The 47729-nt window shown below is 53.7% G+C and carries 48 protein-coding genes, 2 tRNA genes and 1 pseudogene; 3 read left to right on the forward strand and 48 right to left on the reverse strand.

Features of this window, described 5'->3' with window-relative positions:
* The 4 genes from NM10_RS06185 to NM10_RS06200 form a co-directional block, all read right to left on the reverse strand.
* Positions 1-534, reverse strand: coding sequence for a transposase (locus NM10_RS06185; protein WP_239639638.1), 534 nt, complete (start codon positions 532-534; stop codon positions 1-3).
* 185 nt (positions 535-719) lie between these two features.
* On the reverse strand, positions 720-1247 hold the full coding sequence (locus NM10_RS06190; protein WP_020310738.1) for a hypothetical protein: 528 nt from the start codon (positions 1245-1247) through the stop codon (positions 720-722).
* A 6-nt stretch (positions 1248-1253) separates the two neighbouring features.
* Positions 1254-2639, reverse strand: a complete 1386-nt coding sequence (locus NM10_RS06195) for a tetratricopeptide repeat protein (RefSeq protein WP_020310739.1) — start codon at positions 2637-2639, stop codon at positions 1254-1256.
* The gene (locus NM10_RS06200; RefSeq protein ID WP_192813550.1) at positions 2636-3280 is read right to left on the reverse strand and encodes a radical SAM protein; all 645 of its coding nucleotides are present in this window, start codon (positions 3278-3280) and stop codon (positions 2636-2638) included. Before NM10_RS06200 ends, NM10_RS06195 begins: the two co-directional genes overlap by 4 nt.
* A 256-nt stretch (positions 3281-3536) precedes the next feature.
* On the opposite strand from NM10_RS06200, the gene NM10_RS06205 reads away from it, so the two are divergent.
* Positions 3537-3612: transfer RNA gene (locus tag NM10_RS06205), tRNA-Ala, on the forward strand.
* A gap of 237 nt (positions 3613-3849) precedes the next feature.
* Here the strand turns inward: NM10_RS06205 and NM10_RS06210 are convergent.
* On the reverse strand, positions 3850-4305 hold the full coding sequence (locus NM10_RS06210; RefSeq protein WP_020310741.1) for a flavodoxin family protein: 456 nt from the start codon (positions 4303-4305) through the stop codon (positions 3850-3852).
* 192 nt (positions 4306-4497) lie between these two features.
* Entirely contained in the window at positions 4498-5949 is a 1452-nt protein-coding gene (locus NM10_RS06215; protein WP_239639639.1) for a pyruvate kinase, read from the reverse strand.
* Positions 5950-6116: 167 nt separating this feature from the next.
* Here NM10_RS06215 and NM10_RS06220 point away from each other — a divergent pair, with 167 nt between their 5' ends.
* Complete coding sequence (locus tag NM10_RS06220) at positions 6117-6659, forward strand: phosphatase PAP2 family protein (RefSeq protein WP_020310744.1); 543 nt, start codon at positions 6117-6119, stop codon at positions 6657-6659.
* Positions 6660-6822: 163 nt separating this feature from the next.
* Here the strand turns inward: NM10_RS06220 and NM10_RS06225 are convergent, their stop codons facing one another.
* The 37 genes and pseudogenes from NM10_RS06225 to NM10_RS06405 form a co-directional block, all read right to left on the reverse strand.
* A complete protein-coding gene (locus NM10_RS06225) occupies positions 6823-7620 on the reverse strand; it encodes an HAD-IIA family hydrolase (protein ID WP_020310745.1) in 798 nt (265 codons plus the stop codon).
* 28 nt (positions 7621-7648) lie between these two features.
* On the reverse strand, positions 7649-8809 hold the full coding sequence (locus tag NM10_RS06230) for an acyl-CoA dehydrogenase family protein (RefSeq protein ID WP_020310746.1): 1161 nt from the start codon (positions 8807-8809) through the stop codon (positions 7649-7651).
* Between the two features lie 451 nt (positions 8810-9260).
* Positions 9261-9337 (reverse strand) — tRNA-Pro (locus tag NM10_RS06235).
* A gap of 44 nt (positions 9338-9381) precedes the next feature.
* Entirely contained in the window at positions 9382-10731 is a 1350-nt protein-coding gene (locus tag NM10_RS06240; RefSeq protein ID WP_020310747.1) for a pyruvate carboxylase subunit B, read from the reverse strand.
* 65 nt (positions 10732-10796) lie between these two features.
* On the reverse strand, positions 10797-11852 hold the full coding sequence (locus NM10_RS06245; RefSeq protein WP_020310748.1) for an elongator complex protein 3: 1056 nt from the start codon (positions 11850-11852) through the stop codon (positions 10797-10799).
* Between the two features lie 123 nt (positions 11853-11975).
* Positions 11976-12692, reverse strand: a complete 717-nt coding sequence (gene rnc / locus NM10_RS06250; protein ID WP_020310749.1) for a ribonuclease III — start codon at positions 12690-12692, stop codon at positions 11976-11978.
* Between the two features lie 17 nt (positions 12693-12709).
* The gene (gene fabF / locus NM10_RS06255) at positions 12710-13963 is read right to left on the reverse strand and encodes a beta-ketoacyl-ACP synthase II (protein ID WP_020310750.1); all 1254 of its coding nucleotides are present in this window, start codon (positions 13961-13963) and stop codon (positions 12710-12712) included.
* A gap of 33 nt (positions 13964-13996) precedes the next feature.
* A complete protein-coding gene (locus NM10_RS06260; RefSeq protein ID WP_020310751.1) occupies positions 13997-14953 on the reverse strand; it encodes an NAD(P)H-dependent flavin oxidoreductase in 957 nt (318 codons plus the stop codon).
* Between the two features lie 76 nt (positions 14954-15029).
* Positions 15030-15275, reverse strand: a complete 246-nt coding sequence (locus NM10_RS06265) for an acyl carrier protein (RefSeq protein WP_014015039.1) — start codon at positions 15273-15275, stop codon at positions 15030-15032.
* Between the two features lie 38 nt (positions 15276-15313).
* Entirely contained in the window at positions 15314-16057 is a 744-nt protein-coding gene (gene fabG / locus NM10_RS06270) for a 3-oxoacyl-[acyl-carrier-protein] reductase (protein ID WP_020310752.1), read from the reverse strand.
* 1 nt (position 16058) lies between these two features.
* Complete coding sequence (gene fabD / locus NM10_RS06275; RefSeq protein ID WP_192813551.1) at positions 16059-17000, reverse strand: ACP S-malonyltransferase; 942 nt, start codon at positions 16998-17000, stop codon at positions 16059-16061.
* A gap of 26 nt (positions 17001-17026) precedes the next feature.
* Positions 17027-18022 carry a beta-ketoacyl-ACP synthase III gene (locus tag NM10_RS06280; protein WP_036200863.1) on the reverse strand — a complete coding sequence of 332 codons (996 nt, stop codon included), beginning with the start codon at positions 18020-18022 and terminating at the stop codon, positions 17027-17029.
* Positions 18006-19031: a phosphate acyltransferase PlsX gene (gene plsX, locus NM10_RS06285; protein WP_020310755.1), complete on the reverse strand. Its 1026-nt coding sequence runs from the start codon at positions 19029-19031 to the stop codon at positions 18006-18008. The genes NM10_RS06280 and plsX overlap by 17 nt, the downstream gene beginning before the upstream one ends.
* A 15-nt stretch (positions 19032-19046) precedes the next feature.
* Positions 19047-19589 (reverse strand): transcription factor FapR, encoded by a 543-nt coding sequence (fapR, locus tag NM10_RS06290; protein ID WP_036200866.1) that lies wholly within the window; start codon positions 19587-19589, stop codon positions 19047-19049.
* Between the two features lie 150 nt (positions 19590-19739).
* A complete protein-coding gene (locus NM10_RS06295) occupies positions 19740-19970 on the reverse strand; it encodes a YdbC family protein (protein WP_014015045.1) in 231 nt (76 codons plus the stop codon).
* Positions 19971-20115: 145 nt separating this feature from the next.
* A complete protein-coding gene (locus NM10_RS06300) occupies positions 20116-20952 on the reverse strand; it encodes a YitT family protein (protein WP_020310757.1) in 837 nt (278 codons plus the stop codon).
* A 22-nt stretch (positions 20953-20974) separates the two neighbouring features.
* Positions 20975-21367, reverse strand: a complete 393-nt coding sequence (locus tag NM10_RS06305) for a hypothetical protein (protein ID WP_020310758.1) — start codon at positions 21365-21367, stop codon at positions 20975-20977.
* Positions 21368-21542: 175 nt separating this feature from the next.
* Positions 21543-22802, reverse strand: a complete 1260-nt coding sequence (locus NM10_RS06310) for a DUF3084 domain-containing protein (RefSeq protein ID WP_020310759.1) — start codon at positions 22800-22802, stop codon at positions 21543-21545.
* Positions 22803-23100: 298 nt separating this feature from the next.
* The gene (locus NM10_RS06315) at positions 23101-24189 is read right to left on the reverse strand and encodes an LptF/LptG family permease (RefSeq protein WP_020310760.1); all 1089 of its coding nucleotides are present in this window, start codon (positions 24187-24189) and stop codon (positions 23101-23103) included.
* A gap of 13 nt (positions 24190-24202) precedes the next feature.
* Positions 24203-24922: an LPS export ABC transporter ATP-binding protein gene (gene lptB, locus NM10_RS06320; RefSeq protein ID WP_020310761.1), complete on the reverse strand. Its 720-nt coding sequence runs from the start codon at positions 24920-24922 to the stop codon at positions 24203-24205.
* A gap of 15 nt (positions 24923-24937) precedes the next feature.
* Complete coding sequence (locus tag NM10_RS06325; protein ID WP_020310762.1) at positions 24938-25669, reverse strand: LptA/OstA family protein; 732 nt, start codon at positions 25667-25669, stop codon at positions 24938-24940.
* A gap of 15 nt (positions 25670-25684) precedes the next feature.
* Positions 25685-26239 (reverse strand): LPS export ABC transporter periplasmic protein LptC, encoded by a 555-nt coding sequence (gene lptC / locus NM10_RS06330; RefSeq protein ID WP_020310763.1) that lies wholly within the window; start codon positions 26237-26239, stop codon positions 25685-25687.
* The gene (locus NM10_RS06335; protein WP_020310764.1) at positions 26211-27149 is read right to left on the reverse strand and encodes a lysophospholipid acyltransferase family protein; all 939 of its coding nucleotides are present in this window, start codon (positions 27147-27149) and stop codon (positions 26211-26213) included. The genes lptC and NM10_RS06335 overlap by 29 nt, the downstream gene beginning before the upstream one ends.
* Positions 27150-27167: 18 nt before the next feature.
* Positions 27168-27704 carry a KdsC family phosphatase gene (locus NM10_RS06340; protein WP_020310765.1) on the reverse strand — a complete coding sequence of 179 codons (537 nt, stop codon included), beginning with the start codon at positions 27702-27704 and terminating at the stop codon, positions 27168-27170.
* Entirely contained in the window at positions 27704-28675 is a 972-nt protein-coding gene (locus NM10_RS06345) for a KpsF/GutQ family sugar-phosphate isomerase (RefSeq protein WP_036200877.1), read from the reverse strand. Before NM10_RS06345 ends, NM10_RS06340 begins: the two co-directional genes overlap by 1 nt.
* Positions 28676-28690: 15 nt before the next feature.
* The gene (gene kdsA / locus NM10_RS06350; protein WP_020310767.1) at positions 28691-29536 is read right to left on the reverse strand and encodes a 3-deoxy-8-phosphooctulonate synthase; all 846 of its coding nucleotides are present in this window, start codon (positions 29534-29536) and stop codon (positions 28691-28693) included.
* 3 nt (positions 29537-29539) lie between these two features.
* Positions 29540-30287, reverse strand: a pseudogene (gene kdsB, locus NM10_RS06355) (3-deoxy-manno-octulosonate cytidylyltransferase).
* The gene (lpxK, locus tag NM10_RS06360; protein WP_020310768.1) at positions 30284-31429 is read right to left on the reverse strand and encodes a tetraacyldisaccharide 4'-kinase; all 1146 of its coding nucleotides are present in this window, start codon (positions 31427-31429) and stop codon (positions 30284-30286) included. The pseudogene kdsB and the gene lpxK overlap by 4 nt, the downstream one beginning before the upstream one ends.
* A 4-nt stretch (positions 31430-31433) precedes the next feature.
* The gene (locus tag NM10_RS06365) at positions 31434-32771 is read right to left on the reverse strand and encodes a 3-deoxy-D-manno-octulosonic acid transferase (protein WP_020310769.1); all 1338 of its coding nucleotides are present in this window, start codon (positions 32769-32771) and stop codon (positions 31434-31436) included.
* 5 nt (positions 32772-32776) lie between these two features.
* Positions 32777-34543, reverse strand: a complete 1767-nt coding sequence (gene msbA, locus NM10_RS06370) for a lipid A export permease/ATP-binding protein MsbA (protein WP_036200870.1) — start codon at positions 34541-34543, stop codon at positions 32777-32779.
* Positions 34527-35681, reverse strand: a complete 1155-nt coding sequence (gene lpxB, locus NM10_RS06375) for a lipid-A-disaccharide synthase (RefSeq protein ID WP_020310771.1) — start codon at positions 35679-35681, stop codon at positions 34527-34529. Before lpxB ends, msbA begins: the two co-directional genes overlap by 17 nt.
* A gap of 8 nt (positions 35682-35689) precedes the next feature.
* Positions 35690-36505, reverse strand: coding sequence for an LpxI family protein (locus tag NM10_RS06380; protein WP_020310772.1), 816 nt, complete (start codon positions 36503-36505; stop codon positions 35690-35692).
* A 124-nt stretch (positions 36506-36629) separates the two neighbouring features.
* On the reverse strand, positions 36630-37442 hold the full coding sequence (lpxA, locus tag NM10_RS06385) for an acyl-ACP--UDP-N-acetylglucosamine O-acyltransferase (RefSeq protein ID WP_020310773.1): 813 nt from the start codon (positions 37440-37442) through the stop codon (positions 36630-36632).
* A gap of 205 nt (positions 37443-37647) precedes the next feature.
* Positions 37648-38094, reverse strand: a complete 447-nt coding sequence (gene fabZ / locus NM10_RS06390) for a 3-hydroxyacyl-ACP dehydratase FabZ (RefSeq protein WP_020310774.1) — start codon at positions 38092-38094, stop codon at positions 37648-37650.
* Between the two features lie 17 nt (positions 38095-38111).
* Positions 38112-38945, reverse strand: a complete 834-nt coding sequence (lpxC, locus tag NM10_RS06395) for a UDP-3-O-acyl-N-acetylglucosamine deacetylase (protein WP_020310775.1) — start codon at positions 38943-38945, stop codon at positions 38112-38114.
* A gap of 204 nt (positions 38946-39149) precedes the next feature.
* The gene (gene argH / locus NM10_RS06400) at positions 39150-40583 is read right to left on the reverse strand and encodes an argininosuccinate lyase (RefSeq protein ID WP_020310776.1); all 1434 of its coding nucleotides are present in this window, start codon (positions 40581-40583) and stop codon (positions 39150-39152) included.
* A gap of 12 nt (positions 40584-40595) precedes the next feature.
* Complete coding sequence (locus NM10_RS06405; protein ID WP_020310777.1) at positions 40596-41840, reverse strand: argininosuccinate synthase; 1245 nt, start codon at positions 41838-41840, stop codon at positions 40596-40598.
* Positions 41841-42038: 198 nt separating this feature from the next.
* On the opposite strand from NM10_RS06405, the gene NM10_RS06410 reads away from it, so the two are divergent.
* Positions 42039-42833, forward strand: coding sequence for a transglycosylase domain-containing protein (locus NM10_RS06410; protein WP_020310778.1), 795 nt, complete (start codon positions 42039-42041; stop codon positions 42831-42833).
* A 238-nt stretch (positions 42834-43071) separates the two neighbouring features.
* On the opposite strand, the gene NM10_RS06415 is transcribed toward NM10_RS06410, so the two are convergent.
* From NM10_RS06415 to NM10_RS06430, 5 genes are all read right to left on the reverse strand, one after another.
* Positions 43072-43518: a flavodoxin family protein gene (locus NM10_RS06415; RefSeq protein ID WP_020310779.1), complete on the reverse strand. Its 447-nt coding sequence runs from the start codon at positions 43516-43518 to the stop codon at positions 43072-43074.
* Between the two features lie 253 nt (positions 43519-43771).
* Positions 43772-45172: an FAD-binding oxidoreductase gene (locus NM10_RS06420; RefSeq protein ID WP_020310780.1), complete on the reverse strand. Its 1401-nt coding sequence runs from the start codon at positions 45170-45172 to the stop codon at positions 43772-43774.
* Between the two features lie 345 nt (positions 45173-45517).
* Positions 45518-46807, reverse strand: a complete 1290-nt coding sequence (gene larA, locus NM10_RS06425; protein ID WP_020310781.1) for a nickel-dependent lactate racemase — start codon at positions 46805-46807, stop codon at positions 45518-45520.
* Positions 46808-46839: 32 nt separating this feature from the next.
* On the reverse strand, positions 46840-47001 hold the full coding sequence (locus NM10_RS14015; RefSeq protein WP_014015072.1) for a hypothetical protein: 162 nt from the start codon (positions 46999-47001) through the stop codon (positions 46840-46842).
* 20 nt (positions 47002-47021) lie between these two features.
* The gene (locus tag NM10_RS06430) at positions 47022-47723 is read right to left on the reverse strand and encodes a GntR family transcriptional regulator (RefSeq protein WP_051132238.1); all 702 of its coding nucleotides are present in this window, start codon (positions 47721-47723) and stop codon (positions 47022-47024) included.
* Positions 47724-47729: the final 6 nt, after the last annotated feature.

Here is a 47729-nt window from a genome sequence, read left to right on the forward strand (position 1 = left end):
TCAGTCTTTCGTCCACATCCGGTACCCTACGGGAACCGCCAGATAACGGATAAGCGGAGCTTTTCCTTCATGCTGGTTCAGGACAGGGACACTCAGTGTCAAACTGACGAAGCAATGACCATTTACGTAAGGCTTGCCTGTATGGCAGGCATGGTCATGCAACAGAGAAACAGCATCGAACTTCTTGCCGAATTTCGGTACCGTCGTATCATCGACACTGAGAAAGACCGGTTCATTCTGTAAGGCCGCCGGAATCAGGCTGCAAGCCAATTCCGCTGTTTGCAGGCGGAGAGAACGGCTCGTCACCGTTTCGTTCTGAAGCGCCCGGTAATAACTATTTAAGCAGCGATGCGTCACCTGGGACAAGAAATTCCGATGAAGAAAGCGAAGAGACGGGAAGGCCTGCAAGGCTACCTGAGCGATGACCAACCAGGTCAGTAGGAATCGCGTTGGCCGTGTCGCCGTAGAAAAATATGTAGAAAAGAAACGAAACAGGCTACCAATAATCGAATTTTCGAGGTATAATGAAATCATCGCGTAACTCCTTTGGAATGATGTTTTTGAGCAGATTCATTATACTTCAAAGTGTGGTTACGCGATATTTATTTGTTCAAAAAGTTGTAAACTGCTGATTATTAGTTCAGTATAGCAGAAAACAAGGAAACTTCCAAAAGAATTGATGTAATATGGAATTTTGAATATACGAATACATAGTAGTATTATTTAAAACGTAAAATCTGATATTTCAATCCATTAAACCATACGATATCGTTCGCATGGGCCTGACTGCAAACATTTGCAAATGTCGTAGGCGTTCTTGTTCCCGGCTTTTCTAAATAAAAAGTTTTTTGAATATTCTCACCGTTATTGTGAATTTCTAAAACAACCACGGCCTTACAAGCTCCCCAATGTTTCTTAATGCCTGACGGGTGCTTCTGCTGTCCTTTCTTATTCTTCTTATGACTGCTATGGCTTCCTACGGACATATTCGCCATTTCCTTTTGAATCATCATTTGTTTCTGTATTTTATAGTCCTTTTCAGAAATAGGTTTCCCATATTCGTAATATCCGCATTGGCCAGGCCTGCATCTGACAGAAAAATCCGGAGCTACTATATTACAGCAACATTTTTTATCCATATCATAAAATTTACATGTTTCTTTTCTACGTCCTGGAGTATACATATTAGGCTCATATTCAACATGCCAATTTCCTTCCAGCCTTCCCTTAGGATGCCGATTACTCATAAAATATCACTCCTCTTCTTTATACAATTTCATCAGATGAAATTTTTGATCCGCATATTTTTTGGGGTAAAGAAGTAAAAATTTTTTTATTGCCTGTTGTGACACATGTATTTTGTATAATCGAACGGACCTTGAGGATGCATACTCTCTCAGTGTTTCTAAATCGGCTTCCGTCAGGCCTGGAAGCAGTGGTGCATTTTCCAGTGACAGATAGTAGTATAAATCACTATCTACATAGATATAGTACTGCTTTAAGATGTTTGTGATATGTTCAGGCAATATTGTAAAATCGATATCGCCACAAAAGTTTGTAAGTAAGTCGACATACTGCTCACTTGGGGTAAGTGATTTTAGTTTCACTGGCTTAACGGTCACATCTGGCTCATGGGAAATAAGCTTGAAAAATGGATACGTACAGTCTGGTTGTTTCTGGGCCAATTTCGTTAGTTTGCGGAGCGCTTTTTCACAAGCCGGACAGGTACCGGAACAGGGCGTTTTCTGAGGGCAGTCTGGTTCGCTCCAGGAAATGTGGTTGGCAGCGGCAAATCGAGCCCGTAGTGCTCGTAATGTACGGCAGATATCCTTACCATCGGAACGTACTGGCTGTTTCTGGATACTCTTTTTTGTGTAAATTGTTTCTTCGAAACTCGCTGGGTCAAATACATCTATAATACCCATTGTTGCATATGTTTCAGTACTTGCTTCGTGGTATTTCTTTTTATAGATAGCGGCCATGTGGAGATTCACCGGTACAGCAATCCCTTCGCTATAGCATCGGCTTAGGGCAGCAAATGCCAGACATTGTCCGGCATCAGCGGCCTTCATATACCAACGGAAAGCGGCTTTTTCATCTTGTTCGACGGACAGCCCCCGTTCGAGACAAACTCCCCAAACGAAGGAATAGTAAACATCATCACTTAATGCCTTCTGCTTTATAAACTGAATGACAGGAAGAGTGGCATCCATGCCGGCAGTGTAGCGTTTCAGAAATTCCCGTGCAAACGGCTGTACCTCTTGCCGATACGACCGTTTAAAAGCTTTCTTAAACCAGTATATGCTGCCAGGGCAGTTCCGGATTCCCTTCTCAATCCAGCCCGCCTGGGCCAGATATAATCCGAGGATAAGTGGATCTGCATCATCATAATCGTAATAAGATGAATTCCATGACTCAAGTTTCCAATAGTAGTGATAGTGTTTTATTTGATTCACCAGATAATGACAATGCTGATTTCCTGCTTGAGCGGCTCTCTTAAAATAGAAACAGGCTCTTTTTAAATCCGGAATACACCCTAAGCCTAAAAAATAGGCATACCCTTTTTGAATCCAGTTTTGTATAGCACTATTTTGAATATTGGAAAAGTTTTTTAACTCATATGGATGGGCATCTTTCATTCTGTCGTCCCCTCCCTCTTTTCTGGTGGCTTCCGATAGGAAAAAACTTCAATATGCTTTACATAGGGTTGGAGCCTGCGGACGCTTTTCTGGATATCGCGATTTGTATTATATCCCGGGATACGGGGAACCCGGACCCATATAGAATCCTGCCCATAGGGAGCATGTTGTACAAGATACATCAGATTGTTCCACATAAGGTCCATCTGCCCATGAGTATACCGGTAATAAACATCAGGATTCAAATCTTTGATGTCGATGATCCACAATGAAATATAAGGCAGCAATTCCTGTACGTTCTTTATGGATGCCTGCAATGATGTCTCGATACGGAGAGGGATATCTGGCAGTGTTTTTTGACTATACAAAGCACATTCTTTGACAAAATACTCTTGGCCCAGCGGCTCACCACCGCCGAAGACGATGCCCCCACCTGTCATACGCATATACAGCTCATCCCGTCTGACAAAATCAATCAGTTCACGAGCACTATAATCAGGCCACTGACTACGATCAGTATGACAAATAGGATTCGGACAATACTGACAATTTAAGGGACAGCCGGAAAAACCAATGAGGGTGGATATACCAGGGCCATCTGTTGCCATCCTGAACCGTGAAATGGAGAAAATACCTGACATCTGTCTACCTCCTGTCATTCATTGTCAATCTGCTAGGCGGACCTTCTTCCTTGGGAACGAAGGAGACGCTATATTTTTATGTTAATCCGGGTTACTCTAACTATGAGTATTATAGCATGAACGATTTTGTATAGCAAAAATGGAGTATCTAGGACGGTGCCAACATATTATGGGAATTTCTTGAATAAGAAAAAGGTCTTTGAAACTTGACAATAATCCATAGTCCATGCTATAATGTTTTCCGTACCAGACACATGGGGGTATAGCTCAGCTGGGAGAGCGCTTGCATGGCATGCAAGAGGTCAGGAGTTCGATCCTCCTTATCTCCACCATAAAGAATCTGATAACCACGCGGTTTATGAGCCGCGTGGTTATTTTTTATTACATGAAAAATCGAAGAAGGTTAGCACTAGGGTTAGCAATAAAAAAAACGACAGTAACCAGCAACAGGAACTGTCGTTTTTTTATTCATTCTTTAAGGAAAAGGGACCGCGCATGGCAGCAAAAGTGCTATGCGACGGTCCCTTTGCATCTGACTATGTTACCGGAGTGGGATTCTGGTAAACGAATCAGGCAACCTTATCTGTTTGGGTACGGTAATAGGTGTTTTCGGCAAAGTCTTTGACCGATTCTACGTCGATCAATTCGTTTTCTCCCAACGGTGTCTTAGCCATGGCTTCGGCCACGTAATTGACGTGGGTCCCGGCGACCCATACGCCGCTGGGCAGGAGTTCGACGGCGCTGCGCAGGTTCTTCGAGATGTCGTCGGAGAAGAGGTCGCGGTGCATGATGGCAAAGAGGGCGACTTTTCCGGCTTTGAGCCGCGGCAGGACGGCTTGGGAGACGTTATCTAATTTCAGGTTCAGGAACCAGACGCCGGCAAAGACGATATCGTAATCGTCAAAGTTTTCCGGGGCTTGTTCCATGGGCAGGAAGTCCGTATCTTTCGGCAGGACCGAACGGATGGCTTCGGCTAATTTTTTGACTCTACCTGTCTGTGAGGAATACAATACCAGTGCTTTCATAGTTTCCACGCTCCTTTCACATGGATGAGCATCCCTTTTCTCTCTGGCTTTACTATATCATAGAAAATAGCGGAAAACTGTTGTATTTACAACACCTCACAGTTCTTCAAAGACGTGTTCGGCAATATGAAGGGCCCGCAGCTGGGATGTTTTTTTTGTATTGGTGCTGTTCCATGCGCTGGAGGATGTTGGTCAGGACGGTGACAGCTTCGACGATGTACGGGCCTTTATTGAGCATGACACATTCAGCCGTTCGCCCATGGCGGCGTCGGTGATTTCCGCCCGTGACGGCAGGCCCGTCTTGACCAGGTTTTCCAGGACTTGTGTGGCCCAGATGACGGGGATATGCGCCGCTTCGCAGACCCACATGATTTCTTCCTGGAGCTCAGCCAGGCGCCGATATCCGACTTCGACGGCCAGGTCACCGCGGGCGATCATGATGCCCAAGGGCTGACGGGATGCAGCCTGGATGATGATGTCCGGCAAGTTGTCTACGGCTTCTTTATTTTCGATTTTGGCGACCAGGGCCAGGTGGTGGAACGATTTGCCGCAGCGTTTCTTCAATTCTTTCTGCAAGAGGGCTACGTCGGCTGCGGACTTCACGAAGGAATAGCCGATGGCATCGGCATGTTGGACGACGAAGTCCAGGTCTTCTTTGTCCTTTTCCGTCAAAGGCGACAGGTTCATCGGCGTCTGCGGGAAGTTCAGGCTCTTCTGGTTCTTAATTTTCCCGCCTTTCGGCTTGGTGTAGGTAATCTTCAGGTAGGCCCCCTTTTCGGTCAGGCTTTCGACGACGGCCCGGATTTTCCCATCGTCGATGAGGACGGGCTGGCCGCTCTGAAGGTTTTCAAAGACTTCCGGGATGCTGCACGACAAGACGATATTTCCCGTATAATCTGAAGGATACGATGAAATGGCGCCGGATACGAGGAAGACTTGTTCTCCCGGCATGACCTTGGCTTCGCCATAGCGCAGCAGGACTGAGGCAATGCGGACTTTCGGACCGGCCAGGTCCATGTAGACTTTGCAGTGATGCCCCGTTTCGGCTTCGGCCTGGCGGATGTAGGAAATCATGGCATCCCAGACTTCGCGGGAATCGTGGGCGCAGTTGATGCGGGCGCAGTCCATGCCGGCGGCGACGAGGTTGCGGATCAGGGTCCCGCCATCTTCGGCGGCTTCTGTCGGCAGGGTCACCATGATACGCGTCCCCGTCTTGGCCGTACCAAAAATCCGCCCTGTGTTATAGGCCAGGAGCGTATCACCGTAGAAGAAGCGCTTTGTCTGGGGATAAGGGATGAGTTTATCTGCCGGTTCATGGCAAATCCGGCCGAGGGAGGCCATGACGGCATCCAGATTGGTAATCGCCCGAGCTTCGCCGCGTCCCAGGGAGGACAGGCCCAAGGGCAGGAGGGAGCGCTGGATTTTCCGCAGGTCATGGCAGCGCAGAGCTAAGTAAAAGGCCATATTCCAGGCGCTATAAACGAAGCGTGTCCGCTGTATCTGCGGCAGCCAGTGCTGGAATAAGGCGTCGCCCCGGGAAAGGACGTCGCGCCGGAGCTGGCAGAGGACGTCGTAGAGTTCGTTCGTCGATGTATATATTTCCTGTTCCAATGTAATCACCTCAATATCATGAATTTTCTTCATATCTATTATTATATTCCCGACATGTGGCTTTCTCAATGCTTTCTGTTTTGTTTTACAGCGATTTTATAGATATATTTTTTACATATGGATAATCTATGATATATATATTTTTCTAATCATAAAATTCATGATATACTGGCTTTTGTTTCTACGAAAGGAGTCTTACTATGGAATGGATTACGACGACGGATATTCACATCCTCTTTGGGCTGCACCGCCTGGCCGGGCCGCACATGGATGCTTTCATCACTTACTTCACGACGGTGATCAATACGCTTTGGCTCTGGGCCATCCTAGCGGCCGCCGGTCTTTGGAAACGGCGGAGCCGCTGGGTCACGCTTACCATCATCGTCGCCGTCATCCTGGCCATCCTCGTCGGCGATGTGGCCATCAAGCACTTCGTCATGCGTATCCGGCCGTATCTGGTCATCCCCGGTGCGCCGACGCTGGATACGCTGAAGTACCCGATCAGCTACTCTTTTCCGTCAGGCCATTCGTTCTTCTTCTTTGCCGGGGCCACGGTCTTATTCCGGTCCTGTCGGCGCCCGGGCATAGCGGCCTACGGCCTGGCCTGTGTCGTCGCCTTTTCCCGTATGTACCTGTTCATGCATTTCCCCAGCGACGTCCTGACCGGTGCCGTCCTGGGTATTATCATCGGAAATATTGCCTGGCAGATATGCGGGTATGCCAAAAAGCGGCTGTCTTATTAAGACAGCCGCTTTTTGAGTATTAAGTTTGTAGTTTTTAGTTTGCCGCAAATGGTAAAAAATTTAAAACCATCTTCTACAAACTACAAACCCGGTACTACAAACTATAAGACAAAAGGGACCACGCATGATGGCAGAGAAACCTTCGTGCGTGGTCTTTTTTCAATTAAGCTTTTGCTTTTTTCGGCACTAAATCACCGATCCGGTCCAGGATATAATGGGGCTGGTAAGAGAACTGCTGGATATTTTCCCGATTAGAGACACCGCTCATGACCAAGACTGTTTCCATACCTGATTCTACCCCACCGATGATGTCCGTATCCATCCGGTCGCCAATCATGACGGCTTCTTCGGAATGGACGCCCAGCTTTTTCAAGCCAGTGCGCATCATTAATGGATTCGGCTTGCCGATGAAGTAAGCTTTCTTCCCCGTAGCCAGTTCAATCGGTGCAATCAAGGCCCGGCAGGCCGGGATAACGCCCCGGTCACTAGGACTGGTCATATCGCCATTGGTGCCAATAAGCTTGGCCCCTTTGTTGATCAGCTCGGTTGCCTTGATGATCATTTCATAATTATAGCCTGTCGTTTCGCCGACGACTACGTATTCCGGATTGACATCATTGAAAGGAATACCAACTTCATACAGAGCATTGATCAGGCCATGGGCTCCGATGATGTAAGCCGAACAGCCTGGAGCCTGGGTTTTCAGGAAATGAGCCGTCGCCAGGGCGCTCGTATAAAAATGACTTTCCTCGACATCCAGTCCCATAGACTGAAGCTTTTTGCGAAGTTCCAGCGGGGTCCGTTCACTAGAATTGGTAAGGAACAGAAACTGCTTCTTTTCTTTCTGGAGCCAGTTCACAAAATCCTTTACCCCCGGAATCAAGGTGCTGCCTTGGTAGATAACACCGTCCATATCACTGATAAAACCTTTTTTAGAACGTATAATGTTCAAATCCCTCATGAATTGGTTCCCCCTTCATTGATGAGTGTTATTTATTCGCCACGAAGCCGGCAATGACCATGCGCTGAACTTCGTTGGTGCCTTCGTAAATCTGCATGATCTTGGCATCGCGGACGAGTTTTTCTACCGGATATTCCCGGCTGTAACCGAAGCCGCCAAGGATCTGAACAGCTTCCAATGCGACCTGGACGGCCATGTCACCGGCAAAGCATTTGGCAATGGCAGCTTCGCGGGTATAGTTCCGTTTCGGTACGGCATAGTAGGTGTTGAGGAAGTTGATGATTGCCGCACGGGCGACTTCGGTCTTCATGTCCATGTCAGCCAGTTTAAAGGCGATGACTTCGTGCTTGATAATCGGTTTGCCGAAGGTGACGCGTTGTTTGGCGTATTTGACCGATTCGTCAATAGCCCGCTGGGCAATGCCGACGGCCAGGGATGCGACCATAGGCCGGGCCAGGTCCAGGGTCTGCATGGCATAGATGAAGCCCTTCCCTTCCTGACCGATGAGGTGGTCAGCCGGGATATGGACGTCCTGGAAAATGACTTCCGTCGTGTTGGACAGGCGGATGCCCATCTTATCTTCTTCCTTGCCGACAGAAACGCCTGGGCGGTCCCGTTCGACGATGAAAGCCGAAATGCCTTTGACGCCCTTTGTCTTGTCGGTAATGGCAAAGACCGTGTAGACCGAAGCGACGCCGCCGTTGGTGATGAAGCATTTCGTGCCGTTCAATACGTATTCATCGCCCTGTTTGACAGCGACTGTCGTCCCGGCTGCCGCATCGGAGCCGGCATTGGCTTCGGTCAGGCAGAAAGCGCAGAAACCGCTGCCCTTTTCACCGGTCAGGTATTCGGCATAGAGCTTCTTCTGGGCATCCGTGCCGTGCTGGAGTACCGGTTTCAGGCCCAGGCCGGAAGCGGCAATAGCCGTAGCGACACCGGCGTCGACTTTTGCCAGTTCTTCATAGACAGCGGCAACGGTATAATAATCCTGGCCCAGGCCGCCGTATTCTTCCGGGATTTCCAGGCCGCAGAAGCCCATGTCGACGGCTTCCTGATAGATGTCCAGTAACTTCTGGCCCGGTTCCTTAGCCTGATCCAATTCATGAACAAAAGGAGCGACTTTCTTTTCAGCAAAATCTTTAGCCAAATTGACCAGGTCCTGCTGGTCTTTCTTTAAAATGTAACCCATGATGAAAACCTCCTCTGACAGAAAATAAGCGGATGACAAACGGATATATACTATACTATTTATCATCATTCTATCAGAAATGGCCGAAAAAGCAACCGTGAGAAGTGGTTAGTGGTTAGTGGTTAGTGGCTAGTGGTTAGCATTTCGTAGTGGCCGTCCCAAAGGGCGGCCCGCTTCAGGATATGTGTGATTTTTCCCAACTAGTCTGTCAGAAGAATCATCCAAATTCCGGAACGGGCTCCCCACGTGCGAGCCCCTACAATGACAAAAAAGGGGCTGTCGCACGAAGATTATGTCATCATGCGCAGTCCCTTTTACTCTACAGTTTGTAGCACAGAGTTTGTCGTTTGCAGAAAAAGCCCTTAAATTTAAAGCCATCCGCTAACAACTAACTGCTAGCTACTGACAACAAAAAGGATTTGTCGCATAACGACAAACCCTTTTTTTGTCTTGGTCGGAACGGCGAGATTTGAACTCGCGACCTCTTCCACCCCAAGGAAGCGCGCTACCAAGCTGCGCCACGTCCCGTCGACTTTTCTATTTTAACTGATTCGACAGGACTTGTCAATAGTCTATTTGTTATCTCTTTTACGGAAAAACGGCAGGGCTACTTCTGGGAACAGGGTATAGCTCAAAACGTCTTCCGGGCTGGCATCGGGGAATCCTTCGTCAGCCAGGGCTTTCTTCGATTTTTCCAGTTCCGGTTCCAAGTCGTCGGCCGGGCGGTGGGTGATGACCGGTTCGTCGCCGATGCACATCTTGCGGAACTTTTCATCGATCTTACCGGGGACGCGGCCGTATTTCCCGCGGACGATGTCGCGGACTTCGTTGGTGACGATCTTATAGCGGCCATAGAGGACGTTGAGGGCTGCTGCCGAGCCGGTGATCTGGCTGGTCGGCGTAACCAGCGGCGGATAGCCGAGGTCGCGGCGGACGTTGGGCATTTCGGCCAGGACTTCGTCGAAGCGGTCTTCGGCGCCCTGGGCTTTTAGCTGGTTATAGAGGTTGGTCAGCATGCCGCCGGGAATCTGATATTTGCGGACAGCCGGATTGATCTGGCTGGGCATGGTCAATTTGAATTCGTCTTCCAGTTCTTTGCGGACATGCTTGAAGTGGTCGACGATGGACCACAGGCGGTCGACGTCGATGTCCGTATCATAGATGCTGTGCTGCAGAGCCATGACCATCGATTCCGTCGCCGGCTGGCTGGTGATTTCGCCGAATGGCGACAAGGCCGTGTCGATGATGTCGACACCGCCTTCGATGGCCTTCATATAGGTCATTTCACCGAGGCCGCACGTACAGTGCGTGTGCAGTTCAATAGGCACGGACAAGTGCTTCTTGAGCATGCGGATCAGGTTGTATGCGTCATACGGTGACAGCAGGCCGGACATATCCTTGATGCAGATGGAGTCGACGCCCATGTCCTGCAGTTCCTTGGCGACCTTGGTGAACGATTCCATCGTATGGATAGGGCTGATGGTATAGACCAGGGCGCCCTGGACGTGGACGGACTTCGTGTCTTTCGCCGCCTTGATGGACGATTCCAGGTTGCGCGGGTCGTTGAGGGCGTCGAAGACGCGGATGATGTCGATACCGTTATCGACGGCGCGGTTGACGAATTCGTAGACGACGTCGTCGGCATAATGGCGGTATCCTAAGATATTCTGGCCGCGGAACAACATCTGCAAGGGCGTCTTCTTGACGTGCTTCTTGATGGTCCGCAGGCGTTCCCACGGGTCTTCGTCGAGGAAGCGCATACACGTATCAAAGGTAGCGCCGCCCCAACATTCCAGGGCATTATAGCCGACTTCATCCATCGCTTCCAGGACCGGCAGCATCTGGCGCAGGCGCATACGCGTGGCCGCAATGGACTGGTGGCCGTCGCGAAGGACCGTTTCTGTGATTTTTACTCTTGCCATTCTATTTCCTCCAATGTTGTATTTATCTTCAAAGGTTGGATGCGAAAATCATGCGTATCATCTTATTATATCATAGTAGGCCCGGTTTTGCTATTCACATCGAGGTCATACACAGTCCGGCCCTGGCAGACACGGATATGACCAAGGGGTACCTCATCCTGATGCCAGATCAGGTGCTGAGGCAGGCTCCAGCGGGCCGTCTTGACGGTAACGTTGCGATAGCCCCGGACGCGGGACGTATCGCGCCGGTTATAGCCGATGGTGATTGCCGGTTCATCGGGCAGGCTGCGGAGGAAGGACAGGAGCTGCCGACCATAGCGGCGAGTATCGACTAATTCGCCCATAGCCGGCGTGTAGGCCCCGGCCAGGACCTGCGTGTCGTCGTCGAGGTCTTCCGTGGCTTGCAGGCCCGTCCGGATGCAATTTATGCCCTGTTCCAGGAAGTGCTGCTTCATGTAGGCCGCCCGGACGACGCCTTCATGGATGGTCAAGGGCTGGTAGCGGCCGGCCCGCCAGCTGGCAGCCAGGTCCGTCCCGGCGAGGACGGCGACGGGATAGATACGGGCCAGGTCCGGCTGGAGCTGGCAGATAGCCGCCGTGGTCCGGACCAGGCTCGGCCAGTCTTCACCGGGCAGGCCGGGCATGAGCTGATGGCCGACGGTGAAGCCGTACTGCCGCAGGAGAGCCGTCGCCGCCACGACATCCCCTGACGTATGGCCCCGCCGGGCCTGCTCGAGGACGGTATCGTCCATGGACTGGACGCCCAGTTCGACGCAGGTCATGCCGTACTGCTGCAGGCGCTGCAATATCTCCGGCGTAATGCAGTCCGGCCGGGTCGAACAGCGGATGGCGTCAATCGTACCGGCCTCCAAGGCTTCGTAAGCCGGCTGCAGAAGGCCTTCCTGTACCTCCCCGGGCATGGCCGTGAAACTGCCGCCGTAGAAAGCCACTTCCCAGTGGCGCGGCGTCCGGGCCGACGCCGTATAGGACGCAATGAGACGACGCACCTCATCGGGCGACGGCAGGCCCTGATGTCCCGTAATCTGCCACTGATTACAGAAGACACAGCGGTGGGGACAGCCGATATGGGGAATGAAAATAGGGATGATAGACGTTTGCATGATGCCTCCCGTGGAATGAAAAAAGGCTTGTCGTATGACGACAAGCCTTTCAAGGTGTTAGCGGCTAGGGGTTAGGGGTTAGCCAAACCAGACACTAACTACTAACGGCTAACGGCTAACTGCTCAAAAACCTTCGCCTTTCAAATCCATGAGCGCTGTATGGGCTGCATGTTGTTCGGCGTCTTTTTTTGTTTTTCCCGATCCTTCGCCCAGGACTTTGCCGTTGACTTTGACTTCCATGTAGAAGGTCTTGTCGTGGTCCGGTCCTTCGCTGCGGCACAGTTCGTATTCGATGTGCTGCGGGCCCTTTTGCTGGACGTATTCCTGGAAGAGGGTCTTATAGTCTTTTTCATAATGGCCGCTCTTGACCAGGTCCAGGTAGCCCTTGAGCTGGTGAAGAATGAATTTACGGGCTTCTTCATAGGAACTGTCAATATAAATCGCACCGACGACGGCTTCAAAGGCGTCGGCCATGATGCTCGGCCGCGTGCGTCCTCCCGTAGCCAGTTCCCCCTTGCCCAGGAGGATATAGTCCCCCATGTGGAACTTGGCACAGACCGAAGCCAGCGGCGTTTCGCTGACGACACTGGCCCGGGCCTTGGACAGTTCCCCTTCGGGCATGTTGGGATAATGAAGGAACAGATATTCACCTACGACCAGGTCCAGGATGGCATCGCCCAAAAATTCCAGGCGTTCGTTGTAATAGCCGTGGCTAGCCTTGTTTTCATTGGCATAGGATGAATGGGTCAGGGCCTGATCCAAAATGAGGAGATTGTGGAATTCCTTGAGGCCCAGGACCTGTATAAATTGTTCTAACTGTTGTTTTCGTTCGGTATCCATCAGGTCAGTCTTCTTTATTATTCAGCGTACTTCTTGAAGAGCAGGGTTGCATTATGGCCGCCGAAACCGAAGGAGTTGGAAATGGCGACGTTGACGTCAGCTTCTACGGCTTTATTGGGTACATAATTGAGGCCCAGTTCTTTCAATTCGTCTTCCGGTTCGACGAGGTTGATCGTCGGATGGACCTTGCCCGTTTCGATGGTCATGGCGCAGGCAATGGCTTCGACAGCGCCGGCAGCGCCGAGGAGATGGCCGGTCATGGATTTCGTCGAGCTGATGAGCATGTCTTTGGCATGGTCGCCGAAGACGCGGGCAATGGCCTTCGATTCGTTGAGGTCGTTGAGGTGCGTCGACGTACCGTGAGCATTGACGTAATCGACGTCTTCCGGCTGGAGGCCGGCATCTTTGACGGCCAGAGCCATGCATTTGGACTGCTGGATGCCTTCCGGAGCCGGAGCCGTGATGTGATAAGCGTCGGCATTGCTGCCATAACCGCCGATTTCACAGTAAATGTGAGCGCCGCGTTTCTTAGCATGTTCCAGTTCTTCCAGGAAGACGACGCCGGCGCCTTCACCCATGACGAAACCATCGCGGTCTTTATCGAAGGGGCGCGATGCATGAGCCGGGTCATCGTTGCGCGTGCTCAAAGCTTTCATAGCAGCAAAGCCAGCTACGGCACCGGGAGATACAGCGGCTTCGGTACCACCGGCAACAGCGGCGTCGAGTTCGCCGCGCTGGATCATGCGGTAAGCAGCGCCGATGGAGTTCGTGCCTGTGGCACAAGCCGTGACGACGCTGGCACAATGGCCCTGGAGGCCGAAGAAGATGGATACCTGGCCCGATGCCATGTTGGCAATCATCTTCGGTACGACGAAGGGGTTGACGCGGGACGGACCTTTCGCGAACAAGCCTTTGTACAAGTTGTGGAGCGTTTCCATACCGCCAATGCCCGTACCGATGATGGTGCCGATGCGGTCGCGGTCTTCTTCATCCAGATTGATTTTGGAATCGTCAAGAGCCAGTTTGGCAGCAGCTACGGAGAACTGCGTGGACGGGTCCATATGGCGGGCTTCTTTACGGTCGATGCCGTAGTCAGCGGGGTTAAAATCTTTGACTTCGCCGGCAATGCGGGCAGCATATTCGGTTGCGTCAAAGTGGGTAATGGGGCCGATGCCGTTTTCGCCGTTGAGCAGGGCATTCCAGAAAGCATCTTTACCGATGCCAACAGGAGAAATGACACCTAACCCTGTAATTACTACGCGTTTTTCCAAAGTTTTCACCTCATTATAAAAAGTAACGTACTATCAGTCGGGAATGGCTTCCATTTCCCGTTTGATGTTGGCAAATATATCCTTGACCGGCAGAATGTCGTGGATTTCCATCATGCGCCTGCCGGAAAATACCAGACCTGTTTCGACATCACCCTGCTGAGCCCGCGTCAATGCCCGGATGATGCAGTATTTATGACTGCACTTCTTGAGACACTGGTCACATGTTTCCGGCTTCGGTGCCGTCCCCAGGAGGATCCGTTCGGAGAAAGGCGTGCGGATAGCCTGGCCGGGAAGGCCGACAGGACTGTGTATGAGGATGAAGTCTTCCGGTTTATTGGCCCGGAGATAGACTTTCTTCAATTCTTCAGAACCATTCGATTCAACGCTGGCAGCAAAGCGGCTGCCCATCTGGACGCCATTGGCGCCGAGGCGGAGCATTTCCGCAATGTCTTCACCATGCAGTACCCCGCCGGCACCGATAACAGGGATGTCAACGGCAGCGCGGACTTCCGGCACGATGAGGCGGCTCGAACGGTTGGTCCCCAAATGCCCGCCTGCTTCAGCTCCTTCGACGACGACGGCCGAAGCACCCAGGGATTGGGATATTTTAGCTAGTTTGGCAGAAGACACAATAGGGACAATAGGCGTGCCCGATGCTTTGCCCCAGGCGAACATGTCCCGGGAAAAGCCTGCGCCTGCCACAACCAGATCGATTCCTTCTTCAATAGCAGTAGTCACGATGCCCTTGAATTCACGGGCTGCAACCATTACGTTTATACCTATGATTCCATGAGGAGACAATTTTCTGGCTAACTTAATTTCATATCGCAATTCGTCAAAAGGCATGCCAGATGCCGCAATAAGGCCGATACCGCCTTCATTGGCCACGGCTGCAGCCAGCCGGGCTGTGGACAAACGGATGGCCATGCCGCCCTGAATGATTGGCACCTTTGCTACGAGCTTACCTATTCTTAATTCTGGCAGCTTCACTCTGTTTTCCTCCATTCAAGATACCGGGAGGGGAAGACATGCAACATGCCTCCCCCTTCGGGCTCTTATTGCGTACTTACGCTTTCTTTTCCTTTTCAATGTAATCAACTGTATCCTTGACAGTTTTGATTTTTTCAGCCACATCATCAGGGATTTCGATATTGAATTCTTCTTCGAAAGCCATGATAAGTTCAACAATGTCCAAGGAATCAGCGCCTAAATCATCGATGTAAGCAGCGTCCATTTTGACTTCTTTTTCGTCAACGCCTAACTGTTCAACAACAATGCTCTTAACTTTTTCAAAAGTATCCTGTTCGCTCATGTCCATTCACCCCCTTTCAGTGGAGTATGCTTTTTGTATTACATTACCATGCCGCCGTCTACGTTGAGGGTCTGGCCGGTAATATAGCTGGCATCGTCCGATGCCAGGAACAAGACGGCCTTGGCCACTTCTTCCGGCTGGGCGACGCGGCCCATGGGAATGGTCTTGACCATGGCATCGACGGCGTCTTCACCGAGGACAGCCGTCATATCCGTGGCGATGCATCCCGGTGCTACGGCATTGCAGCGGATATTGCGCGAAGCCAGTTCTTTGGCTACGGACTTGGTGAAGCCAATGAGGCCGGCTTTGGCAGCGGCGTAATTGGCCTGGCCGGCATTGCCCGTTTCGCCAACGACAGACGTAATGTTGATGATCGAACCACTGCGCTGTTTCATCATCAGCCGCGATACGGCCTTGGTGCAGTGGAACGCCCCATTGAGGTTGGTATTGAGGACGGCCTGCCAGTCTTCTTCTTTCATGATCATGAGCAGTCCGTCGCGGGTGATGCCCGCATTATTGACTAAGATATCGACGCGGCCCAGTTCTTTCTTGACGGCCTTCACCATGTCGGCTACAGCTTTTTCATCAGAGACATCGCACTGGATGACCATAGCCTGAGCGCCTTTTTCTTCGATGGCCTGCTTCGTTTCTTCAGCAGCTTTCGTATTGCCAGCATAAATGATGGCGACGCTGGCACCGGCTTCAGCCAGGGCGATGGCTACGGCGCGGCCGATGCCGCGGGAGCCGCCGGTGACGATAGCAGTTTTCCCTGTTAAGTGCATTTTATCGAACCTCCTGGAAAAATTCAAGCGTTTTCTGTAAGGAAGGAATATCTTCTACATTTTCGCTGTGGATTTTGCGGTCGATTTTACGGTTAAAACCGCAAAGGGTCTTGCCCGGGCCGACTTCGACGAAGGTTTTGGCACCGAAAGCCTGCATGGTCTTGGTACAGTCGATCCAGAGGACCGGGCTGGCAGCCTGTTTGACCAGGTTGGCCTTGATATCGGCAGCCGATGTTTCGATCTGGCCGTTGACATTGGCTACGACGGGGATCTTGGCATCGGAAATGGTGATGTCATCGAGCACTTCGGCCAACCGTTTGGCAGCCGGTTCCATGAGCGTGCTGTGGAAAGGAGCACTGACGTGAAGGAGGATAGCCCGTTTGGCACCGGCTTCCTTCATGGCAGCGGCAGCTTCTTCGACGGCTTTGGTACTGCCGGCGATGACGATCTGGCCGGGGCAGTTGAAGTTGACGGCCTGGACCGTGCCGCCCTGAGCCGAAATCTGAGCACAGATGTCTTTGATCTTATCTTCAGCCAGGCCGAGGATAGCGGCCATGCCGCCTTCACCGAGGGGTACAGCTTCCTGCATGAACTGGCCGCGGAGGCGGACCGTGCGGACGGCGTCAGCAAAGGTCAGGGCGCCGGCAGCGACGAGGGCCGAATATTCGCCGAGACTGTGGCCGGCAGCGATGTCCGGTGTCAGTCCTTCCTGGGCGAGGACGCGGCAGCAGGCCGTGCTGGCCGTCAGGATAGCCGGCTGTGTATTATAGGTCTTCATGAGTTCTTCATCGGGACCTTCAAAGCAGAGCTTGGTCAGGGAGAAACCCAAAGCGTCGTCGGCTTCTTCAAAAAGCTGTTTGACAACGGGATATGCGTCGTATAAATCCTTGACCATCCCAACTTTCTGAGCACCCTGGCCGGGAAAAACAAATGCCTTTTTCATCATCAGTCACACCTCTCGTAAAAAAATCAATACCATTTCATAACTAAGCTGGCCCAGGTCAGGCCGGCGCCGAAGCCATCCAGGCAGACGATATCACCGCGGTGGATCATCCCTGCTTTGATGGCTTCATCTAAAGCCAGGGGAATGGAAGCCCCCGACGTGTTGGCGTATTTCTCGATGTTGACGAATACTTTTTCCATCGGAACGTGGAGCCGTTTGGCGGCGGACTGGATGATGCGGATATTAGCCTGATGCGGTACGAGGACATCGATGTCTTCCTTCGTCAGGCCCGACCGCTTGAGGGCTAATTCTGCGGCATGGGGCATGGCTTTGACGGCGAATTTATAGACTTCCTTGCCGTCCATCTTGGCATAGGCCATGCCGTTTTCGCGCAGGGCATCGGTCGGCGGCATTTCGACACCGCTGGCCGGAATCGTCAGGAAATCACCGCCCGTTCCGTCAGCTCCCATAGCCCCGCCGAGGATGCCGTAGCCTTCCGGTACGGGGCCGATGACAGCGGCACCGGCGCCATCGCCGAAGAGTACACACGACGAGCGGTCCTTCCAGTTGACGACGCGGGTCAGGATTTCCGCACCAATGACCAGAACATATTTATACATCTTATTTTCGATGAATTGGGAAGCAATGATCGAACCGTAGGCAAAGCCCGAGCAGGCCGCTTCCAAATCAAAGGCAGCGGCATTGACCGCATGGAGGTTGGCCTGTACTTTGCAGGCCGTCGACGGCAAGGCCCGGTCCGGCGTCAAGGTGCAGACGATGATCAAATTCAGGTCTTCCGCTTTGATGCCGGCGTTCTTCAAGGCTTCTTCGGCGGCTTTGGTAGCCAGGTCCGACGTCGTGACGCCTTCTGGCGCAACGTGGCGGGCGCCGATGCCTGTACGGCTGCGGATCCATTCATCGGATGTATCCATCATTTTTTCTAAATCTTTATTCGTCCATACCTGATCAGGTACACAGTGACCTGTACCAAGAATCCCAGCGGGATTAGCTTTCACTATCATACTGTTCTACCTCTTCTTCCTCTATACTTTTACGAATATGGCCGACGACGTCCTGTTCGGCGATTTCACCGGCAACGCGGACGGCGTTCTTGATGGCCTTGGCTTTCGAACTGCCATGACAGATAATAAAGCTGCCATCGACACCGAGCAGCGGCGCACCGCCGTATTCGGTGAAATCCAGTCGTTTCTTCAGCGATTTCAAGGCCGGGTAGACCGCTAAGGCCCCCAGTTTAGTGATGAAGCCGCTCTGTTTGATCGTATCTCTGACGAGGCGGATGATGAACATGGCCATGCCTTCGCCAAATTTCAAGATGACATTGCCGACGAAGCCGTCACAGACGACGACATCGACCGTGCCTTTCGGTATATCTCTCCCTTCTACGTTACCATAGAAAGAGATAGTTTTCAAATTTTCCAGCATCGGATACGTCTTCTGGCAGAGCTCATTGCCCTTCGACGCTTCCTCGCCGATGTTCAGCAGGCCGACCGTCGGTTTTTCGACGCCCAGGATGTATTTTGCATAGTGGTATCCCATGATGGCCCCTTCGACGAGGTGTTTCGGCTTGCTGTTGGCATTAGCCCCGGAATCGAGGAGCACCGTGATCCCCTTCTTCGACGGGATAGGCGTCGCAATGCAGGGCCGTTCGATGCCTTTGATGCGTCCCAGCCCAAAGAGAGCCGCCGTCACAGCGGCGCCAGTGCTGCCAGCGGCGACGACAGCATCACAGAGGCCGTCTTTGACCAGCCGCGTCGCTACGACGATGGATGCGTCTTTCTTGCGGCGGATGGCCTGAGCCGGATGTTCGCCCATTTCGATGACTTCGCTGGCGTGTACGATGGACAGGCGGTCGCTTTCTTTGGCGCCATATTTGCTCAGTACGCCGCGTATTTTCTTTTCGTCACCTACCAGGACGACATCAAAATCATATGCTTTGACGGCCTCTACGGCACCGAGGACGATTTCTTCGGGTGCGTAATCACCGCCCATAGCATCTACAGCTATTTTCATTCTATTACCGCTCCATTATTCCAAAGATTCTATGATAAATTTTGCCCGGAATACTTCTTTCCGCATCTTCCGGATCGTGACCCATACGTAGTATTTCTGGTCGCGCTGGCGCATGACTTCGGCCTTGGCGATCAGTTTATCGCCTACAGTGACGGGCTGTTTATATTTAATATTGGCTACGGCTGTAATGCAGACAGGAAGATTCAATACCGTCCGCGCCAGGGAACTGGCCTGGGCATATAGGCACTGGGAACGCACGATGTGTGCTTCGTCGACCATATCGTCTGTTGCCGTCATGATTGAAATGGCATTCTTGCCGATGATGCAGTCCACGAGCTCCCCGACGACAGGGGCGTTACGCAGTTTCGGCTGCGCCGCTTCTGCCTTCTGGCGGATGCGGATACGCATTTCGGGGATTCCCAAGGCCATGCGGTCCAAGCGGATAGTAGCCACGCTGACGGAAAATTCTTCAGCCAATTCTTCGTCGTTTATAAAAGGATTTTCTTCAATCCGCTTCTTTAATAAAGCATGTCGCTTATCTCTCGCTATACGAACCATTTCATTCACCCTTGAAATTATTACCAAGTACTAACAGCACATACAACTAGAGATTATATAATGTTTTGGCAAATTTGGCAAGGAAAACAAAAAAGTATGCTTTCATTCCATTCATCTCATTGAATTGCCGAAAGCATACTTAATCACTCCTTAGTATTTATCGAAATCCATTTCGTTCAATACATCACGCAGTTTTTCCAGTTCTTCCTTGGTCATGGTAATACCTTTGGTCATGGCCTGATAATCCGGATCCCACGAGCGGAGGTCGAATTTCGGTGCCCGATTATTCCAGCTGATGTACGTCAGTTCTTTGCGCCAGCCGTCTTTATTTTCCGACAAAGTGCCGCAAATGTCTTCGATATTGAAATTTAACTGTGCCATTGTATACCTCCCAATAGGTGTTCTATCACCTGTGTTGTCATTTTTTCAGGTTAACGCTATAACCCAATTATTTTATATAATAGCAAATATGAGCTGTATGTCAATACAGCAGATTCGCCAATTATGTCAAGCTTTTTTTGACTTTTTATCCATGCATTTTATGCCGCTTGAAGAGGCCGCCATGTGCTTCACTGATATCGAAGACCGATACGAAAGCGTTGGGGTCGACGCCGGTGATGGCATCGCGTATCTTGGTGATCTCCAGGCGCGACACGACGCAGTAGAGGATCATCGTCTTTTCCCGCTTGTAAGCGCCTTCGCCGTTGATGAGGGTCACGGCGCGGCCCATATCCCTGGTCAGGCAGTCGGCCACTTCGTCGTGCTTGCCCGTAACGATGAGCATCCCCTTCATTTCATCGAGGCCGTTGGTGACGACGTCGATCATCTTATAGGCGATGAAGTATGCCACCAGGGAATACATGGCGCTGTCCCAGGAAAAGACAAAGCCCGAACTGCCCAGGATGAAGAGGTTGAAGAACATGATCGTCTCGCCGACGGAAAAAGGCGTGCGCCTGTCGGCGATGATGGCCAGGACTTCCGTCCCGTCCAGGGAACCGCCCCAGCGGATGATGAGGCCCACGCCGAGGCCGATGATGATGCCGCCGTAAATGGTCGACAAGAAAGGATCCGACGTGACCCGTTCGTAATGGATGAACGTGCTCCACCCGGACAGGCAGAGGATGGAAAAGAGCGAAGATATGGTGAAAAAGGCACCTATCTTCTTATAGCCAAAGATAAAGAAAGGAATGTTCAGGATGATGATGAACACACTGAAACTGATGCCTGTCACCTGCGCTGCCATGAGGGCAATGCCGACGACGCCGCCGTCGATAACGTGGTTCGGGACCAGGAAGACGTCCAGGCCGATGGTGTAGATGAGAGCGCCAAGGGCCAGGCCCAGGGCACGCAAGATGTATTTCATATTTTTTCTCCTCGTTGTTTCGCTAAATAACGGTGGCCGATGATCCAGGCGACGAAGTCATCGACCGGTTCTGGCGGATATTGGAAGGACAGTGGCACGAAACGGCGCCAGCCTTGCGCGGGGTATATTTAAAATAGAGCTTGCGCCCTTCGACAGTGGTGAATTTTTCATCTGTCAGGGAAAAAGTGATATCCCCGTGGTTCCTGGCGATCCACTGCTCGACCAGGGGCTGCAGCTTTTTATGATTGGTCCCATCGCCCATGACGATATGGGAAAAAGGATAGTTTTCATAAATGTGACTCAAATAGTCGCCCAGTTCCGGCGTCGGCACGATGGCCTTCGTGACCAGACTGCCGTCATCGGCGACGACAGCAGTCCCCGTCTTTTCCGAACCAGGGTCAATGGCAAAGATCAATGTATCTCCTCCTAGGAATGAGGCTGCCACATTCAGACAGCCTCATTTTGAGTTTTAAGTTTGCAGTTTGTAGTTTGCAGTAATTATAAAACTATTTGCTACAAACTCTATACTACAAACTATAAAGAGAAAGGGACTTTTCATGATGACAGAAGCCTTCATGTAACAGCTCCCATCATTCGTCGGCTTCTACGCGGATGTCGATCTGCAAGGGGCCGGCCGTGTAGGTATCGGCTTCGGTGACGGCCTTGAGGACGATATCGGCGCCGCTGTGGTTCTTTATCTTGTTGATGGTCTCGAACATTTCGACTGCCGTCAGGGCCCCGACATTGCCGGTCAGCGGGTCCGGCAGGAGGCCTTTGGCCTGGGTCTGCTGATTGACGTTATGGAGGAAACGCATGACCTGCAGTTCGGCATTGCCCGACAATTCCTGGGCTGTCAGCCGTTCTTCGTAGACGACGTCGCCGCGGTGATAGATGAGGTTGTTGTCATACATTTCGACGTGGACCAGGGCCGGTTCGCCGAGCATGATGTTGCCGGCGGCGATGATGCGGAGCAGTTTCTGCGACTTCCCGGCTTTCTGCAGGGCGTCGACAGTAGCGTTGAATTCGTCTGGCGCAATATAGAGGAGGACCGTATTTTCATCGCGGACGCCGAGATGACGGCAGATCATGGTATTGGTCTGGCTCATGGCCCGGCTCAGTTCTTCCCGCGTCTGGGCCTGGCTCAGGCCGCCGTTGAGGACGTTACTGGACAGGACTTCGCCGACGCGGAAGACGACCGTCCCTTCGCGGATATTGGTCATCGTTTCATTGAGCAGCTTGATGTGCTTGTCGAGGACGTCGATGGTGCCCATCATCTTCTGCTTCGTTTCTTCCAGCATAGCTACGTCTTGACGGGCCTTTTCACTATCGGCCAGGGCCGAGTCGCGCTGCTTCTTGGCTTCGTCCATGGCAACCTGGATGACCGTCAGTTGGCGGGCCTTGTCGTCGCGGGCGGCCTGGGCCTGCTGCAGGTCCAGCTGAGTCGTCCGGATTTCTTCATTCTTGCCGTCCAGCTGTTCCTGCTGTTTCTTCAGGAGTTCTTTATTGGAGGCGATGAGCTCGTTCTTATCGTCCAGTTCCTTGCCCAGGTCCTTGGCCTGCTGCAGCAGTTCATCCCGCTGGGCTTCGAGCTGGGCCTTCTGCATCTGCAGCTGGTGCATACCGAACAAGGCGATGCGGACATTTTCCGACAAGATAGACATGACGCCTAAAGTGATGACGGCAATGCTGATCCCCGTCAGGATGGTAACCAGGATGGACGTATACTTCGGCCGCAAACCGAATAATTTAATTTTCCGTTTCCCTACACGGGAGCCGATCTTATCGCCGAGATAGGCAATGATCCCGCCCATAACAGACAAGACGATCAGCATGACCCATCCATATTCCATAAGACACCACCTTTGCTCATTCCTTTATATCATTATATTATAGCCCATAACTACCGTGTACTGCAAGGGCCGTCCTGCCCTAGTCGTTAGCAGCTGGCTGTTAGCCCCCAGCCTCTTAAAAGGGGCTGTCGCACGAGGGTTTCTACCATTATGCGAGGCCCCTTTCGCTTTATAGTTTGTAGCACAGAGTTTGTAGTTTGCAGTAGATGGCTTTAAATTTAGAACCATTCGCTAAAAACTACAAACTGCAAACTTAATACTCAAAAGGCGCTGCCTTCATGCGACAGCGCCTTTTCCCTCATTTCGATTTTTTGTAGACTAAGATGACGCCGGCGACGCCACAGATGATGTCCGGCAGGAAGGCGGCGAGGTAGGCCGGTATCTTGCCGCCATTGCCCAGGGCGTTGCCCAGGGTCATGATGGAATAGTAAATAAAGATAACGACGACACTGATGCCAAAGCCGATGGACGAACTGCCGCGCTGTTTCTGCATCCCCAGGGGCGCGCCGACGATGGCGCAGACCAGGCTGGCCAGAGGCAGGGCGAAGCGGTTGTACATTTCGACTTTCATCTTATTGGTGTTGACGGAATTCTGGTCCAAGAGTTTAATCTGTTCCCGCAGTTCGCGGATGGTCAGTTCATCCGGTTTCTTCTGGGATGCATTGATCTTATTCGGCTTCTGCGTAATCGGCAGGGCCTGGTTCTGGAACTTCAGGGACCGCGTCGTCTGTTCATTGGCCGATACGTCATAGATCATGCCTTCGTGCATGACCCATTTCTGGCCGTTCCAGTCGGCCCGGTCAGCCTGTTCGACGCGCATGAGCGTATCATTTTCAAATTCCTGGACGGTAATATCCTTGAGCTGCTTCGTGTTGGCGTCGTACTGACGGGCATACATGAGGCTGGATATATCGGAGCCCTTGGTGTTCTTGATGATGATATGGTCCTGCGTCGTCGGCGCGACATTGTGCTTTATTTCTTCATTGATGATCGTGTTATAGGCGTTGTTGGCCTTGGGCACGACGTATTCGTTGAAGGCCGTCGCCCCGATGGAAATGAAGAAAGCGGCAATGAAAATCGGCATGGCCAGGCGGATGAAGTTCTGTCCGCCAGCCCGCATGACGATCATTTCACTGGAACTGGAAAGGCGGCCAAAGGCCATGAGCGACCCTAAGAGGACGGACATGGGAAAGGTGACGACGATGATCGACGGCATGGCCAGGACGAAGACGCGGAAGGCAGCCCAGGCCGAAGCCCCGTACTGGTTGATGAGGTTGGCAATACGGTAGAGCGTACCCGTCCCGACGAAGACTGCTGTAAAGGCACAGACGCCGAATAAAAAGGGGCCAATAAATTCTTTTAGTATATATTTATCTAATATTCGCATTCCATACTCCCTGTTACATCCTGAATTCTTCGCCTAAGTAGAATTTCTTGGCTACCGGGTCATTGGCAATCATTTCCGGACTGCCTTCGAGGAGGATCTTCCCTTCACTCAAGATATAGGCTTTGTCGACGATGCTCAGCGTTTCCCGGACGTTGTGGTCGGTAATGAGGACGCCCATGCCGCGCCGTTTCAAATGGCTGATGATGCCCTGGATGTCGTTGACGGCCAGGGGGTCGATGCCGGCAAAAGGTTCATCGAGGAGGATAAAGGCCGGGTCCATGACCAGACAGCGGGCGATTTCCACGCGGCGCCGTTCGCCGCCGGACAGCTGGATACCCAGGCGGTCGCGGAGCTGGGTGATGGAAAATTCTTCCATCAGGGCTTCCACTTTTTCATGCTGCTCCTTCTTGCTGAGCTTCGTCGTCTCCAGCATGGCCAGGAGGTTGTCTTCGACGGTGAGCTTGCGGAAAATCGACGCTTCCTGAGGCAGATAGCCGATGCCATAGGCCGCCCGCTTGTGAATGGGCAGGTTGGTGATGTCCTTGCCATCAATGGTTATCTTCCCTGACGTCGGCCGTTCGATGCCGACGATCATGTAGAAAGTCGTCGTCTTGCCGGCGCCATTCGGTCCCAGGAGACCGACGATCTGGCCCTGGTCGACGCGGATACTGACGCCGTTGACGGCATTTCGTTCTTTATACGCTTTTACGAGATCTTCAGTCTGAATAAACATAGATACCCCTTACGATTACGGATTACTGCCCGGTACGATGACGATAGTCGATCGGCTGCGGGTCTGGACGGAATTATCGGCCAGGCGGATATCGACATTGTCGCCGTTGAGAGAATTGCCGTTCTGAGTGGCATTGACATTCCCCGTCAAGTGGATGACGCCGTCATTCTGCCCCGGCGTCTGGGTGTAGACGGCCTGATTGGCATAGGCGATGAGGTTTTCCGCCGGCGATTCGATATGGACGTTGCCCGTACCGATGGCCTTTATCTGCTTGAACCAGGCGTCGATGTGATCGGCCCACATCTGCGAACCCTGGGCTTCAAGATAGCCGTTGCCCGTGACGATGCCGTAATCCTGGTCGAGATAGTATTCGACTTTGTCGCCATTGACCTTCTTGTCGCCGTAGACGCCGCGGACGCTGCCTGTAGCGACGACGTAATTCTTGTTGGTCGAATGGACCTTATCGGCGTTGAGCTGCATGTCCGGCTGCTGGACCGATACGTTGCCTTCCATGTCTGCTTCGGCGGTCTTCAAGTTATAGACGGCCTTGTTGCCGGTCATCGTAGCCTGGTCGCGGACGATGACGACGTTGCCCGTCGCCGTAGCGACCTGGGTCTTACCGTTATATTCCAGCGTGTCTGCCGTGACGGATACGGCCGGGTTGCCGTCATTATCCGCCGCCAGGGCGCCGGCAGCCGGCAGGATCATGGCCCCCATCGAGAGCGGCAGCTGCCAGTTTCTTTCCAAGTAAATCCATCATAGTTATTCTCCCTTTGTCACCTGCGCATGGCCGGTCAGCGTCACCTTGGTCAGGCTGCTGTCCGTTTCAAAAGCATCGGCTTTGAGCGACGTCTTGTCATGGCGGTCCATGACGACCTTGCCGCCTTTGATCATACGCGTATCCATATTATAATACACACTGCCGTCGGTCTGCAACGTATCACCCTTATCGGTTTCTGCTTTGACAGGCGGCTTGATTTCGATGGTCCGCTTCTGGCGGTCGACGATGCCCTTGTCCGACGTAATGGTCATCTGCGTTCCATCTTCGGCGACGACCAGGGCCTTGGGGTTGGTGAAATACATGATCTGCGTGTCCGGGTCGATCTGGATCTTATCGGCTGTCAAGCGCCAGACGAGCTGGCCGTCTTTCTTTTCTTCCAGCTCCGTCCCTTCGAATTCGACGAGCTTATCCGGGCTGACCATGGGGTCTTCCGTCTTCTGGGGATGCATGAAACTATAGAGCATGACGGCAAAGCCGATGACGGCGATGACGGCAATGATGGAGATTTTATTCTTTTTCAGCTTTTCGGCTATCATCGGTATGCGCCTCCGGTTTCTGCTGCAGTGCTATGATTTCTTCCGGTTCTGTACTCCAGCGATGCTGGAACCACAGCCATTCTGTCGGGTGTTCCTTGATGAAATTCTCCGTGACGACGGCCATCTTGCGGGTCATGCAGGCAATGTCTTCGTCCTTGTTGCCTGTGTCTTCGAAATGCATGATTTCACCGATCATCAAATGGGTATGATGATTTTCGTCGTGGACCGGGAAAATCGGCACGATAGGTGAATGGAACTTCTGGGCGAACATAGCCGGTCCTTTCGGCGTCGAGCTCATCTTGCCCAAAAAAGGCTGAGGCACGCCGTGGAAGCCGCCGTCCTGGTCGGCCAGGAAACCCAGGAGTTTCTTGCGCTTCAAGGCACGGGCAGCGATGATCATTTCATTGCCGCCGCGGGCGAAGACTTCCAGTCCCATGTTCTCACGGTTTTCGTTGAGCAGGCGCGTTACGGCGTCGTTGGCCTGGTTCTTGACGATCGTCGTCGCCGGATAGCCGTAGATGGCCAGGGCGCCGAGCCATTCCCAGTTGCCCATGTGGGCTGTGAGGACGATGACGCCTTTGCCTTCCTTCATGGCTTCGTCCAGGCGTTCCGGATGGTCCAATGTCACATAGTCCCGGATATTCTCCGGATTGAGATTGGGCGTATAGAGGATTTCCATGAGCGACTGGCCGAGATTGCGGAAGACGTCGGTCATGATGCGTTCCGCTTCTTCACGGCTGCACTCCATGCCGCGCTGTATCTGGAAAATACCGCGTTCGCGCTGCTTCTTCATCAGTTTTCCTACGAAAGGGCCTAGTTTGCGACCCAAGGAAATGATAACCGGATAGGGCAGATGACAGAGAATCTTGCCGAATCCGCGTGCAGCATGATACTGCCATTCCTTACTCACAATACAGACTCTCCTTTCTTATTGGCGCAACGTAAAGGTCGCGTCGCCAAAGTACTGGCGCAGGACCTTATCCCAGACATGCTGGCTCTTCAAGATATATTCGGCGAATTCCCGCAAGGCCCCGTGGCCGCCGGGATAGGCCGATACGAAAGCGGCCGACCGACGGGCTTCTTCGCAGGCATCGAGGGGCGCTGCGCCGAAACCGGCATTGGCAATGAGTTCGACGTCGTTCAGGTCGTCACCCATGTAGGCCACTTCGTCGAGGGACAGGCCGATTTCACTGCACAACTGCTGCATGGCCAAAAGCTTGCGCGAGCAGTCCTGGAGGACGTAGTCGATATGCAGATCCTTCGCCCGCTGCTCGACCATGGGTGAGCGGCGGCCTGTGACCAGGGCCGTCTGGATGCCGGCGGCCCGGATCAGGGAAATGCCCATGCCGTCGCGGGCAGAAAAGCCTTTCATGGCATCGCCCGACGGGCTGTAGTAAATGATGCCGTCCGTCATGACGCCGTCGACGTCGAGGGCCAGCATCTTGATATGTGTCAAAAAGCTCATCAGACCACTCCCTGCCGCAGCAAATCGGTAATATGGATCATGCCGACGACTTTGTCATCCTTGTCGACGACAGGCAGGACCGTAATCGGACGGGGCTGGTTCTTTTCCATGATGTGCAGGGCTTCCGTAGCCAGCTTATGGTTGGCAATGACCCGCGGGTTCTTGGTCATCATGGCGTCGACAGGCCACTGGAGGAAGTTGGACCCTGTTTCCAGGCCGCGGCGGACGTCGCCGTCGGTGACCAGGCCGACGAGTTTGCCGTCTTCATTGACAACGGATACGGCACCCAGGCCCTTTTCGGTCATGAGGAACAGGGCATCCTGGACGATGCTGTCTTCGCTGACGACCGGGTTGTCCTGGCCTTTATGCATGACATCGTCGACAGTGAGCAGGAGTTTCTTGCCCAGGGCTCCGCCGGGATGGAAGATGCCGAACTGTTTCTTGGTGAAATGGTGCTGCGTCAAGAGGACGACAGCCAGGGCATCGCCTAAGGCCAGAGCCGCCGTCGTACTCGTCGTCGGCGCCAGGCCCAGGGGGCAGGCTTCTTTTTCGACCGATGCGTCGAGGATGATATCGGCATGTTTGGCCAAGGTCGAATTGTGATTGCCGACGACGGTGATGAGTTTGGCACCGATGCGCTTGAGCGACGGCAGGATATTGAGTATTTCCACCGTTTCCCCACTGTTCGAGAAGGCCAGGACGACATCGTCTGCCGTGACCATGCCCAAATCGCCGTGGATGGCTTCTGCCGGATGGAGGAAAATGGACGGCGTCCCCGTACTGGACAAGGTTGCCGATACTTTGCGGGCAATGTGGCCGGATTTCCCCATGCCCGTGACGATGACCCGGCCTTTCGATTTCATAATCATGTTGACAGCATTGACGAAGTTCTGGTTGAGCGTAGGGATCAACTTTTCAATGCCTTGTGCTTCCTGATGGAGCACGTCTTTTGCTTCTTCTAAAATATCCATCATGGTCTCGTCTCCTTACCTGTCCGTGCTTACGCTTTTCTGTGCGATTTCGTTGATAGCCATCATATCGCGGAGGACATCTTCGACCTGCGATAAGTAGAGCATATTCGGCCCGTCGCTGAGGGCTTCTGCCGGGTTATCGTGTACTTCCATGAAGACGCCGTCGATACCGGCACCGGCAGCGGCTCGTGCCAGGTTGCCGACGAACTGGCGCTGGCCTGCCGATTTCGTACCGGCACCGCCCGGCAGCTGGACGCTGTGGGTGGCATCAAAGACGACGGGATAGCCGAAGCTGCGCATAATCGGGAAGGAACGCATGTCGACGACGAGGTTGTGATAGCCCAGACTGATGCCCCGTTCGGTGAGCATGATATTTTCATTGCCAGCGTGTTCGATCTTGGCGACGACATTCTTCATGTCTTCCGGGGCCAGGAACTGACCCTTCTTGACGTTGACACATTTCCCCGTAGCCGCAGCAGCTTCTAGCAAATCGGTCTGACGGCAGAGGAAGGCCGGAATCTGGATGACGTCCAGGACTTCAGCAGCCGCTTCGGCCTGGCAGGTTTCGTGGATATCGCTGACGACGGGAACCTGGAGTTCCTTCTTGATGTCAGCCAGGATGCGCAGGCCTTCTTTCAGGCCCGGTCCACGGTAGGACGTGTAAGACGAGCGGTTCGCCTTATCGAAAGAGGCTTTGAAGATATACGTCAGGCCCAGTTTTTCACAGATAGCCTTCATGGTCTTGCCAATAGCCAGGGTCCGTTCGGGATCCTCGATGACACACGGGCCGGCCATGACGAAAAGTTTGCCATCGCCGCCGACAGTCTGGCTGCCAACCTGAATTCGTTTCACTTTTTCCATAGTCTATTCCCCTTTATGAGCAGATTCGGCAAAATAACGGCGGATGTGTTCCAGGTCATCCGGCGTATCGATGCCGATGAATTGGTGATGAGTCTTTATCACTTTTATCTTATAACCATTTTCGAGAACCCGCAACTGTTCCAGGGACTCGACTTTTTCTGCCGGCGTTTGTTCCATGGCCGCGTACTGCAGGAGAAAATCGCGGCGATAGGCGTAGATACCGATATGCTTATACGGCTGGATGCCCCTTCTTCAAAGGAATGGCGCGGATACGGATGAGGGAACGCGAGAAATACATGGCTTCATCCTTTTGGTTGAGGACGACTTTGACGGCGCTCGGGTCATCGTATTCGTCTTCCTGCAAAGGTGCAGCGACCGTCGCCATGGTCAGGTCCGGTTCTGCTTCAAAGGCCCGGCACAAGTCGTCGATGACGTCCGGTGCGATGAGCGGTTCGTCGCCCTGGACGTTGACGATGACGTCAGCATCGGGAAAATGGCCGACGGCTTCAGCCAAACGGTCCGTGCCATTGGCGTGGTCTTCGCGGGTCATGACGGCATGGCCGCCGAAGGTGACGACCGTATCATAGACTTTCGGGTTATCTACGGCGACGACGACAGCCGTCAGTTTCGAGGCCTTGGCAGCCTGTTCATAGACACGCTGTACCATCGGTTTGCCGGCAATATCGCACAGCGGCTTGCCCGGCAGGCGCGTCGATGCATAGCGCGATGGGATGATGCATACAAAGTTCATAGTTTATCCTCCAATACTGCTTGCAAAATCGTATCTATCTGGTCCTGCCCTGCTGTGAATTCAATAGTAATGCTCAAGACGTACAGCGGCAGGTCGTATTCCTTGATCAGCGGCGCCGGCAGTTTGACGGCGTCCTTTTCCGTCGTCACCAAAAGGCAGCCCGTTTCGGCGGCCCTGGCGGCCATGTGGCGGATATCGTCGCGGCTGTAATGGTGATGGTCTTCATAGCGGAGAGAGCCGGCGACGGTGAAGCCCGCATCGGCCAGGGTCCGTTCAAAGGAAGCCGGGTTTCCTAGGGCCGATATGGCCAGGACGGACTGGCCGTCAGGCTGTAAGGCCCCGGAGCCATGGCCCTTTCCGTCATGCCAGGCGGCAAAGGCCAGGCACGAAGACGGCTTGTGGATGGCCATGGCCACCGGCGCGGCCGGGTTGTACTGGCGCAGCTTGGCGGCGATGGCTTCGGCCCGGTCCTGCGTAATCTGGTCGCCCTTAGTGATGATGAAGGCATCGGCCCGGCCGAGCTGCTCCATGGGCTCCCGCAGGATGCCCCGCGGCAGGACATGGCCGTTGCCGAAGGGATTGGTCCCGTCGACGAGGACGATGTCCAGGTCACGGTACAGCTGCCAGTGCTGAAAGCCGTCGTCGAGGATGAGGACCTGTGTACCGAAGCGTTCGACGGCCAGGCGGCCGCCGAGGGCCCGCTTGCGGCCGACCAGGACGGGGATGCCAGGCAGGCTGCGGGCCATGAGGCAGGCTTCATCGCCGCCTTCTTCGGCCGATAGCAGGACGCGCTGTCCATCGGACATGACGGCAGCGCCGCCATCTTCGCGCTGAGAGCGGTAGCCCCGGTTGAGCAGGGCCACGCGCCAGCCCTGGGATTGCAGGCGCCGGGCCAGCATGCACGCCATCGGCGTCTTGCCCGTCCCGCCGACAGTGATGTTGCCCAGGCTGATGACGACGGCCGGCGCGTGTTCCTGCCGTTCCGGATGGTCGGCGATGGCGTGATACTTGACCAGGACGCCCTTGCGGTAGAGCCAGGCGGCACCGCGCAGCAGGGCCAGGGCCGGCCAGTCCCAGCAGTGATGGGCGCCGCTTCCGGTCAAATAATGGAAATAGGCGGCAGCCCAGTTTCGCAAAGCCATGGGCTCACCTCCCGCCGTGGACGTCGTCCAGCATCTTCTGCAGCTGTTCCAGGTTCTTGCGCGTAGCCCCCTGGTTTTCCTGGACGACTTCGATGCAGCTGCGCTTCATGGCTTCGGCCCGGTCGGGATGGATGAGGATATCCAGGCAGGTGTCGATGAATTCCTTTTCATTCTTGACCATGACGCAGGCGCCGCGGCTGCTGAGGAGATCGAAGATTTCGACGAAGTTGAACATATTGGGACCGACGACGATGGGCTTGCCATGAGCTGCCGGTTCCAGGATATTATGGCCGCCGATATGGGCCAGGCTGCCGCCGACGAAGATGAGGTCGCCCAGGCTGTAGACGCGCCCCAGTTCGCCGATGGTATCGAGGATGACGCCGTCGTATTCGGACCGGATCGGTTTCCCGGCCTTCATATCGCTACGCTTGACCATAGTGACGCCGTGCTTGATGCCTTCGTCGATGATGAGATCGGCCTGATAGATATAGCGCGGGGCGATGATCAATTTGGCTTCCGGGAAATGGTCCCGTATCTTGACGAAGGCCTTGTAGACCGAGCCGTTCTCCCCTTTGTGGGTACTGCCGGCGATCATGATGGGATACGTCCCTTCGGCAAAGTCCAGTTCGTGGAGGAAGCGCTTCTTTTCGGCTTCCGTGACGATGCCATAGGTCTGGTCGTACTTGGTGTTGCCCGTGACGATGACCTTGTTGGGATCGGCGCCGATGTCGATGATATACTGGGCGTCGATGCGGCTCTGCATGCAGAACATGCGTATCGTCGACAAGACGCGGCGCGTAAAGAAGGTAATCATGCGGTAACGGACAGCACTGCGCTGGCTGATGCGGCCGTTCATCATCATGACCGGAATATGCTTATCTGCGGCGATGCGCAGGAAATTCGGCCAGATTTCCGTTTCTACCAGGACGATGGCCTGGGGATTGACGATGGTCAGGATGCGGTTGGTCAGATACGGCAGGTCCAGCGGGAAATAGAGGATCCCGTCGGCGCCCTTGATGATCTGATGGGCCATGTGGAAGCCCGTCGCCGTGACGACAGAGACGATGATGACTTCGTCGGGATGGGTCTTGCGCATTTCCCGGACAATCGGGCTGGCCGCGACGATTTCCCCGACCGACGCGGCATGGACCCAGATGGCATGGCGATTGGATATTTTATCTTTTAATTCTTCCGGCAAGAAGCCGATGCTCTGTTTGATGCGCTGATAAAATCCTTCTTCCCTGATGAGCCGGTAAATGAGCATGGGAATGAGCGTAGCCCAATAGATGAGGAGCAGGATATTATACAGCCAGTACATGGGGTGCGATTTTAGATTCTTCATCACAATCAACCTTCTGACGCTGTTTCTTCCGTAGTATCGTTGAACTGTACGGCATAGAGATGGGCATAGAGGCCGTCTTTTGCCAGTAGTTCATCATGGGTCCCCTCTTCGACGATGCGGCCGTGGTCGATGACGACGATGTTGTCGGCATTGCGGACCGTGCTCAGGCGGTGGGCGATGACGACGGCCGTGCGGCCTTCCATGAGGCGGTCCAGGGCAGCCTGGACGATCTTTTCGCTTTCCGTATCGAGAGCCGACGTCGCTTCATCGAGGATGAGGATGCGCGGGTTCTTGAGGATGGCCCGGGCAATGGCGATGCGCTGGCGCTGGCCGCCGGACAGGGAGCTGCCGCGGTCGCCGACGAGGGCTTCGTAGCCGCCGGGCAGTTCCCGGATGAAGTCATGGGCATTGGCGGCTTTGGCAGCGGCGACGACTTCTTCGTCCGTCGCATCGAGGTGGCCGTAGAGGATGTTCTCCCGGACCGTAGCGTTGAAAAGCATCGTTTCCTGCGGGACCAGGCCGATCTGCTGGCGCAGGGACGAGAAGGTGACGTCGCGGACGTCAATGCCATCGATGGTCAGACTGCCGCCCGTGACATCGTAGAAACGGGGCAGCAAGTTGGCGACCGTCGATTTGCCGGCACCGCTGGGGCCGACGAGGGCGACGACTTCGCCAGGGGCGACTTTCAAATTGAAATCGGTAAGGGCCGGGTGGTCTTTGTCATAGGCAAAGGAGACATGGTTGAATTCGACTTCCCCTTTGACCGGCGGCAAGACGATGGCGTCCGGCTTTTCCTTGACATCCGGTTCGGTGTCGATTGTTTCAAAGACGCGGTCGGCAGCGGCCAGGGATTTCTGGATATCGCCGTAGATTTCACTGATTCGGCGGACCGGGTTGGCCAGGTTGATGGAGTAGATGAGGAAGGCGATGAGGGCGCCGGCCGTCATTTCGCCGTCGATGACGCTCATGCCGCCGTACCAGATGATGCCCGTGACAGCGATGGCTGCGAAGAACTGGATGAACGGCGTCAGCAGGGCCGTCAGTTTGGTCGTCGTCATGAGAGCCCAGAAGTTGCGGTCGTTCTGGACCATGAAGCGGCGGATTTCAAAGTCCTCCCGGTTGAAGGAGCGGATGATGCGGATCCCCGAAATAGCCTCTTCCAAAAGCGACGTAATGTCAGCCATCTTGCCCTGGACGTCGTGGCCGGCCCGGCGCAGGCGGGAGCCGAAGAAGTTGATCGTAAAGACGACGAGGGGGACGATGACCAAGGTCAACAGGGTCAGCTTCCAGTAGAGGAAGAGCATGGACCCCAGGGAGCCGACGAGGATGACCGCTTCCTGGACGAAGGAAATGAGGTTGCCTGCAATGGCCGTCTGCAAAGCCGTGACGTCATTGGTCAGGTTGCTCATGATATTGCCCGTCTTGTGCTTGTCGAAGTACGACAGGGACAGGGTCTGCAAGTGACGATACAGGGTTTCGCGGATATCGTTGACGATTTTCTGGCCAACGAAACTCATGAGGTATTTCTGGCCGAAATAGAAGAACCCGCGGAGCAGGAAGAGGACCAGGATACCGATGACGATGAGGTTCAGCGTGTAGATATCCTTATTGGCCAGGACCTTATCGATGACGTCCTTGATGAGCCACGGGACGACGACGTCGCTCGCCCCGGACAGGGCCATACAGATGACGGCGACGACGAGGCGCATCTTGTACGGCTTGATGAACATTAATAATCTCTTATAACTTTGCCAACTATTGTATTGCTTCATGGGCACCTCTTTCTCTTGCAAAATCTAAGATAGCCTGGGCCGTCCGCTGGACAGCGCCGGGTTCCCCCATCGTGCGGCGGACGGCCGCCAGGGATTTGTGCAATGCTTCACGGTGCACTTTATCGGTGATCATAGGCACCATGGCGGCAGCGATGTTTTCCGGCGTCACCTCATCCTGCCACAATTCAGGGATGACCCGATGGCCCATGATGATGTTCGGCAGGCCGATGCTGTCGATATGGACCAGGACTTTCGATAACCAGTAAGTCAGGCGGTTGACGCGGTACACCAGGAGCGTCGGCAGGCCCATGAGGGCCGTTTCCAGCGTCGCCGTCCCCGAAGCCGCGATGGCTGCCGTACTGAGATTCATCATATCGTATACTTTTTCTTCACCGACCGTGACGGCGACGCCTGAAGCCCGGATGATCTCATCGAGGAGGCCTTCGTCGATAGTCGACGCCTTGGGCAGGATGAACTGGACGTCCCCTGCCTCTTTGCGGATGAGCTTGGCCGCTTCCAGCATACACGGCAGGAGGCCGCGTACTTCCTGGACCCGGCTGCCCGGCATGAGGAGGACCGTCTTCTTCCGTTCGTCCAGTCCGAAATGAGCACAGGCCTCGCGGCGGCTCATGGTCGCATGGACCGTATCGACCAGGGGATGGCCGGCATAGATGACATTCGTCCCCATGTCTTCATACATCTTGGCTTCAAAGGGAAAGAGGGAAATGGCCAGATCCGTATACTTGGCAATGGTCTTGCCGCGGCTCTTGTGCCAGGCCCAGATGGTCGGCAGGATATAATAGACGACGGGGATGCCCGCCGCTTTGGCCACCTTGATGAGGCGCATGTTGAAGCCCGGATAGTCGATGCAGACCAGGACATCGGGCTTTTCTTTACGCATCGTATCGACGAGGAAGTCGCGGAGGCGGAAGAAAAAGGGAATCTTGCGGATGATTTCCCCGACGCCGATGACGCCTAAGTTCTTGATGTCATAGACGATGTCGACGCCGGCCGCTGCCATTTCCTTGCCGCCCATACCGAGCAGTTCGATCTGCGGATCCAGTTCGCGCAGGGACCGGGCCAAATTGGCCCCGTGCAGGTCGCCCGACGCCTCACCGGCAGAAAACATGATTTTCATAGGCTCTCCTAAAAATTCTTATCGACAGCACAGATACAGATATCGTGGCGGTTGGCCAGGTCCAGGACTTCGTCCTGTTCGACGAAGAGCGTCCGGCCGGCTTCCATGGCCAGGACATTGCAATGGCTTTCAATCATGGACAAGATGGTCTGCTTGCCCACGGCAGGCACGTCGAAACGCGGGTCCTGGTTGGGCTTGGCCACTTTGACGACGACGGATTTTTCCCGTCCCAGGGCGCCGCCGCGGCGGATGCAAGCGTCGGTCCCTTCGATGGCTTCGACAGCCATGACGGCCTTGTGCTTGACGACGACAGTCTGGCCGATGTCCATGCCGCCCATGGCCTTGGCCGTGACGAAACCGAAGCGGATATCGTCTTCTTCCGACGCCGTCGGTTTACGGCGCGACAAGACACCGCAAGACGGCATGAGGGGTTTCAGGTACAGTGTCTGGTCGACGACTTCCAGGCCATCTTTGGCCAGTTCTTCGACGATGGCCAGCATGATCGTATCGTCCTTGCGGTTGCGCAGTTTCGCCAGCAGCTTGATAGCCCGCCAGTCAGGGAACTTCAAGCCTTTGAAGAGGATTTCCTTAGTGACCTTGCCAATCATGGTCACTTTGGCGACGCCATTCTTCTTGAGGGTCTTGATGACCTTATCCAGTTTGGCGACGTTGATTTCATAATAAGCATCTGCTTCGGCAGCCAGTTCCGGTTCGACATCACTGACGACGGCGATGACGACGACTTCGTGACCCAGCTGTTTGGCAGCGCGCATAAATTCTACAGGCAGTTTGCCGACACCGGCAAGCAATCCTACTTTTTCCATAGCAATCATCCTTATTCATAAAGAGAAATATTCATCTTTATATTATAACAAAAAAACAGGCCCCCTGTCAGCAAAAAAAGGGGCCATCGCAGACGCGAACCCCTTTTTAGCCAATAGCGGCTGCCTAATCTTTCGTCCCTCTGCAGATACCGCGGTCGGCATTGCGGAGGAAGCGGAGGAAATGTTCTACTTCTTCATAGCTGTCCAGTTCCTGTTCCATTTCGGCAATGGCCTGGCGCAGGTTCAGGCCGGAACGGTACAGGATGCGGAAAGCCTTCTTCAGTTCCCGGCGTACTTCTTCCGAAATCCCGGCCCGTGAAAGGCCGACACTGTTCAGCCCGATGCAGCGGGCCGGCTGACCGTCGGCGATGACGAAGGGCGGAATATCCTGGACGACTTTTGCCAGGCCGCCGATCATGCTGTTGCGGCCGATCTTAACGAACTGATGGACGCCGGCGATGCCGCCGATGACGACGCGGTCTTCGACGGTGACGTGGCCGGCCAGGCCGGCGCAGTTGCTCATGATGACGTGATTGCCGACGACGCAGTTATGAGCTACATGAGTGCAGGCCTGGAAGAGGCAGTCGTTGCCGATGCGCGTTTCTTCGCCTTCACCGGTGGCCGTACTGACGGTGACGAATTCCCGGAACACCGAGCGGTCGCCGATGATCAGGTAGCTCTTTTCACCGTGATATTTCAAATCCTGTGGTTCCGAACCGATGGAACAGCTCGGGAAAAACCGGCAGTCCTTACCGATCGTGGTCCAGCCGTCGATGGTAACGTGGGCCATGATTTCCGTACCATCGCCAATGGTAACGTGGGGCCCGATAACGGCATACGGCCCGATTTTGACACCGGCACCGATTTTTGCCTGCGGGTCTATAATAGCCGTCGGATGTATCATGCTCTGAGGCATGTTATTCGTTTCCTCGGTCATTAAAGTCACTCCTCGCTTCCCTGCCTGAGCGGCAGGCGCTTATTTTCAACCTAAATCACATATTATATACACTCGCAGAATACCAGTCCGGTTTTGCCGGGCAAAATCAGGCCTTTTCCCGCTATATTCCTCTGTATACTCGCAAATACGCCCATTTAGGCCGTTATTTAACATGCAGTAAAGATTTTTTTAAATTTTTCTTAACTTATTTTTTCGTGTTCTGACCCGGCATGAGGGCAAAGAGGTATTCCCCTTCGGCACAGAGCGTGTCGCCGACGTGACACTGGGCCTTGACCTTGCCCATGCGGCCTTTGATCTTTTCGATGTCAGCCCGCATGACCAGCTGGTCGCCAGGGATGACGGGATGGCGGAAGCGCAGTTTGTCGATGCCTGTAAAGAACGGGATGAGGCCGCGGTTTTCTTCCGGATAGAGCAGGGCTACGCCGCCGACCTGGGCCATGGCTTCGGCGATGAGGACGCCGGGCATGACCGGTTTTCCCGGGAAATGGCCCTGGAAAAATTGTTCATCGAAGGTCGCATTCTTGATGCCGATGGCATATTTCATCGGTTCAAGTTCGATGATGCGGTCTACGAGCAGCATGGGATAGCGATGCGGCAAAATTTCCATAATATCAGTTACTTCCAAAGTCATGAGAATTCCTCCTTAAATCACTGCATTTCTTCAAATATTTTATGGGTCAGCAGGTTGTTCAGTTTATGGCTCGATTTGACGGCGATGATGTGCCCTCGGACAGGACGGCCGAGCAGGGACAGGTCGCCGATGATATCGAGGACCTTATGACGGACCAGTTCGTCGTCACAGCGGGGAACGGACAGGCACGACGTCTTATCGTAGACGACGACGTTTTCGATGGTACCCCCTTTGCCGAGGCCTAATTCCTTGAGCATTTCCAATTCTTCCGTAAAGGCGATGGTGCGGGCAAAGGAAATGTCGCGGACATACGATTCCTTGGTAATCGTCGTGTCCAGGAACTGCACGCCCAGCATGGGGTGCGGGTTGATCGAAGTGAAGGTGATGCGGAAGCCATCATAGGGCACGATGGCGATGAATTTATCGTCCTCCTGGACGAGATGCTGTTTTTGGACGGCCAGCAGGCGGCGCGGTGCGTCCAGGTCACGGATTCCCGCTTCTTCGATGAGCTTGACAAAAGTCAGGCTGCTTCCGTCGGCGACGGGCGGTTCGACCGAATCCATTTCGACGAAGCAGTTATCCACTTCCATGCCGCTCAAGGCGGACAGCAGATGTTCTACTGTGAAGACCTTGGCTTCCCCGTTTTCCAACGTCGTCGCCCGCATTGTATTGGTTACATTCGTGAGATGGGCTTGTACAGACGGTCTGCCGGGCAAATCCGTCCGGATAAAGACGATGCCTGTATCAGCCGGAGCCGGGCGCAATACCATATGAACTTCATTCGCAGCATGCAGGCCGATGCCGTTATATGAAACGTCATGAGCCAGCGTCGTTTGTACTACTATTGACATAGGCAGGCCCCTCCTTTCCTGTTACGAGTAAGATTTAATTTTTTCTATACTTTTTTATTATACCTTATTTATAGGGTGTATGACAAGGGTGTTGTTCGTGGTTTCGGCCTGCGGCCTAGTGGTCCGTGGTTCGCGGCCCACCTAATTCCTTGCAAATGAAAAAGAGCCGCCCCAGGGGACAGCTCCTTTTCGTTCAATCGCTTTTTACTTCAATAGTTCATAGACAGAGGCGACGACGTCGTTCCAGGTTTCAATCTGGGCCTGTTCCCCATCCATGGCGGCTTTGCCGGCTTTACACTGGCGGGCCACGGACTGAGGCGACGTGCCGTTATACGTGTTACGCTGCTTGACGCAGGTTTCGATATCCAAGTAGTGATGGATGTCTTCTGCGAAGAGCGGGCTCATGGCCTGCAATTCCTGCAGCGATAACTGCTGTAATACCTTGCCCTGTTCGATGCAGTAGTGGACGGCCTTGCCGACGACGGCATGGGCTTCCCGGAAAGGAAGGCCTTTCTTGGCCAGGTAGTCGGCCATATCCGTCGCATTGGAAAAGTCGCTTTCCAGCACTTCCCGCATATGTTTGCCATTGACGGTCATCTTGTCGATCATGGCCGCATAGATGGTCAGGGCGAATTTCAAATTATCGATGGCATCGAAGACACCTTCTTTATCTTCCTGCATGTCCTTGTCGTAGGCCATAGGGATGCCCTTCATCATGGTCAGGACGCCCATGAGGTGGCCGTAGAACCGGCCCGTCTTGCCGCGGACGAGTTCGCAGATGTCGGGATTCTTCTTCTGGGGCATGATGGACGAGCCCGTGCAGTGGGAATCGTCGAGTTCGATGAACTTGAATTCCGAACTGGACCAGAGGATGAATTCTTCCGACAAGCGGCTGAGGTGCATCATCAGGACGGCTGCGAATTCCAGGAAGGCGATGATGTAGTCCCGGTCGCTGACGGCATCGAGACTGTTGTCGTAAATCTTGCCGAAATGCAGGGTCTTGGCGACGAAAGGCTGGTCGAGGGGATACGTCGTGCCAGCCAGGGCACCGGCACCGAGGGGCATGATATCGGCCATGTCCCAGGCGTATTTCAAGTGGATGAAGTCACGGGACAGCATGGAGAAATAGGCCATGAGGTGGTGGCTGAAGAGGATCGGCTGGGCCCGCTGGAGGTGGGTATAGCCCGGCATGATGACGTCGCTGTACTTTTCTGCAGCCTTGACCAGCGATTCCTGGAGCTTGACCAGGAGCTTGGCGACGGCGGCGATTTCGCGGCGGACATACATGTGCGTATCCAAGGCGACCTGATCGTTGCGGCTGCGGCCGGTATGCAGGCGCTTGCCGGCTTCGCCGATGGCATCGGTCAGTCGTTTTTCGATGTTCATGTGGATGTCTTCCAGCTCGACGGAGAAATCGAAGTTCCCGTCTTCGATCTGCTGGAAAATAGCCTTCAAGCCCTTGACGATGGCGTCTTTGTCTTCCTGGGAGATGATGCCCTGTTTGGCCAGCATCGTCGCATGGGCAATGCTGCCGCAGATATCTTCAGCATACATGCGGCAATCGAACTGGATGGACGCATTGAATTCTTCTACACTTTTATCCGTGGCCTTGGTAAAACGGCCGCCCCATAACTTCATACGAATCGCTCCTTATTTACCCTGTTTTTCTACGTGCTGTTTCATGAGGGCCCGCATCTTGAGCGGCAGGCCGAAGAGGTTAATGAAGCCTTCGGCATCGGTCTGGTCATATACGTCGTCTTCGCCGAAGGTGACGAATTCTTCGTTGTACAAGGAGTACGGCGATGTAGAACCAGCGCTGATGATGTTGCCCTTATAGAGTTTCAATGTAACCTGGCCGGTAACGGTCTTCTGCGTTTCATCGACGAAAGCCGACAGGGCTTCGCGGAGCGGCGAGAACCATTTGCCGTCATAGACGAGTTCGGCAAATTTGTTGGCCACATTTTCTTTATAGTGATACGTGTCGCGGTCGAGGCAGAGGTATTCCAATTCTCTGTGAGCATACATGATGATGGCACCGCCCGGGTTTTCATAGATGCCACGGCTCTTCATGCCGACCAGCCGGTTTTCGACGATATCGACGATGCCGACGCCGTTGCGGGCACCGATTTCATTGAGGGCCGTAATGAGTTCGACAGCACCCAGTTTCTGACCGTTGACGGCAACAGGGACGCCCTGTTCAAAGTCGATCTTGACGTATTCCGGAGCATCCGGAGCCTGTTCCGGCGTCTTGGTGACCATGTAGACCATGTCTTTCGGGGCATTGGCCGGGTTTTCCAGGTCGTCCCCTTCATGGCTCAGGTGCCAGATGTTCCAGTCCATGCTGTAGGGATAGGGATTTTCTTCGGACTGATAGTCGATGGGGACGTTGTGGGCTTCAGCGTATTTCAGTTCGTCTTCACGGGATTTGAGGTCCCACATCCGCCAGGGAGCGATGAGGGTCATTTCCGGAGCCAGGGCTTTGACGGTCAATTCAAAGCGGACCTGGTCGTTGCCCTTGCCTGTAGCGCCGTGAGCGATGGCATCGGCGCCTTCTTTCTTGGCGACTTCGACGAGTTTCTTGGAAATAAGGGGCCGAGCGAAGGACGTGCCCAAGAGGTATTTGCCTTCATAGACAGCACCGGCTTTGACCGTCGGCCAAACGTACTGTTCCATGAATTCTTTTTTGATGTCCATGACATAGACTTTGGAAGCGCCCGAAGCATAGGCTTTCTTTTCAATGGCTTCAAAGTCGTCCGGCTGGCCGACGTCGGCGCAGGCAGCGATGACTTCGGCGCCAGGATAGTTTTCCTTCAGCCAGGGAATGATGACCGACGTATCGAGGCCGCCGGAATAAGCCAGGACAATTTTTTTAATATCTTTTTTCGTGTTACTCATGATGATTTCCTCCTCTATCTGATGAACCAAAGCGATTGATTTGTGTTTGTTTCTGTCTACGTTTGATAGTATACACCCAGTTGAAATATTATGCAAGTATTTTGCATAAAAAATTTGCAAACTTTTTTTTAACAGGCCTGTCAATTCCCTCGCCCTGCAAAGTATAGTATAATAAAAGTGTTTAGTAGGAGGAATTCAATGAAACTAAAATACATCGCCATCTTTGCCCTGGCCTTTGCCATCTGTGCCGGCTGGAACCTGCTCTTCGACGCGCCGAAAACGGCCAAGCCTGCCGTCGAGACGGCGGCCAAGCTCCAAGAAGAAAAGGAACCGCAGGGAAGCTGGCCGGCACCGCTGCGGCCGCTGGAAATCCGGATCTATCCGTACCTGCACTTCCACGAAGCTATGGACAACAAGATCAAGAAAATCCCCGTCTACGTAGCCATCAACGCCATTTCCAAGCCCATGCAGCATGCCGTCGTCGCCACGGAAGACCGCCGCTTCTACGACCACGGTGCCATCGACCCGATCGGCATCATCCGGGCCGTCCTGGTCAACATCGAATCCGGTGAGACCGTCGAAGGCGGCAGCACCATCAGCCAGCAGGTCGTCAAGAATGTCTTCCTTTCCCAGGACCGGACCATGGCCCGCAAGGCCCAGGAATTCGTCATGGCCTTCTTGCTGGAACATTACTACAGCAAAGATGAAATCCTGGAAATCTATTTGAATACAGCCTATTTCGGCGCCAACGCCACGGGCATCGACGACGCGGCCCGGACGTATTTCACGACGACGCCGGAAAAACTGGACCTGGCCCAGGCATCCATGCTGGCCGGCCTGGTACAGGCGCCGACCTACTATAATCCCCTGAAAAATTACGACGCCGCCAAAGCCCGGCAGAAAACAGTCCTGACCTTGATGGCAGAACAAGGCTATATCAGCCCGGAACAAGGCGCAGAAGCTTATAAAAAAGAGATTCTCGAACGAAAGTAGCTGCTATCAGGCGGGACGCCCTCGTAACGAGCATCCGCCGTCTGTAGTAGGGGCCGTCCCAAAGGGCGGCCCGCTGTGAGATTCAGATACAGGCCATTTAGGATGATGGCAAGCTTTTTTACCGCGAGTCATTCGTCATGGTAAGGGAATGCACATAATTCAAGGCGGGACGCCCTATGGGCGTCCCCTACAGCATAAAAAAGGCGCTGTCTTCATGCGACAGCGCCTTTTCTGCAGCTTACTGGCCTTTGAGGCGGCTCAGTGTATCCTGGGCAAAGGCCTTGGCCCGGTCCAGGTGCAGGTCTTCCCCCGCTTCCGGCCGATGCATGTACTTGTCCTTGTCCGTCCAGGCGACGTACGTCCCTATGACGCCGCTGTCAGGCTCGAGGAGCTCTACGGCACTGCGCAGGTGCTTGGAGGCCTGATCCGAATAGGGATCGTCGTAGAGCGTGGCAAAGACGGCGACGTGGTCGTTGCCGATTTTCTTCAACGCTTCCTGCCCTTTAGGGTCCGCCTGGTTCTCGTCGATCCAAAAACCGGCAAAGACGCAGTCATACGATGAAAAGTCATCGGGCATGTCGTCGACACTGACGCAGGGCGTCCCCTGCGGAAGGCCTGCGGCGATGGCATGTGCAATTTGTTCAATACGTCCGGTCTGAGAAGAATACACAACAATGGCGTTCATCATAACATCTCCTTTTTATATTTTGATACTAATTATCGTTTTATGTACTACTAGTATAACATAAAAAGGCTGCCATTGTCCAATAGTTAATTTATAATTTTAAGCTGTTTCTTTATAGTTTAAAGTAATACGTTTAAGTAAACCTCTCAGACCGCCTTCGGCGGCCAGCTCCCCTATCAGGGGAGCCTTTCGTTCTGTCGCATGATAACGTAAACGGGCGCCCCACGTGGGCGCCCCTACAACTTAAACTTATTTAGTTTTCTTCGATGACTTTCCCCGGGTTGAGGATCCATTTCGGGTCGACGGCGCGTTTGATGGTCTTCATGAGGTCCAATTCGGCCGGATCCGTATATTCTTCCATGTATTTCAGGCGCTTCAAGCCGATGCCGTGTTCACCGGACAGGCGGCCGCCCAAGCCGTAGACGTATTTATACGCTTTGGTCCGGAATTCCTTCAGCTGTTTTTCCCAGTCTTCGTCGCTCATATCGCATTTGAGGATCTGGAAATGGAGGTTGCCGTCACCGGCGTGGGCCAGGCAGAAGACGCGGAAATCGTAGTTCTTGCTTTCCTTGACCAGGGTCTGGATGCAGTCGGCGATTTTCGTGACCGGAACGACCAAGTCTTCCGACGTGGCGACTTTCGAGAAGACGCGCGTGCTTTCCAGGCAGTTGCGGCGGACTTTCCAGACGCGGTCGTCGGCTTCGACGATGTCCGTAGCCCCACATTCTTCACAGACAGCGGCCAATTTTTCCATTTTATCGTCCAATTCGTCTTCATTGAAGGTTTCGATGGAAATGATATCATAACAGCCATCTTCGTAGTGAGGCAGTTTCAAGTCGCTGTAATCGCTGGCGCTGCGGACGAAGTTGTTATCCATGAATTCGACAGATGTCGGGTTGAGGCCGGCTTTAATCAGTTTCGGTACCAGAGCCGTCGCCTTGGCCAGGTCCGTGAAGACGGCCAGGACGTCGAGTTTATACGGCGGCAAGGGAACGAGCTTCAACGTTGCCTTGGTGATGATGCCCAAGGTTCCTTCGGAACCGATGATAAGCTGGTCCAGGCAGAAGCCGGTTGAGCATTTCTTTAAAGTAGCGCCGAGGTTGACGATCTTGCCCGTCGGCAGGACGGCTTCAATGGAGTAGACCTGGTGGCGCGTCGTGCCATAGCGGACGGCTTTGTTGCCGCCGGCGTTGGTAGCCAAGTTGCCGCCGATGAGGCAGCTGTCGGAGCTGCACGGGTCACCGGCGTAGAGCAGGCCCTTTTTGCGGGCTGCATTCTGGATGTCGATAGTGCGGACACCGGCTTCGACGGTCATATACATGCCATCTTCGTTCAATTCGATGATGTGGTTCATCCGTTCCATGAGCAGGACGATGCCTTTATAAGCCGGAACGGCGCCGCAGCTGACGCTGGTGCCGGCACTGCGCGGCGTGACCGGGACGTCGAAGCGGTTGGCGATCTTCATGATTTCCGAAACTTCCTGGGTATTAGCCGGCAGGACGACGACTTCCGGTGTCTTCCAGAAGGACGGTGCCAGGCTTTCATCGGATTTATAGATGTCCAGGACATCGGCATCGGTCTTTACATATTTATCACCGACGACGGCTTTCAAAGCGTCGATGACTTCAGCTGTAACCGGATTATATTCTTTCATTGTAAGAACCCCTTTACTTTTTAATGAAAAATGGAACCATCATTTCACTTATTGCAACTATTTCTCGTGAATTATGAATATTATAGTACACAAGGTGCCATTTGTCTTGGAAATTGTAAAAAAAAGATATACAGTTTAGTCATTTTAATACATGCACAAACGTAATAAATATGGTAAAACGTATAACCGTAGAGCATAAAAGGCACTGTCACATGAAGACAGTGCCTTTTTCCGTAGGGGTCGCCTAAAAGGCGACCCGCTGTGAATCGTGGGTATGAGCATTTGGGTATATGCTACGAACCACGAACACGATCGTCCCACAAGCGTGCCGAACAGGACAAGCCCCTACTGCCGAACGGGGAAAGTGGCGGCGGCGTGGCCCATGACAGTGACTTTGTAGTCTTCCGGCAGATCGGCCTGCGCTTTTTCCCAGGCTTCTTCCAGGGTTGCTGCCGGGATGAGGCCACTGTGACGGATGATGTCGAAGTTTTCCGGCCGCGTGACGACGTATACCGCCTTCATGGAGCGGAAAATGCAGTGCGACTTGAAGGCGACGAAGGCGGGAATGGAAAAGTCTGCCCGCAAGTCCCTTTCAAAGGCTTCCATGTCGCTGCGGAAGAACCAGTCCGTAAAGATGGCCGGTTCTTTGATATCCGGGCAGTCCAGGGTCAGGATCATCGTGCCGCCCGGCTTGGTGGCGAAGACGGCGTTCATGGGCGCCTTCATGCTCTGGTAGAGGTTCATGTCCTTGGGATAGCCGCCGGCCGATGCGATGGTAATATCCGCCAGTTCCTGGATGGGAACGCTGGCGATGTGCAGCAAGTCGTCACAGCCTTTTTTCCAGGCATCGTACCAATGGCCGCCGACGACTTCATAGAGATCGCCGTCTGCAGAAAAGACGGTGTTGACCAGAAAACAGGGATTGAGCAGGGCTGCGGCCTGTTTCATATCGTCGTGGAGGGGATTGTCTTCCAACAGACTCGTTTCGCATCGGGGATTGCAGCCGCCGCCAAAGGTATCGGTCAAGGCCATGGCGTGGTTGCGCATGATCGTTTCATAGCTGGCAACGCCGGGCAGGACGGCTTTGCGGCCGCCGCCAAAACCGGCCATGGGATGGAAGGATACGGCGCCGGTCAAGATGACTTTATCGGCCTGGACGACGTGCGAGTCGAGATAGACGTCATTGCCATGCGTCGTCGTCCCGATTTTGGTCAGCTGCGACGCATCGCGGCAGTCATGGCTGACGACTTTGACGCGCTTGACCATGTCTTCGCCGCAGACGATGACGTCTTCTTCCGGCCTATGGGCCCGGTGCGTCCCCTGGGCCGTGACGACGGTAATCTGTTCGTCCCGGACGCCGGCCTGGTTCAATTCATCGACGATGACCGGCAGCATCTGTGCCGTATGGACCAGACGGGTAATGTCACTGACGATGATAGCTACCGTATCGCCGGCCTGGACGACGTCTTTGAGCGGTGCGCTGCCGATAGGGTGGCGCAGAGCCTGTCGGATGGCTTCCTGTTCATCGGCTACGGCATCGACGGGATTGCCGTGCAGGTCATACAATACGTGTGCTTCATCGAGCGAAACGGTCTGTGTACCCTTCCCAAAGGGAAGAGAAAAAGTCTTCATCATAAAAAATACCCCTCTTTAATATAAATATAGTTTTAGAACAAGTTCCAGCGTCCCATGTACAAGGCGACCAGGGAGCGGATAAACAGACAGACGAACAAGATGTAGGTCAGGATATACAAAAAGTTTTCAAAGTCATCCATATGTTCCGACTTCTCGTGGACATGGCGGAAATGGTTCAAGAGAAAATGTCCCATCCGATGGTCGCTTCCTTTCCTTATTCTCCGCCGTGCGGAAATAATTCATGAACGCGCCGGGCCGACTCTTCGTCTTTGCTGATGCCCTTGAGCAGGGTCCGTTCGGAATTTTCCATGTGCTTCTTGGCGACTTTGCGGGCCATGGCACTGTTGTGATCGGCAATGTTTTCCACCATCTGCCGATGTTCTTCCCACGTCGCTGCCAGGCGGCCGGGATAGTGCATGGAAATGGAGCGGAAGCGCAGCATCTGTTCGCGCAGATTATTGAGTATATCGACGAGGCGCTGGTTCCGGCTGGCATGATAGAGGACGTCATGGAAACGGACGTCGGCATCGACGATCTTATCGAATTCGTCGTTGTCGATATATTCGTTGATTTCGACGAGGATCCGTTCCAGGTATTCCAGTTCGTCCGGCGTGATCCGTTCAGCTGCCAGGCCGGCTGCCAGTTCTTCCAGGGCGCTGCGGATCTCGAAGACCTGGGCGATATCCTTCAAGGAAATATCGGCGACATACGTCCCGCGCCGGGGAACCATGACAACGAAGCCTTCCAGTTCCAATTTGCGGATGGCTTCGCGGATCGGCGTCCGGCTGACGCCGAGTTCATCGGCCAGCTGGATTTCCATGAGCCGTTCCCCCGGTTTGAGTACGCCGTCCTTGATGGCCTGGCGCAGGGTTTCGCTGACGACTTCGCGCAGCGGCTTATAAGCATCTAATTTAATCGACGA

The sequence above is a fragment of the Megasphaera sp. NM10 genome (assembly GCF_000417505.1).
Classification (GTDB): Bacteria; Bacillota; Negativicutes; order Veillonellales; family Megasphaeraceae; genus Megasphaera; species Megasphaera intestinihominis.

Excerpts from the sequence above, each read along its gene's own strand:
- NM10_RS06410 (WP_020310778.1), top strand. The coding sequence starts at position 42,039 with ATGAAACTAAAATACATCGCCATCTTTGCCCTGGCCTTTGCCATCTGT.
- NM10_RS06195 (WP_020310739.1), bottom strand. The coding sequence starts at position 2,639 with ATGAAAGATGCCCATCCATATGAGTTAAAAAACTTTTCCAATATTCAA.
- argH (WP_020310776.1), bottom strand. The coding sequence starts at position 40,583 with ATGAAGTTATGGGGCGGCCGTTTTACCAAGGCCACGGATAAAAGTGTA.
- larA (WP_020310781.1), bottom strand. The coding sequence starts at position 46,807 with ATGATGAAGACTTTTTCTCTTCCCTTTGGGAAGGGTACACAGACCGTT.
- lpxC (WP_020310775.1), bottom strand. The coding sequence starts at position 38,945 with ATGTCAATAGTAGTACAAACGACGCTGGCTCATGACGTTTCATATAAC.
- NM10_RS06365 (WP_020310769.1), bottom strand. The coding sequence starts at position 32,771 with ATGAAGAATCTAAAATCGCACCCCATGTACTGGCTGTATAATATCCTG.
- NM10_RS06340 (WP_020310765.1), bottom strand. The coding sequence starts at position 27,704 with ATGAGCTTTTTGACACATATCAAGATGCTGGCCCTCGACGTCGACGGC.
- fabD (WP_192813551.1), bottom strand. The coding sequence starts at position 17,000 with ATGAAAAAGGCATTTGTTTTTCCCGGCCAGGGTGCTCAGAAAGTTGGG.
- NM10_RS06210 (WP_020310741.1), bottom strand. The coding sequence starts at position 4,305 with ATGAAAGCACTGGTATTGTATTCCTCACAGACAGGTAGAGTCAAAAAA.
- lptC (WP_020310763.1), bottom strand. The coding sequence starts at position 26,239 with ATGATAGCCGAAAAGCTGAAAAAGAATAAAATCTCCATCATTGCCGTC.
- NM10_RS14015 (WP_014015072.1), bottom strand. The coding sequence starts at position 47,001 with ATGGGACATTTTCTCTTGAACCATTTCCGCCATGTCCACGAGAAGTCG.
- lptB (WP_020310761.1), bottom strand. The coding sequence starts at position 24,922 with ATGTTTATTCAGACTGAAGATCTCGTAAAAGCGTATAAAGAACGAAAT.
- NM10_RS06225 (WP_020310745.1), bottom strand. The coding sequence starts at position 7,620 with ATGAGGGATTTGAACATTATACGTTCTAAAAAAGGTTTTATCAGTGAT.
- fabG (WP_020310752.1), bottom strand. The coding sequence starts at position 16,057 with ATGCACTTAACAGGGAAAACTGCTATCGTCACCGGCGGCTCCCGCGGC.
- lpxB (WP_020310771.1), bottom strand. The coding sequence starts at position 35,681 with ATGAAAATCATGTTTTCTGCCGGTGAGGCGTCGGGCGACCTGCACGGG.
- fabZ (WP_020310774.1), bottom strand. The coding sequence starts at position 38,094 with ATGACTTTGGAAGTAACTGATATTATGGAAATTTTGCCGCATCGCTAT.
- NM10_RS06420 (WP_020310780.1), bottom strand. The coding sequence starts at position 45,172 with ATGAAAGAATATAATCCGGTTACAGCTGAAGTCATCGACGCTTTGAAA.
- NM10_RS06200 (WP_192813550.1), bottom strand. The coding sequence starts at position 3,280 with ATGTCAGGTATTTTCTCCATTTCACGGTTCAGGATGGCAACAGATGGC.
- NM10_RS06315 (WP_020310760.1), bottom strand. The coding sequence starts at position 24,189 with ATGCGAATATTAGATAAATATATACTAAAAGAATTTATTGGCCCCTTT.
- NM10_RS06380 (WP_020310772.1), bottom strand. The coding sequence starts at position 36,505 with ATGGAAAAAGTAGGATTGCTTGCCGGTGTCGGCAAACTGCCTGTAGAA.
- NM10_RS06310 (WP_020310759.1), bottom strand. The coding sequence starts at position 22,802 with ATGGAATATGGATGGGTCATGCTGATCGTCTTGTCTGTTATGGGCGGG.
- NM10_RS06245 (WP_020310748.1), bottom strand. The coding sequence starts at position 11,852 with ATGCAAACGTCTATCATCCCTATTTTCATTCCCCATATCGGCTGTCCC.
- NM10_RS06415 (WP_020310779.1), bottom strand. The coding sequence starts at position 43,518 with ATGAACGCCATTGTTGTGTATTCTTCTCAGACCGGACGTATTGAACAA.
- fapR (WP_036200866.1), bottom strand. The coding sequence starts at position 19,589 with ATGGTTCGTATAGCGAGAGATAAGCGACATGCTTTATTAAAGAAGCGG.
- NM10_RS06300 (WP_020310757.1), bottom strand. The coding sequence starts at position 20,952 with ATGAAATACATCTTGCGTGCCCTGGGCCTGGCCCTTGGCGCTCTCATC.
- lpxK (WP_020310768.1), bottom strand. The coding sequence starts at position 31,429 with ATGGCTTTGCGAAACTGGGCTGCCGCCTATTTCCATTATTTGACCGGA.
- plsX (WP_020310755.1), bottom strand. The coding sequence starts at position 19,031 with ATGAAAATAGCTGTAGATGCTATGGGCGGTGATTACGCACCCGAAGAA.
- NM10_RS06345 (WP_036200877.1), bottom strand. The coding sequence starts at position 28,675 with ATGGATATTTTAGAAGAAGCAAAAGACGTGCTCCATCAGGAAGCACAA.
- NM10_RS06240 (WP_020310747.1), bottom strand. The coding sequence starts at position 10,731 with ATGGCAAGAGTAAAAATCACAGAAACGGTCCTTCGCGACGGCCACCAG.
- NM10_RS06405 (WP_020310777.1), bottom strand. The coding sequence starts at position 41,840 with ATGAGTAACACGAAAAAAGATATTAAAAAAATTGTCCTGGCTTATTCC.
- NM10_RS06265 (WP_014015039.1), bottom strand. The coding sequence starts at position 15,275 with ATGAGCGAACAGGATACTTTTGAAAAAGTTAAGAGCATTGTTGTTGAA.
- kdsA (WP_020310767.1), bottom strand. The coding sequence starts at position 29,536 with ATGGAAAAAGTGAAACGAATTCAGGTTGGCAGCCAGACTGTCGGCGGC.
- NM10_RS06280 (WP_036200863.1), bottom strand. The coding sequence starts at position 18,022 with ATGATAGTGAAAGCTAATCCCGCTGGGATTCTTGGTACAGGTCACTGT.
- NM10_RS06185 (WP_239639638.1), bottom strand. The coding sequence starts at position 534 with ATGATTTCATTATACCTCGAAAATTCGATTATTGGTAGCCTGTTTCGT.
- lpxA (WP_020310773.1), bottom strand. The coding sequence starts at position 37,442 with ATGACCGAGGAAACGAATAACATGCCTCAGAGCATGATACATCCGACG.
- NM10_RS06230 (WP_020310746.1), bottom strand. The coding sequence starts at position 8,809 with ATGGGTTACATTTTAAAGAAAGACCAGCAGGACCTGGTCAATTTGGCT.
- msbA (WP_036200870.1), bottom strand. The coding sequence starts at position 34,543 with ATGAAGCAATACAATAGTTGGCAAAGTTATAAGAGATTATTAATGTTC.
- NM10_RS06295 (WP_014015045.1), bottom strand. The coding sequence starts at position 19,970 with ATGGCACAGTTAAATTTCAATATCGAAGACATTTGCGGCACTTTGTCG.
- rnc (WP_020310749.1), bottom strand. The coding sequence starts at position 12,692 with ATGGATACCGAACGAAAACAACAGTTAGAACAATTTATACAGGTCCTG.
- NM10_RS06215 (WP_239639639.1), bottom strand. The coding sequence starts at position 5,949 with ATGAAGAAAATTCATGATATTGAGGTGATTACATTGGAACAGGAAATA.
- NM10_RS06190 (WP_020310738.1), bottom strand. The coding sequence starts at position 1,247 with ATGAGTAATCGGCATCCTAAGGGAAGGCTGGAAGGAAATTGGCATGTT.
- NM10_RS06220 (WP_020310744.1), top strand. The coding sequence starts at position 6,117 with ATGGAATGGATTACGACGACGGATATTCACATCCTCTTTGGGCTGCAC.